This window comes from Pedosphaera parvula Ellin514, assembly GCF_000172555.1.
GTDB lineage: Bacteria > Verrucomicrobiota > Verrucomicrobiia > Limisphaerales > Pedosphaeraceae > Pedosphaera.
Map to the genome: position 1 here is coordinate 1 of NZ_ABOX02000033.1, position 57,671 is coordinate 57,671.

General features: G+C 51.8%; 46 protein-coding genes and 1 tRNA gene (1 of these 47 running past the window's edge). 24 read left to right on the forward strand and 23 right to left on the reverse strand.

The window, feature by feature from the left end; genetic code table 11:
• The 4 genes from CFLAV_RS21165 to CFLAV_RS21180 form a co-directional block, all read right to left on the reverse strand.
• A partial coding sequence (locus CFLAV_RS21165; RefSeq protein ID WP_007416875.1) for an AbgT family transporter occupies positions 1-207 on the reverse strand: 207 nt, incomplete at its 3' end.
• Positions 208-395: 188 nt separating this feature from the next.
• Positions 396-1,643: a carbohydrate porin gene (locus CFLAV_RS21170; RefSeq protein ID WP_007416876.1), complete on the reverse strand. Its 1,248-nt coding sequence runs from the start codon at positions 1,641-1,643 to the stop codon at positions 396-398.
• Between the two features lie 310 nt (positions 1,644-1,953).
• Positions 1,954-2,823, reverse strand: a complete 870-nt coding sequence (locus CFLAV_RS21175) for a mechanosensitive ion channel family protein (protein ID WP_007416877.1) — start codon at positions 2,821-2,823, stop codon at positions 1,954-1,956.
• A 383-nt stretch (positions 2,824-3,206) separates the two neighbouring features.
• The gene (locus CFLAV_RS21180; protein WP_007416878.1) at positions 3,207-3,698 is read right to left on the reverse strand and encodes a DUF1269 domain-containing protein; all 492 of its coding nucleotides are present in this window, start codon (positions 3,696-3,698) and stop codon (positions 3,207-3,209) included.
• A 146-nt stretch (positions 3,699-3,844) separates the two neighbouring features.
• On the opposite strand from CFLAV_RS21180, the gene CFLAV_RS21185 reads away from it, so the two are divergent.
• Positions 3,845-5,641 carry a N,N-dimethylformamidase beta subunit family domain-containing protein gene (locus CFLAV_RS21185; protein ID WP_007416879.1) on the forward strand — a complete coding sequence of 599 codons (1,797 nt, stop codon included), beginning with the start codon at positions 3,845-3,847 and terminating at the stop codon, positions 5,639-5,641.
• Between the two features lie 283 nt (positions 5,642-5,924).
• Positions 5,925-6,668, forward strand: coding sequence for a creatininase family protein (locus tag CFLAV_RS21190; RefSeq protein ID WP_050785905.1), 744 nt, complete (start codon positions 5,925-5,927; stop codon positions 6,666-6,668).
• A 159-nt stretch (positions 6,669-6,827) separates the two neighbouring features.
• On the opposite strand, the gene CFLAV_RS21195 is transcribed toward CFLAV_RS21190, so the two are convergent.
• Positions 6,828-11,300: a PVC-type heme-binding CxxCH protein gene (locus CFLAV_RS21195; protein ID WP_007416881.1), complete on the reverse strand. Its 4,473-nt coding sequence runs from the start codon at positions 11,298-11,300 to the stop codon at positions 6,828-6,830.
• Positions 11,301-11,885: 585 nt separating this feature from the next.
• Between CFLAV_RS21195 and CFLAV_RS21205 the strand changes: the two genes are divergently transcribed.
• Positions 11,886-12,293: a hypothetical protein gene (locus CFLAV_RS21205; protein ID WP_007416882.1), complete on the forward strand. Its 408-nt coding sequence runs from the start codon at positions 11,886-11,888 to the stop codon at positions 12,291-12,293.
• 114 nt (positions 12,294-12,407) lie between these two features.
• Entirely contained in the window at positions 12,408-12,926 is a 519-nt protein-coding gene (locus CFLAV_RS35095) for a hypothetical protein (RefSeq protein WP_007416883.1), read from the forward strand.
• Positions 12,927-13,836: 910 nt separating this feature from the next.
• Here CFLAV_RS35095 and CFLAV_RS21215 read toward each other — a convergent pair.
• The 5 genes from CFLAV_RS21215 to CFLAV_RS21235 all read right to left on the reverse strand — a co-directional run bounded on the left by CFLAV_RS21215 (position 13,837) and on the right by CFLAV_RS21235 (position 22,165).
• Positions 13,837-14,571, reverse strand: coding sequence for a 3-keto-disaccharide hydrolase (locus CFLAV_RS21215; protein ID WP_007416885.1), 735 nt, complete (start codon positions 14,569-14,571; stop codon positions 13,837-13,839).
• A gap of 71 nt (positions 14,572-14,642) precedes the next feature.
• On the reverse strand, positions 14,643-17,771 hold the full coding sequence (locus CFLAV_RS21220; protein WP_007416886.1) for a PVC-type heme-binding CxxCH protein: 3,129 nt from the start codon (positions 17,769-17,771) through the stop codon (positions 14,643-14,645).
• Between the two features lie 105 nt (positions 17,772-17,876).
• Entirely contained in the window at positions 17,877-19,556 is a 1,680-nt protein-coding gene (ggt, locus tag CFLAV_RS21225; protein WP_007416887.1) for a gamma-glutamyltransferase, read from the reverse strand.
• Positions 19,553-20,974 (reverse strand): M20 metallopeptidase family protein, encoded by a 1,422-nt coding sequence (locus tag CFLAV_RS21230; RefSeq protein ID WP_160164632.1) that lies wholly within the window; start codon positions 20,972-20,974, stop codon positions 19,553-19,555. Before CFLAV_RS21230 ends, ggt begins: the two co-directional genes overlap by 4 nt.
• A 207-nt stretch (positions 20,975-21,181) precedes the next feature.
• A complete protein-coding gene (locus CFLAV_RS21235; RefSeq protein WP_007416889.1) occupies positions 21,182-22,165 on the reverse strand; it encodes a hypothetical protein in 984 nt (327 codons plus the stop codon).
• Positions 22,166-22,548: 383 nt separating this feature from the next.
• Here CFLAV_RS21235 and CFLAV_RS21240 point away from each other — a divergent pair, with 383 nt between their 5' ends.
• A complete protein-coding gene (locus CFLAV_RS21240; protein ID WP_007416890.1) occupies positions 22,549-24,273 on the forward strand; it encodes an ATP-binding protein in 1,725 nt (574 codons plus the stop codon).
• 222 nt (positions 24,274-24,495) lie between these two features.
• On the opposite strand, the gene CFLAV_RS21245 is transcribed toward CFLAV_RS21240, so the two are convergent.
• Complete coding sequence (locus CFLAV_RS21245; RefSeq protein ID WP_007416891.1) at positions 24,496-25,029, reverse strand: metallophosphoesterase; 534 nt, start codon at positions 25,027-25,029, stop codon at positions 24,496-24,498.
• 484 nt (positions 25,030-25,513) lie between these two features.
• On the opposite strand from CFLAV_RS21245, the gene CFLAV_RS21255 reads away from it, so the two are divergent.
• Together CFLAV_RS21255 and CFLAV_RS21260 are read left to right on the forward strand one after the other, a co-directional pair.
• Entirely contained in the window at positions 25,514-26,965 is a 1,452-nt protein-coding gene (locus CFLAV_RS21255; protein WP_007416893.1) for an MBOAT family O-acyltransferase, read from the forward strand.
• Positions 26,966-26,970: 5 nt separating this feature from the next.
• The gene (locus tag CFLAV_RS21260; protein WP_007416894.1) at positions 26,971-28,146 is read left to right on the forward strand and encodes an alginate O-acetyltransferase AlgX-related protein; all 1,176 of its coding nucleotides are present in this window, start codon (positions 26,971-26,973) and stop codon (positions 28,144-28,146) included.
• 43 nt (positions 28,147-28,189) lie between these two features.
• On the opposite strand, the gene CFLAV_RS21265 is transcribed toward CFLAV_RS21260, so the two are convergent.
• Positions 28,190-29,350, reverse strand: a complete 1,161-nt coding sequence (locus tag CFLAV_RS21265; protein ID WP_007416895.1) for a sulfite oxidase — start codon at positions 29,348-29,350, stop codon at positions 28,190-28,192.
• A gap of 169 nt (positions 29,351-29,519) precedes the next feature.
• Here CFLAV_RS21265 and CFLAV_RS21270 point away from each other — a divergent pair, with 169 nt between their 5' ends.
• From CFLAV_RS21270 to CFLAV_RS21280, 3 genes are all read left to right on the forward strand, one after another.
• Positions 29,520-30,947 (forward strand): neutral/alkaline non-lysosomal ceramidase N-terminal domain-containing protein, encoded by a 1,428-nt coding sequence (locus CFLAV_RS21270; RefSeq protein ID WP_007416896.1) that lies wholly within the window; start codon positions 29,520-29,522, stop codon positions 30,945-30,947.
• Between the two features lie 68 nt (positions 30,948-31,015).
• Positions 31,016-33,928 (forward strand): PVC-type heme-binding CxxCH protein, encoded by a 2,913-nt coding sequence (locus CFLAV_RS21275; protein WP_007416897.1) that lies wholly within the window; start codon positions 31,016-31,018, stop codon positions 33,926-33,928.
• Positions 33,929-34,101: 173 nt separating this feature from the next.
• Positions 34,102-35,541: an APC family permease gene (locus tag CFLAV_RS21280; RefSeq protein WP_272941490.1), complete on the forward strand. Its 1,440-nt coding sequence runs from the start codon at positions 34,102-34,104 to the stop codon at positions 35,539-35,541.
• A gap of 53 nt (positions 35,542-35,594) precedes the next feature.
• On the opposite strand, the gene CFLAV_RS21285 is transcribed toward CFLAV_RS21280, so the two are convergent.
• Positions 35,595-36,152, reverse strand: coding sequence for a hypothetical protein (locus CFLAV_RS21285; protein ID WP_007416899.1), 558 nt, complete (start codon positions 36,150-36,152; stop codon positions 35,595-35,597).
• Positions 36,153-36,257: 105 nt separating this feature from the next.
• On the opposite strand from CFLAV_RS21285, the gene CFLAV_RS21290 reads away from it, so the two are divergent.
• The 7 genes from CFLAV_RS21290 to CFLAV_RS21325 all read left to right on the forward strand — a co-directional run bounded on the left by CFLAV_RS21290 (position 36,258) and on the right by CFLAV_RS21325 (position 42,082).
• Positions 36,258-36,539, forward strand: coding sequence for a hypothetical protein (locus tag CFLAV_RS21290; protein ID WP_007416900.1), 282 nt, complete (start codon positions 36,258-36,260; stop codon positions 36,537-36,539).
• Between the two features lie 29 nt (positions 36,540-36,568).
• Entirely contained in the window at positions 36,569-37,249 is a 681-nt protein-coding gene (locus tag CFLAV_RS21295) for a quinol:electron acceptor oxidoreductase subunit ActD (protein ID WP_007416901.1), read from the forward strand.
• A gap of 461 nt (positions 37,250-37,710) precedes the next feature.
• A complete protein-coding gene (locus CFLAV_RS21300) occupies positions 37,711-38,136 on the forward strand; it encodes a response regulator (RefSeq protein ID WP_007416903.1) in 426 nt (141 codons plus the stop codon).
• Between the two features lie 77 nt (positions 38,137-38,213).
• Positions 38,214-38,639 (forward strand): response regulator, encoded by a 426-nt coding sequence (locus tag CFLAV_RS21305; protein ID WP_007416904.1) that lies wholly within the window; start codon positions 38,214-38,216, stop codon positions 38,637-38,639.
• Between the two features lie 312 nt (positions 38,640-38,951).
• Positions 38,952-40,442, forward strand: coding sequence for a PQQ-binding-like beta-propeller repeat protein (locus CFLAV_RS21315; RefSeq protein WP_007416906.1), 1,491 nt, complete (start codon positions 38,952-38,954; stop codon positions 40,440-40,442).
• A gap of 107 nt (positions 40,443-40,549) precedes the next feature.
• Positions 40,550-40,638: transfer RNA gene (locus tag CFLAV_RS21320), tRNA-Ser, on the forward strand.
• A 112-nt stretch (positions 40,639-40,750) separates the two neighbouring features.
• Positions 40,751-42,082 (forward strand): MFS transporter, encoded by a 1,332-nt coding sequence (locus tag CFLAV_RS21325; RefSeq protein WP_150107526.1) that lies wholly within the window; start codon positions 40,751-40,753, stop codon positions 42,080-42,082.
• A gap of 27 nt (positions 42,083-42,109) precedes the next feature.
• On the opposite strand, the gene CFLAV_RS21330 is transcribed toward CFLAV_RS21325, so the two are convergent.
• The 3 genes from CFLAV_RS21330 to CFLAV_RS21340 are packed head-to-tail and all read right to left on the reverse strand — an operon-like array spanning position 42,110 to position 44,952.
• Positions 42,110-42,820 (reverse strand): PIG-L deacetylase family protein, encoded by a 711-nt coding sequence (locus CFLAV_RS21330; protein WP_007416908.1) that lies wholly within the window; start codon positions 42,818-42,820, stop codon positions 42,110-42,112.
• Between the two features lie 44 nt (positions 42,821-42,864).
• Positions 42,865-43,857, reverse strand: a complete 993-nt coding sequence (locus tag CFLAV_RS21335; protein ID WP_007416909.1) for a glycoside hydrolase family protein — start codon at positions 43,855-43,857, stop codon at positions 42,865-42,867.
• A gap of 57 nt (positions 43,858-43,914) precedes the next feature.
• Positions 43,915-44,952: a Gfo/Idh/MocA family protein gene (locus CFLAV_RS21340; RefSeq protein WP_007416910.1), complete on the reverse strand. Its 1,038-nt coding sequence runs from the start codon at positions 44,950-44,952 to the stop codon at positions 43,915-43,917.
• 256 nt (positions 44,953-45,208) lie between these two features.
• Here CFLAV_RS21340 and CFLAV_RS21345 point away from each other — a divergent pair, with 256 nt between their 5' ends.
• A complete protein-coding gene (locus CFLAV_RS21345; RefSeq protein ID WP_007416912.1) occupies positions 45,209-46,429 on the forward strand; it encodes a threonine synthase in 1,221 nt (406 codons plus the stop codon).
• 68 nt (positions 46,430-46,497) lie between these two features.
• On the opposite strand, the gene CFLAV_RS21350 is transcribed toward CFLAV_RS21345, so the two are convergent.
• Both CFLAV_RS21350 and CFLAV_RS21355 read right to left on the reverse strand, forming a co-directional pair.
• Complete coding sequence (locus CFLAV_RS21350) at positions 46,498-46,704, reverse strand: DUF3185 family protein (RefSeq protein WP_040549719.1); 207 nt, start codon at positions 46,702-46,704, stop codon at positions 46,498-46,500.
• Positions 46,705-46,832: 128 nt separating this feature from the next.
• Positions 46,833-47,645 carry an NAD(P)H-dependent oxidoreductase gene (locus tag CFLAV_RS21355; RefSeq protein WP_007416914.1) on the reverse strand — a complete coding sequence of 271 codons (813 nt, stop codon included), beginning with the start codon at positions 47,643-47,645 and terminating at the stop codon, positions 46,833-46,835.
• A gap of 236 nt (positions 47,646-47,881) precedes the next feature.
• Between CFLAV_RS21355 and CFLAV_RS21360 the strand changes: the two genes are divergently transcribed.
• A complete protein-coding gene (locus CFLAV_RS21360; protein ID WP_007416915.1) occupies positions 47,882-48,196 on the forward strand; it encodes a winged helix-turn-helix transcriptional regulator in 315 nt (104 codons plus the stop codon).
• Positions 48,197-48,377: 181 nt separating this feature from the next.
• Positions 48,378-49,760, forward strand: a complete 1,383-nt coding sequence (locus CFLAV_RS21365) for an FAD-binding oxidoreductase (protein WP_007416916.1) — start codon at positions 48,378-48,380, stop codon at positions 49,758-49,760.
• Between the two features lie 56 nt (positions 49,761-49,816).
• On the opposite strand, the gene CFLAV_RS21370 is transcribed toward CFLAV_RS21365, so the two are convergent.
• The 3 genes from CFLAV_RS21370 to CFLAV_RS21380 all read right to left on the reverse strand — a co-directional run bounded on the left by CFLAV_RS21370 (position 49,817) and on the right by CFLAV_RS21380 (position 51,576).
• The gene (locus CFLAV_RS21370) at positions 49,817-50,515 is read right to left on the reverse strand and encodes a pirin family protein (RefSeq protein WP_007416917.1); all 699 of its coding nucleotides are present in this window, start codon (positions 50,513-50,515) and stop codon (positions 49,817-49,819) included.
• A gap of 70 nt (positions 50,516-50,585) precedes the next feature.
• Entirely contained in the window at positions 50,586-51,038 is a 453-nt protein-coding gene (locus CFLAV_RS21375; protein ID WP_007416918.1) for a DUF5069 domain-containing protein, read from the reverse strand.
• A gap of 28 nt (positions 51,039-51,066) precedes the next feature.
• On the reverse strand, positions 51,067-51,576 hold the full coding sequence (locus tag CFLAV_RS21380) for a DoxX family protein (protein ID WP_007416919.1): 510 nt from the start codon (positions 51,574-51,576) through the stop codon (positions 51,067-51,069).
• A gap of 240 nt (positions 51,577-51,816) precedes the next feature.
• Here CFLAV_RS21380 and CFLAV_RS21385 point away from each other — a divergent pair, with 240 nt between their 5' ends.
• From CFLAV_RS21385 to CFLAV_RS21400, 4 genes are all read left to right on the forward strand, one after another.
• Positions 51,817-53,322, forward strand: coding sequence for a sigma-54 interaction domain-containing protein (locus tag CFLAV_RS21385; protein ID WP_007416920.1), 1,506 nt, complete (start codon positions 51,817-51,819; stop codon positions 53,320-53,322).
• A 107-nt stretch (positions 53,323-53,429) separates the two neighbouring features.
• Positions 53,430-54,761, forward strand: a complete 1,332-nt coding sequence (locus CFLAV_RS21390; RefSeq protein WP_007416921.1) for a (Fe-S)-binding protein — start codon at positions 53,430-53,432, stop codon at positions 54,759-54,761.
• A gap of 83 nt (positions 54,762-54,844) precedes the next feature.
• Positions 54,845-55,708 carry a prepilin-type N-terminal cleavage/methylation domain-containing protein gene (locus tag CFLAV_RS21395; protein ID WP_007416922.1) on the forward strand — a complete coding sequence of 288 codons (864 nt, stop codon included), beginning with the start codon at positions 54,845-54,847 and terminating at the stop codon, positions 55,706-55,708.
• A gap of 100 nt (positions 55,709-55,808) precedes the next feature.
• Positions 55,809-56,432, forward strand: coding sequence for a GNAT family N-acetyltransferase (locus tag CFLAV_RS21400; protein WP_007416923.1), 624 nt, complete (start codon positions 55,809-55,811; stop codon positions 56,430-56,432).
• 43 nt (positions 56,433-56,475) lie between these two features.
• Here the strand turns inward: CFLAV_RS21400 and CFLAV_RS36185 are convergent, their stop codons facing one another.
• Entirely contained in the window at positions 56,476-57,222 is a 747-nt protein-coding gene (locus CFLAV_RS36185) for a type II secretion system protein (RefSeq protein WP_083809076.1), read from the reverse strand.
• A 140-nt stretch (positions 57,223-57,362) separates the two neighbouring features.
• Positions 57,363-57,671, reverse strand: the 3' portion of a protein-coding gene (locus CFLAV_RS21410; protein ID WP_040549703.1) for a winged helix-turn-helix domain-containing protein. The gene runs 54 nt beyond the window's last position; the window shows 309 of its 363 coding nt (coding positions 55-363); its start codon lies off the right edge, out of view; the stop codon is at positions 57,363-57,365.

Genomic DNA, 57,671 nt, shown 5'->3' on the forward strand with positions numbered 1-57,671 from the left:
TGTCTTTTCGTTGATTCCCTCGTAAGTGACAGATGTTCCCATCAGATAAAAAATATGGGAAAGCAGGATGACAAGGGCGATCAAGGCGACAAAAATTACTACCGGATGCGGAACTTTATTCCCCACCCTTTCAATTCCATCGAGCAGTCGTTGCATGAACGGTTTGCTCTCCTCGGGCGCATGGCCCATGGTTGCTGCACGTTGCATAAAAACTCCTCCTTTTTAAGTCTAGAACTCCCAGCCTGGACCGAGGATGAACCGGAGATCCCCCTTCTGGCTACTGGGAGCTGGTTGACTATCATACCAATATTCTACTTCAAAATTCACGAAAAGTCCTTTCGCAATTTTGCGGTTCCCCTCCAACCGTATCCAATTCGCCAGCCTTCCCGGTTCACTCAGAAATAGATTCGCAACCTCCCCCAAAAGGCCCCGACTACATCGGTGCCTGGTGCATCTGAGGGATCGAAAATCGCTTGTGCGCCCACCGAAAACTGAGAGAACCGGGTCAACTGTAGCCGGTAAAAAGTTTCACACACCTTCTCCTGCCTCAATTCACTATTGCTGGGAAAGGCCCACGAAAACGCCGCACCTACCGTGTCATTTGCCTCGCGGCCTGCCAAACCGAGCCGGAAGCCGACCCCACCTTGGATGTAGTTACGAATGCCCAAATCGGCTTTCCCTGCATATCCCCATCGTGCGAAAGCCTCAACCACATCATTAAATTGTTGGTCCGCAATGGCGGTCACCCCCCAGTCCGCAGGTTGGCCTAAACTTTCCCGCTCTCCGGCATGCCAGCCAGAAAATGTGTATCGTCCCTCTCCGAGGCCCTCGAATTTCGGAGTCCATCCCAATTCCCCGTAGGAAAAGAAGGTCCATTCATCAACGAGCGAATCGATGTTGACTCTGGTGGTCGAGCTGAAGGCGTTGGCAGCCCCCGCTGTGATATAGAAATCCTGATCATTCGGCTTGAAGGATATGCCGGCGGCCGGACCGTGCCCCGGAGCGGCGACAGTCGGGTTTGCGGCAAACATCCGATTCACGAATGAGTTGTTTGCACTCTGCATCCAGGTGGAGCCAAAATAAGCCGTGGAATCCGCGCGACCGAACATGAATCGAAACTGGCCGTCCCAGAGTCGCTGTTCCCAGTGGAGGTCACGAAGCGCTAAACCGCGGTCATTGAAAGTGTTGGCGGTGGCTACCAGCGTGGCGATCTGGGACCCAAGTGAGTTGGGAGTCCGTTCACCGATTTTGAAACGTTCCTCGAGATCGAATATGACCCGGCCTGTGTTCTCTGTGTCCTTACCTACAAGTGTCCAGGATCCCATCAGGTCGAAATCGCCCGCCCCACCGAACTGATCCCATGGTCCTCCGCTCAGACCTTGGAAGAGCATGGTATAGGCGGTGCCAATCCGTAGGCCAAGCGCATTGTACAGGTCGTCCAGGCGGTCGTACGTATAATCAAACGGCCTGGAGACTCCAGGAATTTCGAAATAACCTTTGCGCATCGTGCTGACATCCTCGATTTCGGCCTCGATGGCGGTGGGGGTCAGTCCCGGAGTCCAACCCACATGATCCACGTCTGGCCCCAGGATATAAAAAGGATGATCTTCATCGGCTGCTAACGCAGCCTGACTCAGAGTCATAGCTGCCCAGACCGGTGCGCCCACCAGCAAGAATGACTTTAAAGAGGATTTAGTTCGAACCGAAAATAACAAGACGCTCCGTTGGAGGATATGATCGCCAGGCAAAGGATTTAATCTGCAAAGCGAAAGCTTTGATCTTAATGATGATATCATAGTTATGTGTTTTCAATTTATTCCGCACTTAGCCGCCCGGCGTGCATCCACATTTACGAAACCACATACGTCCTTGTGAGGAGTCTAACGTCGACAAAATCATCAATGAATAGGGTGTCCACCTACTTTCCCACTTGGCAGACGCTGACATTTCCCTTCATCGCACTTGCGGTGGAAGCAACTGCGGAAACGCAATCCCTTCAGCTTTCAACCTGATATTCACCCGCCGATTAAGTTCCCTGCCCACGAGCAGTTGCTGCGATGGCAAAGTTTTGATGCGTGCTTTAAGAATCACGCCCCGATCCCCGAGACAATCGACACCCATCATCTCAATCCTGGAGAGTATCAGCGAGTGATACTTCTCATCGCCATAAATCTCATCACCGACACCCTCGATAATCGCAAGCGCGCGGTCCGCATCTGCTCCGTGCGCCACCGTTGTTTCGAAAACATAATAGGAATATTCGCGAGTGAGGTTCGACAACGTGGTGATCGACCCATTGGAGATCACGTGTACCGCCCCGTTTTCCCCGCGCAACACTGTCGTTCGAAGATCAATCTCCTCGACCACGCCGGTTATCTCATTGATCACCACCAAATCACCAATGCGGATCTGATCTTCGAGCAGTAGAAAGAATCCTCCCAGCCAATCCTTGATTAGAGTCTGCGCTCCCAACCCCACCGCGATGCCTGCGATGCCCAATCCGGCCAGCAGTGGCTCGACATGGTAATTAAACTCCTTGAGAGCGGCTACCACTGCCAATGTCCAGACTACCATGTTTATGGCCTTGCGGAGGGCGGAACTCAGCGTCTTGGCGCGCTTTTCCAAGTCGAGAGTGACGCCTTCGCGCCGCCGATCCAGAATGCGGACGATGGAACGACGTAAGCGCGGCAGGAGCCACTTGGTAAAGCGGGTGAGCAGCCAGGCGATAACCAACACCAGCACGACGCGCCCAACCTGCCCAACCCAACCCCGCCATGCCTCGGGATCCTTCACCTCCTCCAAGACTTGTTCCGGCGTCGGCATTGTCTGAACAATTCGCTAAATAGATATGTGGTTCAAAGATACGCCAGCATGTGTCCAAGGCAACCATACCCGCGCTAAATTTATGACTTTGTACAGATCAATGGAGGCATCGAAGAAGCAAGTTACGCGGAACCCGCCACCACGTAAACTTGCGGTGCAAGAAACATCGGCTCAGTTCAAATGGAACAGCCTCCCCCTTCCTACAGTCGATCAACAAAACAATCAAACCCGCTGACACGCACAGCGGACTCCGGTAGTTGCAACGTCGCCAATCGCGTTAACACAGCCTGATGGGTCATTGCTCACCAAGGCAAACTTTCGCAACGCATTCAAAGCGCAACAGTTTCTCACCGAGCCGTGCGTGTCAGATTGATTGCGGTGATCTAAGCTGGAACTTCGGCCAGTGTGTTCTGGAGTCTCTCCACTTCCTCGTGTGACAGAGATGTTTGCAGGATCTTGCCACCTGTGCCTTTGAGCTCTTCCAACACTCGATCCGGGGTTGCTTTTCTGACAAGCACGAAGAGAGCGGAACTCTGGGGTTTCATTGTGGAAGCCAGTTCCTTCATGAATTTGTCGTTGATGCCTAGATCAGTGAGTGCGCCTGACATCGCCCCGGCTGTAGCACCAATCGCCATGCCCACGAAGGGAACCATGAAGATCAGGCCGATCAGTGCCCCCCAAAATCCGCCGCCCGCCGCTCCTGCGGCTGTCAGATTGACCGTCTGGTGGAGCTTGACCTTGCCTTTGGCATCCTTGACTGCGACGACGGCGTCTTCGAGATCAATCAAGTATTGGCTTTCCATTTTTTGAAGTTTCAAACGGATTTCTTCCGCCTTGAAGGGATCATCATAACCTACAACTACCAATGTGTTCATAAGTTTCCTTTCCTTGGGTCCACGCTAGTTGTCTGGCAGTCCTTGGGTGTGCCTGTGAACGCAGGGTACGAAATCGGCACGTTCCAATTGTAGAAGACATACCTTGGACTGTAATTGGGGTGTTCACTGTAGTGCGGAAGCTGGTAATGAACGTTTTCAATTGTTTGAAGTGGATCGTCGATCCACAACTTTATCTCTTTTGCGTGAATTTTGTTTCGAACTCAGATACAACCTTTCTTATGCTTATTGGTTACGTTAGTGATGAGAACTATTGCGCGCTGAATGATGTAGCCGTCGAATTTGAACGTGACGGCAGGACTGTTGCGGTAATCCGTTCCTCGCCTTCGGGAGCCGTTAACGGAGATATCTCTGAAGGCCAATACCGAATTATTCTCGTCAAAAATGGATATGGTTCCAAACACGTCATGGCTCAAGTTGGCGCAAATGATCCACTTCAGTTGCGCCTCCTCTCGAATTCCTTGTATGGCTACGCGTGGCCGAAGTGGGTCAAATCCGGGCAGAAAGGTGAATTACGTATCCACTCTCCTGAGCCATATTACCTGACCCTTTGGCGTTATGGTCTAAAGAAGGAATTGGTCCAACGGATCGGCTGGTTCGATGAACATGGACCCTGCCCCAACCTACAACGCCTTCCAGATGGTGACTTCTCTCAAACGGGCGTTGGCTGGAATCGTTATGGTTTCAGTAAAAAGTATAAATCGAATGGCGAATGCAAAAAGCATGGCGCAAATACCCTCCAGTGCACTCCTGAATGTTTTTATCAGTCACAGATGGCGCCCGAACAAACAGGTTTGTATTATTTCCACGCCGAAACGCCGTCGGGGAAATTCCTCAGCTTTCCATGGGTTGTCGCACCTGCCAGCCCGCAAGCTCCGATTGCCGTCATCGCCTCCACCAACACGTGGAATGCCTACAATAACTTTGGAGGACGCAGCAACTACATCAACCCCACCAAACTGCCCCCTCGGCCCACGATTAATTCACGCCTGGATTTGAGTCGATACGTTGGCGAGTCCAACATTTGGAGTTCCAGAAACTCCGAATATTCTCCGCTCTCGTTTGATCGTCCTGAACCCTTTAACCAAATCCCGAGAGATGTCGAGGCAACTGATCCGATTCGCGGCAGACAGCCCTGCCACCTGGCCGAAGCCGAATGGCGTTTGCTCGCCTGGCTGGAACGCGAGGGTTTTACCTACGACTTTTACTCAGATTACCAACTGCACTCAGGTCTGCTGGATCTGGATGCCTATAAGGCCCTCATCATCAGTACGCATCCTGAATACTGGTCAAAGGATGCTTTTTTGCGGGTCAGGAAATGGGTTTTTGAAAAGGGTGGCAAACTGATGTATCTGGGCGGTAATGGTATTGATTGCGAAGTCGAGCTGCCCAACGAAGCCACGATGAAGTGCAATACCTGGCTGCCTAATCCCAATGGAGTGCTGCAATTTATTGAGCCCGTTGAAGGCAAAAGATACGATTGCCGCTTCCATTTTACCGTCGGCTCTCCGGCAGAATTGCTGGGAGTTGTCTTTACTGAAACCGGCGTGGCGACTTCGGCTCCCTACAAGGTAATCGATGCTTCACATTGGATATTCAGAAACACTGGATTGAAGAACGGTGACATCTTCGGCACGGAAAGCCAGCACGAACGTTGCCCGGGAGGCGCTTCGGGACACGAAACGGATAAACGCACCCCTGCTTCTCCCAAAGGCTTGAGCCTGCTCGCACGCGGAATGAATATCAATGACGGCGGCGCAGAAATCATCTTGCATGAAACAAAAACCGGTGGGGCGGTCTTTTCGGTCGGCTCCATTACCTGGACCGCCAGCGTCATGGTCGACAAACCAGTTTCAAAGATCACACGTAACGTGCTGGAACGTTTCTTAAAGAAGGAAAAGAAAAGGAACCGCTCAAAAGTTTAGGCGGATAACGCCTCGCTCGTGTTGGATCTCTGAAATTTCAGCGCAAACCTGTTAATTTTAGGTGAGTCATAAAGAAGATGCGGGGCCAGACGATGAATCCAGAATGCAGTGCTGGGCGCGGGCGGTGTTCAGCAACGGTTTTTGCTTGGAAGACAAAATCGGTTTCATGGGAATTGCTGACATCTCGTCCATTTCCGCCAGCCAAGTCCTGATCCGGCTCTTCATGAACCAGCTTCCATTTTTTCCCCGCCCATGTAACTTCTGGTCTTTTACGCCTTTTATTATGAAACTTGCTGAACTTGCCTGGCCCGAGGTGGAACATTTGGATCGAGATATTATCGTCATTTATCCCATCGCCGCCCTGGAACAACACAGTCGTCATCTCCCTTTCTTTACCGATTCCATACTTTGCGATGGAGTGGCCTCCCGGCTTGAGGCTGCCTTGCCGAATGAAATCCTATTATTGCCCGTGCAATGGCTCGGAGCCTCAGCGCATCATCTGGGCATGCCAGGGAGCTTGACAGCCCAGTCGGACACCTATCTAAACATTCTTTGTGAACCATTGCGCTGCCTGCTGCAGCACGGCTTCCGTCGAGTGTTTATTCTTAACGGTCATGGTGGCAACATTGACGGTTTCCATCTGGCCCTGCGCCAACTGGCTCTGGAATTTCCGGACTCGGTGCTTGCAGGCGCCAGTTATTGGGATCTGGCAGATAAAGAGATTGCCGCCATCCTTCAAGGAGAGCGCAAGAATGTAGGTCACGCCTGCGAGTTTGAAACCTCCATGATGATGTATCTGCGTCCTGAGCTGGTTCGCACTTCGGAAATCGCTGACGACAAAGTTAAGAATACCTCAGAGGCTCTCAAGGGTATTTATATTCCCCTGGATTTCAAAAGGCACACTCGCCACGGCGGTTCGGGTCAGGCCACCCTCGCCACTGCAGCCAAAGGAAAACAATTCATGGACGCAATTGTTCCCAAGTCAGTGGAGATTATAAAGGCAATCAAAGCCAGACCCATCGTCTAGATGTCGCAACGTGGTCGAGTTGGTTCAAGCAACCAATATAAGTGATGGGTTGCATTCAGCTGACGATTGGGTCGAAGCCATTGCTGTTCACATTCCAGCTACAGCGTTACTCTGGATTGACAAGTCTTGGGCACGAATCATTCATCAGCATTACAGTCCTCACTGGTCATGGTGATGGACATGCTCACTGGAGGTAGCCGCCACTGGCAGTGTAGCTTCAGGATGGGCTTGCAGGTAAGCCTCGACGTCTTTGGTTACGACCAACTGCCCCCACATCACCTGGTAATGGCCAGGGAAAGTGCAGACGTATTCGTGGTCGCCCTCAATGACTGGAGCTGTGAGCTTTAGCGTCGCTTTCTGACCTGACTCAAGCAGCTTGGTGGCGGCGAGGATGTCAGCAGTTTTAGGAATATAGGCACGACCTTCGCCATCCAGTTCATCAGGTTTCATGGTGGCAGCCGCATTCCCAACTTTTTCGCGGGTGCCGGGTTTTACAATGACGAAGTTGTGCGGCATGAAATCTCCGTTCTCAAAGATGATTTCGAATGGCTTGCCAGCTTCCACGACAAGCCGGGGTGAATCATAACGCATCTGTTCGCGGACAGTGCGGATGACGAAGACGGATACCCGCAATTCTCGCAAGTCCTTGCGCAATTCCGCGGCCTTTTCCGCCGGAAGCAAGCCGGCAAGGTCGCTGGCGAGCTGGACAGTTTGAACATAATCTTGTGAGGTGCGATCGCCGGCGGAAACGGTTTTAGCCCAGGCCACTAGTGCCGTTGCCGCAGAACCAGCCTGCGGCTTGGGCCACGAGGCACGCGGAAGCGCGCGCATGCCCTCGGCAACGGCGGGCACCTGTTCGCCCCTGTCGATCATACCTGCCAGTGCAGTAAAGACAGCTTCCGGTTCAAAATTCATGCTGACACTGGCACGAACGGCGGCACGGCGGATCGAACCAATTGGATCGCCACCGATGGCTATACGGGCGCTCCCGATCGGCGCAGGATTTTCCATCTTTTTGAAAACCTCCCTACGGTCACCACCCAACACGGTTAGGGTGAAGCCTTCCAGACGATTTCCAAACTCGCCTTCGGTTCGATTCCACACCACGATCGAATCGATGTGCTGACTGGAACCCAGGTCTACTTCCCACCATGGATGATCTTCGTTCTCCTTCGAATGGGTTTGGGTGCCGCTGCCGAAATCACCATCAGTGCGGCCATCAATCGCTCTTGCAGCCTCGCCTCCGTTCGTTGTGCTGGATTGTTTTGCCTTGCCTTGAAGCGCGACGTTTTTTCCGTCACTAAAGACCTGTACCTCGGCAAGGGTGAGTGTCCCCCGACGGGGAAGTTCGATGCGCACAAAGCGACCGGAAAAGTTTTGGCTGTCTTTGGCGAGAGTTTGCAGGTCCGCGGGCAGTTCGGTAAGGAGCGGCTTCACTTTGCCATAGGCCTTGGCCCGGAAGTCGGAATCATTCAGGAGTGGAATTCCGTTGAGTAAGTCAACCAGCGCTGCTGGAGACTTTGAAGCCGCGCTCCAGACGGTATCGAACGAATTGTCAGCAAGGGCCAGCCCGGCCCAGGCAGCCTGGCGCACCTCCATGGAGCTCTTTGCGGAAGTGAGTTTGGTCAGATGCGCGCGCTCCGCCTTCAATTCATCCGGTAGCTGCCAGGGGAGCAGACGGGCAAAACCAGCGGCTGCGGGCGAGTCGGTTTCATTGGCAGAATCAATAGCTCCAAGCAATACAGAGACGCGAGTGGTTTGGCGCGCCTTGGCGATTTCAGTCAGTGCCGCGAGGCGGTCCGGGTCGGCAGCATCCGGCCGCGCAAAGAGGGCTTCCAGAACGCCGCGTGTGCGCGGCAGCTTCATTAACTCGGGAGTGTTGATGCTACGAAGCAGGTATTTGAGGCCGTCTGGGTTATCGGCAGCCAAAGGCTGGCCGGCAGCGATGGCTTTGTGCCAAACAGGATCGAGCTGCCGAAGCGTTTCGTGGAGCGTATAATCGAGATAATAATCTGTCGGGTGTTTAAGCGCGGTGAGGGCCACATCGACGCTTTCGGCAGTTTGAAAGAAACTTGCGGCACGTACAGCTTCAAGGCGCACGCGCGGGTTCTCGTCGTCAGCCAGGGATTTGAACAGGGTAATTGCCTCTGGCACACGATCACGCCAGTAGCAAAGAACCCGGCCAGCGGCGGCACGAGCACGGGGTTCTGGCGAATGGAGCATGCGTTTGAGGAGATCGGCGTCCACGCTGTTGTGCCATTGATGGACCCATAATGCTTCCATTATATGATGTTCGTAAGCCGGGTCGTTTTTATCAAGCTTCGTGACCCACTTCTTCACTGCGGCGATGACTTCTTTCGTATTGCGTTTGCCGAGTTCCACCTTCGCGAGTTCACGGGTGCGGTTTTCCGGTTCCTTCAACAATTCAAGTAATGCCGGAATCGGCTGGCCATCAATCTTGGCCGGTTTTAGCAAGGGCCGGCCTTCATACGTGATACGGTAAATGCGACCATGTTCGTGGTCCCGGTTCGGATCGCGAAGATGATGCTGCATGTGTCCGATCAGGGGCTTTTGCCAGTCGCAGAAGTAGATGGCGCCATCGGGTCCAATGCTCACCGCGGATGGTCGAAAATTCGGATCGCTCGAACTGATGAGATTTTCCTGTGTTTCGCCTTTCAGCCCTGAACCCTCTTCAGTGACTTTCACAAGGTAAATGCCCTGGAAGCCAATGACATTAAGGTTCATAAAATTCCCCTGGAACTCCTCCGGGAAGTGACGGCTGTTTATTATTCCCGTGCCGGGACAAGGGCGTGATGGACGGTTCCAAAACTCCTTCATGCTGGAATGCTTGGCGGGATAATCGATGTGGCCACTGAATGCAGGACCGAAATAAGTGTTATTTCCGGTGGCATCAGTGATTAGATCATTGCCCCAATAATCAAAAACCCGGCCATGCGGATTCGCAAAACCATACGAAACATAAGTTTCGAACCTGCCGGTGCGAGGCTCGTAACGATAAATCGCGGCGTCATTATTACGGACAGGGCCTTTGGCGGTTTCCACCTGCGAGCGATGAAACACGCCGTCACTCAAATAAATCGAACCGCCGGGATCAAGACAGATGGCGTTCGCGGTATGGTGAGAATCGGCTGAATCCATGCCCATAAGCACGCGTTCCTTCCAATCGGCTTTTCCATCACCGTTCCTATCACGCACGAACCACAGATCGGGCGCCTGCATGAGCAGCACGCCGTCCTTGTAAAACTGGAAGCCCGTGGGAGCGTTCAAGTCACCAATGAACTCAGTGCATTTGTCCGCCTTGCCGTCGCCATTGGTATCTTCCAGGATGATGAGGCTATCCCCCACTTTGCTGTCAGGCGTGCGCTCGGGATAGTTCCTCCAGGCAGCAACCCAGAGACGGCCCTTGGTATCCCAGGCCATTTGCACAGGGTTGGCGAGTTCGGGAAACTGTTCCTCACTCGCAAACAGGTTCACCTTCATACCGGAATGGACGGTCATTTTCGCGATGGCAGCTTCGCCACCGAGGAAGGGATAAGATTCATCCGGATTCGACCCTGGACGATTGGAACGGACTTTTTCGACGGGTGGCAGATTGGAATCATCCACGACAAGATCGCCTCCCTTGGCGACCGCCCAGACCCGTTTATCACGATTGGCCGTGAGGACATCACGTTGTGACATTTCTTCCTGCATGACCCGATAATTGGAGATATAAGGTGCTGAAGCATTGCGATCGGAAATAAACCCGCCCTTTCCGGGCTCATAGGCAAGGGCCGACCGTCCTCCATAGACATTGTAACCATCCACGGTGCGGTAACGTGCATGCCATTCAGCATTCTTCTCGTTCACCGCCAAACGCAGTCTCTCAAAGTTTCCGGTGCGCAGTTCAATACTGGTTGCAGGAATTTTCTCCCCGAAAAGCCCTTGAAACATCGCATCGGCAAGTAGCTTGTCGCCTGCTTCGCTGAGATGGAAGCCATCGACTGTGAGGGATTGTTTTCGTTGGCCGACCTCAGCGTAGAGATGTTGGGATGGGCCAAAAAGATCGATGAACTGAACGCCATTGGCTCGTGCCACTTCCGCCATGGCTGCTGTGTATTCCTGGAGGTTTGCATTGTTTTGAATTGGATCCGGCAAATTGGAATCTTGATGCTTTTCACAGGCGATGGGCGAAAACAACACGATGCGCGGATGCCCTTTGCCGGAATAGTCGTTCGCCAGGGTGTCTTTCAGGAACTTGTCCAGGTCGGCCTTGAACTTCCCAACACCATCATGGCCTTTGAAAGACTCATTAAAGCCGAAAAAGGCGAGGATCACGTCAGCCTTTGTCTTTTTGAGCCATTCGTCAGGGGAACCAAAATTTTCCGAACGGTTACGAACGGAAATCTCGTCTCCTGCGACCGCCAGATTGCGAAAGACAAGATCGTGCTGCGGATACTTTGAGTAGATCAGGGTTTCAAGCCAGCCGGAATGCTGAAAACGATCCGCCAAACCATTGCCAATGATGGCAATATGATCACCTTTCTTGAGTTCCAGTTTTGATGACGGTTGCGCCTGGGTGAATGAAGCGCAGAAAGCAATCAGCAGAATGGTTAAAGTTTTAAGCTTCATCTTGAGATGCGAGTTTGTGAAATTGGGTGCATTAGGTCTAGTGCACGGGTTCGTTTATGGGAACTCATGCTTACATTTGAACAAGTAACATTTTAAAATAAGGATGCCGATACGGAACGATTCGTCACGGACTCGAGTTACAGTGCCAGGCACAACCTTCTTCATTATATAAAAAATGTTCCGGAACTTACTTGAGTAATTCAGTCGAAATAACAGTGCTTTGTAAAGGAAAATGAAAAGTCCGTGCTAAATCCGGAGCCGCCGATCGATAATACTGTTTCACGCTGTTCATTTAATGGGCATGGTACGAGTCTTCAGGGAACGCTGCTTAAGACTTCCCAGAAGGTAATTCTATTCAATTTCAGCCGTGGCAGCTTACCGGTTGCCAACTTGATTGTTACGTTATTTCAATATTCCACTGGCATCAGTTAGGCTGGCTGGAAATAGCTTGCTCCCATCAAAAAAGGCTTGGACTGGTGATCATTTCTCCTTGATTCGCCAATAAAGTTAAGCACCTTTGTTGCAAGAAGACAAACGCATGAAGCTCAGTCCAGTAGTAACGTTGATAAAACAGAACTTTTGATCATGTCCTCGTTCAAACAACTGAAGCAGGCTGAAAAGGCCGTCCTCCAACAACAAGAGGTGGTGTTGGAACTGAATGCGCTCGGCCGCCAGGTTGAGCGCTGTACGGAAACGATCAATGCTCTGCAGGCCGAACTGGCCGCAGTCAATGCAAAGTATCCGGCCACGCGAACCACGGGTGAGGACATCGCGTTTCTTACCGACTTGCTCAAATGCGCGAATAAGAAACTGGCTTGGGAAAAACAGATCGCGAGTTTGCAAAAGCGCACACCTGCCATCATGGAAAAAATGTCTGCTCTTCTCAACGACTCGAAGGCTCCTCCCACCGAACAAACACGCGTGGAGATGCTCCAGGCATTGCAGACTGTTCAGGCTGCGATGGATCGCCTCCAAAATCTAAACCTGAGCTGATTCTGTCCGCAACCCCATTGTCAGCGGCAGGAAGGTGGAAGGGAATATTTGCTGGCTGTCTGATTGGCTTAAATCCCCATTTGTGAATAGGATGAACCCGGTCCAGTTTATTTCATGAGTGCAAAACTGACTTTCTCTTTAACCGTGATCACGGCGGTCGTTTTCCTTGTTGGCTGTCAATCCATTCCGCCCGGTGCGGAACGCGGTCCCGACGGCACCATGGCTTATGATGTATTGGTCGATGCTTCCGCGCCGGGCGCGAGAATCAGGGCAAATGGTACTGACCTGGGCAATACGCCTGTGCATTTAAAAATATTCGGAGATCCGGACGGAACCTTTCACGACTTTGGTTCCTATTACTACGTGGTCGAGGCATTGCCTCTCACCACAAACCAGTTTCCACAATCACGGTATTTTCGCACAGGCCACTTGATGTCTCCAGAGGACCACATTCCACAGCAAATCTACTTTGACATGAACCAGAATACACCGGTTTACGGCTATCCCAATCCAGCGCCGCCGGTTTATTATGGCGCACCTCCGCCAACCTACTACGTTCCGCCACCCTACTACTATGGCCCCGGAGTTGGGGTCTATATCGGCCCGAGCTACCGCTATCACCGGCATTGGTAAGCTTTATTGCTTAAGCGAGCTGGAGGACAGCCTCTGGGGTGCTCATCCTTTTATATTGTAGAGGGCAACAGCAAGTTGATTTTCCTCTGCAAGACTGAAATTTGGATGCTGTTCCTGCTATACAGGCATCGTCAAGGAGACTAAGGGCAATGAGCCATCCAGTCTGTTTTGTTGATTCAGCATGTAGAGCAATATCCCGAAGGCGATGCACAAGGCTATTCCTACGCTGATAGCCACAGCAATCATTTTCGGATTTTGTCTGGATCGATGTGCTCCGGACCTGCGCTTCATTCGTTCGACTATTCATGAAAATACTGAGTTGGTCAACGCTTTCAGTGCCGGAACCCTGGCCCTTAATAACAACTTGAACATTTCATGATAAAAGTTGTCTGATTTCCAGAACCACCAGCATTTCACAGAGGCACGTCGTTCCAGCGTTGAATTAGGAAGTGAATAGATCCTTAATCTTATGAGCAGGATAACTGACAACTTCGAAGGATTTTTTATCTGGTCTGTTGTGCTCGGTTGCGTGGCACTGTTCTTTTACATCTGCTATCTCCAGCACCGAAAAATTCGAAGGCGGCGACGTTACTGGCGCCACATGGAACGCCGGTCGCGCGTTACGAATTTTCCAACGATGTCAGGCAATAATCAAATGCGATAGATTGGATGCCCGCAGTAATTTCTATAAAGCTGGGGTGAATACCCCATACCATCCAGCACCTGTTTTTGATTAATAATTATCTCGTAATGATGGTCAGTTAGGTTCGGCGGCCCTGAGTGGGGCCGCCATTTTATTTCCACTGATCGCAAGCAGTGCCGCGGAGTAACTCAACGTTTGCCCATCACACTTTAACCGTCTGCTTCCAGCGTTTCTATGGCACGCAAACGAATTGTATAAGCTCTGTTATCATTGAAGCGGATACAGATCCAACCGCCGGAAGAAGACCTCCGCACCCTCGGTTTGAAGCAGTATCTTACCCGCGTTAGGGATCGCGTTAGTTCCGGCCAAAGTCCTATGACCATTAACGCTAATCGCTACCGTGTTGCCGTCACAGATGACCTTGATTGTATTCCACTCGCCATGTGGCTTCTCGATTTCATGCGGGCCGCGGAAACCAAGTTCATCCTTCCATGGGTTTCGACCCGGCCTGTCAAAACGCTCAATCCTTGGTCCCTTCGTTACTCCATCCACCGTGAGGTAAGCGCCGCTCACCACCAAAATATCTCCTGTGCCGCCTTCAATCATCTGGCATTCAATCGACTTTGGCCACACCTGGTCCTTGCCCACCGCATGCACCAAAATGCCACTATCCCGCGCATTCTTTTGACGTGGTTCCCAGGCTTTTTCACCCCATTTAAATTCAGCAATCAGGCAGTAGTTCGAATAATCCTTCTTTGTGGCCAAATAACCAAAATCCTGGCCGCTGACACGCAACACCCCGTTGGTAATTGTGAAAACTCCATATGGATCGTTGGTTGTCCCCTGCCCCTTGAGGAATGAATAAAACGGCCCTAAATCCTTTCCATTCAGCAGGTGAACAACCTTGGTTTGTTCCTTGTGTGTCGTCGTTGAACACGCACTGGCCAGAAGCACAAAGATTAAAACGGACAAGTTTTTTAGATAACTATTGGGATTTTGCATGCAAATTGAATTAGAAGCCGCGAAAGTTATCCGGGCAAGCAAGAAAATGCAGGCAACCGCTTTCACTGTTCTTAATGTTTGTGAGCTTCCAGGAATTCATTTCCATTCTGGGCTTGAAGGAAAGCCAATAGATCCAGCAATTCCGATTTTGTAAGTGCAGTATCCAGGCCTTCCGGCATGATTGAAATTGTGCCGGCAGTTAAGGAACGAATTTCCTTGCGCGGAATTCTCAACTCGGTGTTCGCTGCCGTTTTTAGAATCACCACATCCGCAGTTTCGCCCGCTATGAGCCCGGTATAGGTCTCGTCTCTGGTTTCAATTCGAAAAGGCTCGTAACCGGGCACGAAGCTGGCGCTGGGGAATACAATCGCCTCAAGAATATCACGACCGGAGCGGATGGAACCGATCGAGGTCAGGTCAGGTGCGAGCGTTGCTCCTTCTTTGCCGATTGCATGACAAGTTGAGCAACTGGCCTTGGGACCAAAGAATATTCTCCGGCCGCGTCCCACATCGCCACCGCTGAGCAACGACTCCATTTCATTCAATCGCTGGATTCGCGCGACTTGCTGACCCTGGATGCGGGCCAGCAGGGGCTTGGCTGCCATTTGCACCCTTTTCGGAAAATGTTGTAAAAGCTGCTCCAGTTTTCCGCCACTAAGCAGATTAATATCCATCTTGGATTGAGTCAGTGATTCCACCAATGCCTGTCCCGTCCCATCGCTCCCTGCATTCCGAAATGCATCCAGCAATGGCGTCACGGTCAAGGCGTCTGCCTGCATCAATGGGCCATTCGCGACCCGGAGCAGATCTGCATCGCTCAGTCTGGCTTGTCTGAGGACATGTGCGGCTGAAACCCTTAGAGTTGCATCGATTCCCGGCTGGAATTGGGCCAGCAACAATTCCATGGCAGCTTCAGTCAGTTGTGGTTGGCGGTTTACGATAGTGGATAGTGTAGCCACTCGCAACGCGGTGGGTTCATTATTGGCAGCAACAATCTCTTTCAAGCTCGCATCCAGATCAGCAATGTTTCGACTACGCAGCAGCGTCACCACGCGGAGGCGCTCTCTGTCATCTTTCGCGTGAAGCAGTTTATCGAATTGCGCGATCCAGGGTGCTGGAAACGGTTGGATGGCGCAACGGTCCATCACGTCCAGCAGGAACAGCTTTCGATCAACGCTCAAGGCTTCATTTCCAAGCAATTCCGCCAACATCTTTTGCAAGTCCTTATTGCCGCTCAACGAGAGCAAGGCTTCCCGGACAGAATCAGCTTCATCGGCGGGCAATTTCTCTTCGCTGAGCCGGGACTGCAAGACGTTTACCACTTCGCCGGACCAGTCTGGGTGATGCGAAACAACCCACAGGGCTGCGCGCCACAGTTCCTTGTCCTTACTCTGGAGAAGAGGCGCCATTGTCCCCTGCTGTAGTGGACTTCCGTCCATTTGATCAAGCGCGATCAGCGCAGCTCTTTGTCGGCCGGAATTGGGAACCTTCAAAGCCTCCATCAGTTGCGCAGGCTCCTTCAGTTGGATGAGCGCGTAAATCACCGCGTGCTCCTCAAACCGATCACTCATCTTCGTCGCAGCTTCCAACAACGCCGGCACGCAGCCGGGATCACCCATTCGCCCCAGGGCAGTCGCAGTCTCCCGGCGAACTGCTGGATCTGCGGTTTTGACCAATTTTATCAGGGATCCTGCCGCAGCTTTGTCTTTCGCCAGTCCCAACGCTTTGATCGCGGCAATCTGAACTTCCAAATGACCATCATTAATTGCCTCCTGCAAGACTCCCTGCGCCTGGGGTGAACCAATCCGCATTAAAGCCCAAACCACAGCGCAATGCGCCTCAACTGATGGTGAACTTCCGCGTAATCGTGCCAATTCTATAACTGAATCTTCTCCGCGCTGCACGGCCATCTCCTGCGCCCGCTCACGCACTTTCGGGCGCGCATCCTCAAATAATCCCACTAATTCATGCGGACTCATTTTATCAAAATTCAACTTCAATCCTCGCGGATCAGCCACCTGCGCAACGTCATTCTTTCGAATGCGATATATTCCGCCGCGTTTTTCGGGCTTCGACACCCGTGACAATGGACATTGATCCACGTACCAACCCCCCGTATCCACCACCAGCAAGCTCCCATCAGCATCCTCCAGAATATCCGTGGGATGAAAATCCGGGTCGGTCGAGGTCAAAAAATCTTCATCTTCAGTGCGAAATGTCGCGCCGTCGCGGAACAGTCGATGCCGCTGAACGCGATGCGGATTGAACTGGGCGCTAAAAAGATTGCCCTGATACTCGCTGCCGAAACTGGTGCCCTCATACCTGGCCAGTCCTGCCGGCGCGATCCGCGCAAATTTTGTCATGGGCGGCATCAGGTCTCCCGTCAGTTTGAATTCTTTGACGCAATCATGATATTTCCGGTAAACCCCGCCTTCGATCCAGTGCATCAAAGCGTCACGTTGACCATTCATAGGATCGGTGAAATACGTCATCGTTCCGAACATTTCCCCGCTCGGTGCAAATACAAGCTCCACTGGATTATCAAAACCGCCGCCACAAAATGATTCCAGTTTGCTTCCGTCGGGTTGCAGTCGCCATATTCGCGAGGCCAATCCTTTCAACTCAGTCTCTTCTTTCGTTTTGATATCGAAGCCATGCCGTCCATCAGTGAGATACAACCAGCCGTCCGGACCGAAAAATGGCCCATGCAAACTGGCAGTCCCGCGCACGTTCCAACCCGTCAAAAGTACCGTTCGTTGCTCCGCCACTCCATCCCCATCCTTATCATCGAAGCGCAACAAATCTGGCGGTGATGCCACATATATGGAACCTCCATGACAGGCGATTCCCATCGGAATGCCGACCTTATCTGCATAAACCGTCACCCGGTCATACAAACCATTTCCCTTGGTGTCCTCCAACATCAAGATCCGACACTCTGGCTTTTGGGCCATGTCGAGCCCGTGGATATTCTTGCCGGAAGATTGCGTTATGAAAAGTCTGCCGCGATCATCAAATGCGCCAAACATCGCGTACGGCACCTGGTCCAGCCCGGCGGCCTGTTCCACACTAAAGCCCTTTGGCACGCGAATCACAAACTCACCGGTTGTTTTCAGCTCACCAGCGGCCAATTGATCGCTGGGCGCAGTGATGCACAACATAATTATCGCCGTGAAAACTTTGACTGCGCTTAGTCTCATGATTAATCGCACATTCGTTGTACAGCTATAAAATCGTTCCGGAGCCTCAATGCCGAAAAACGATTTCTCCCAAGCTTATTCAGACCACCATTTCTGCTTTGATATTCAATCCAATGGCTGAGGAATAGCCGCCCCGTCTTTCCGGGGGTCAGATGCGCCATAATTGACACCGGTCCCGAAATCTCTCATGACGGCCTGGCCACCTCCGACTGATTGCGTAAAATCACCGCGCAAATAGATATCATGTCCTTTGGCTGCGAGTTCTTCGCGCACTTCATGTGGAATGCGCCCTTCAAACTGCACATCGCAATTATCGAACGTTAGTTTCGTAAATCGCGGTGCTTCCAACGCCGCCTGCACGTTCATGTTATGGTCCACCACGTTTGATACAAATTGGGCATGCGCCTGCGATTGATTCCATCCCCCCATGATTCCGAAGGCAATCCGCACGTCACCCTTGGCCATCATGGCCGGAATGATGGTATGCAACGGTCTCTTGTGGCCTGCCAGCACATTCGGACTTCCGGGATCCAGGCTGAACAAGGCACCGCGATTGTGCAGCACAAACCCCGTTCCGTCCGCGACCAGTCCCGAGCCGAAAGAAGAGTAGTTGCTCTGAATGAACGACACCATGTTCCCCTCTGCATCCACCACGCATAAATACGTCGTGTCCTTGCCGGGCTCCAACGGCTTGCCTGCTTCAACCTCACAATTGGCATGCTCCTCATCGATTTGTACAGCCCTTTTCAACGCGTAACTTTTGGACAATAATTCCGTAGCCGGCACCTGGCTAAACTTGGGATCTGCCACGTACCGCAGCATATCTGCATACGCCAGTTTTTTCGCTTCAATCATCACATGCAAAGCCTTGGCGGAATTGTGTCCGTATTCCCACAACGGAAATTTTTCCATCACGTTCAACATTTCCAGGGCGGCGATACCCTGCCCGTTTGGCGGCATTTCATATACAGTCCAGCCACGATACGTCGTGGAGATCGGCTCAACCCATTCACTCGAATATTTCGCCAAGTCCTGCATTGTCATGGTTCCACCCATGCGTGCCGAGTACGCCACCAACCGTTTTGCTATCTCCCCCTCATAGAATGCCTTGCGACCGTGTGACGCCAACTGCTTCAATGACCATGCCAAATCCGGATTTCTAAAAACTTCACCCACCGCCAATGGATGATTATTTGGCAAATAGGTGTGCGTTGCATTTTTGTCGTTCCTCAATAACTCCTCGCTGTCCTTCCAATAGATGCTCACCATTTCGGTCACTGGATATCCATCCTCCGCATAGCTAATCGCCGGTTCCAACAACGTTGATAGCTTCTTTTTCCCAAATCGTTTCAGCATCTTTTCCCAGCCATCCACAACCCCTGGCACGGTCACGCAATCAATTCCAGTCTTCGGCATTTCTGTCGTGCCCCGCTTCTGCAATTCTTCCCGTGTCAACCGCGCCGGAGTCCACCCGCTCGCATTGATACCGTAAAGCTTCTTCGTCTTTGCCTCGTAAATGATCGCGAACATGTCGCCACCCATTCCATTCATCATCGGTGAAACTACCCCCATGACCGCATTCGCCGCGATCGCCGCATCGACTGCATTGCCACCCTTTGCCAAAATCGTTGCACCGGCCTGCGATGCCAAAGGCGATTCAGTCGCCACCACTCCACGCCGCGAGATCACCATCGACCTCGCCTGCGTCCGATCCTGCGCCAACAACATCCCTGGCCAGAGAACCACCAACAAAATTGTAAAGAACCACTGATCTTTCGCCCTCATTTAATCCCTTCCTTGTTTGAATGATCGTTCAAGAAATCAATCACCAGATTTGACATGACCTTTACCCCCACCGGTAGGCATTCTTCATCGATATCAAAACCTGGTGTGTGAATGTCGGCCGTAATTCCCTTGGCCTTGTTACCGGAGCCCAATCGATATAAAAATCCCGGAACAACTTCCTGATAACATGAGAAATCCTCCGCCCCCATCCGTGGCGTCACTTCCACCACATTAGTTGCTCCAACCACCCGTCGGATCGTCGGCAAGACTTCCACCACCAACGTCGGATCATTGTAAACGACGCTCGTGATTGGCTCGAATTTCACCTCATACGTCGCCCCATAGGCTTTCGTCACCCCGTCCAGCGTCTCGTTCACCAATGCCTCCACCTTCTTTCTCACCTCTGGGCTGAAAGTCCGCAACGTCCCTTCCATCTTCACTTCATCGGTCATGATGTTGCGCCGTGTCCCGCCATGAATTGTCCCAATGGTCAATATCACCGGATCGAAGGTGTCAACGCGCCGACTCTTGATGCTCTGCAGCGCGGTCACACACTGTGCCGCCACTACGATCGTATCAATGCCCCGGTCGGGATGCGCCGCATGCCCCATCTTGCCATGCAAAACAATATCCATGTTATCCGCTGAAGCCTGTGCTGCGCCTGAACAGAACCCAATCTGCCCCGCTTCCAATTCAGGCGACACATGCAACCCAAATATCGCCAGCGGCTTTGGATTCTCCAGTGCCCCCTGTTTGATCATCAATGCCGCGCCACCCTCCTCACCGGGCGGCGTCCCTTCTTCGGCTGGCTGAAAAATAAACTTCACCGAGCCCGGCAACTGGTCTTTCATCCGGCTTAAAACCTCCGCCACACCCAATTCAATTGTTGTATGCGCATCATGCCCACACGCATGTTTAACTCCCGGCACCAGCGATTTATAAGGCACCGCATTCGTCTCCGTAATTGGCAACGCATCCATGTCCGCCCGCACAGCTACCACTGGCCCCGGCTTTCCTCCCTTCAACAAACCCACTACTCCATGCCCTGCCACATTCGTCCTCACCTCATCAAATCCCAATGCCCGCAACCGCTCCGCCACTATCTGCGACGTCCTCACCTCACGATTCCCCAATTCGGGATGCATGTGGATATCCCGCCTTTGTTCCACTAACTTGGATTGCATTGCCGTCACCGCCCTCTCGATATTCGCCGTATTTCCCCCCAACGCTCCCGTTTGCGCCATCACAGTCGTCACCAGGCTCGCGCTCACCATGCCCGCATAGAAAATTGATTTCATCGGATACCCTCTATTCAAATCGAACTCGCCCCAATCCGCAATCGCTTTCGATGGTCCTCCCACCCCTTCGCCACGCGATCTGATGGAGCTGAGATCCCATTTCGATTCTGGATTTGGCATTCTGCATTCTGGTGTCGAGAAAATTTTACCTTCCGGACCCCGATTCACCCAGTAATTCAGAAATCGGCACAAATATTTCCCGGTGCGCTCATAAATGGTCCTCAAATTCCTGGCGACCATTTTGCCAAAAGGGGATGGACCTACGCTGTCCACCCGCGGAATTATCTTTCTTTGATCCGCAACCACATAGGTGGAAATAGAAATTTACTACTGGTGAGCCTCTGCAGATTCCGGCCAGATAAAACGATATTTGTGACGCTCCAGCAAACTGGCTTTTCTGGCATTGGGCAGTTCTTGAATATCCTCAACTTTATAGCTGGCCACCGAAGGCATCAAACTCTTAGTATCAGTGATGACTTCCGCCCGCATTTCCCGTCGTATTTCGGGGGTTTCAGCCCGGGTCACTTTCTCTGCTCGAGCCTCCTTGCTTGCAATAGGGGATACTGTGTTACTGACCGATCCAACCGTTTCGGTGCGCGCTGCCAGCTCTCGCCGTCTCAGAAAAACAAAATTTGCATTGGTCGGGACTGCTCCAAAATTTTCTATGACCGGCTCAAACTGGTTATTATCCGTTCCGACCCGGGATTGCGCCGCACTCGGGCGTACAGTCCTCTTGCCCGCCTCCAGACCAATCCAGGCTTCAACCCAGGCATTCCAGCATCGCGAGATCATCTGCTCACACATGCTTCGCGCTGCCGGATCATCCACTGCTTGAGAAATATCCTGATGGCTTCCCCCACTAAGGTTGGTGGACGCCTTATCCGCCATCTCGCTTGCATGATTGAATGATTCAGAAATGTTCCCACCTCCCAGAAAATGGCCCGCTCGGCTGATGCGCATGGGAGGCAACGAGCGATATACCGCGCTGGCCAACTCCGCCGCCTTCTTCGATTCTGGTGTGTTGATCGGATGTTTGTTTACAGTTTTCACTTCTACGTCCAACCAGCGAAGCACGAGTTCATCGTTCCGATTTGTCTCGAGTAATAACGTGTGCAAAAACTTGATTCGCTCACCATCCCGTTGAACCTGCTCCTCAACCTGAAATTTCACCGGGACTGGCCAGGCAAACTCCAATCTATGCGTCGGCTTCGCGCTCGTGCTCACCTCTGCCGGCTCTCTGGCACAGCCAATAAGAACACTGGCCAAAACAGCTCCCAATATTAACAACATATTTTCGATCTCATTTTTCATTTATCAACGCCTCAATACTGCATTTAAGCCAGTTACCGGAGGAATCTCAAACACAGAATCGCTTCCTGGCTCTTCTCCAGGCAATCCCGGGATTCAACAAACCTGTGGCTTGCGGCTCATCGCCTCCGTCACCTTGCGCTCCACAATCACATCGACGTTATTCCGGTCCGATTAGGCGGCGAATTGAAATTTCTCCGTCTCATTCCATTCATCCGCGAGCTTTCATTTTGGCCCCCGGCAGGCAAGTTTCACCATGGTCCTATTTGTCCGGGTAATTTCGTGATTCCTGCTTCTTCCTCATGTTTGGACACAGAAAATACCTGCGATATATCGATAGCTGTTACCCATTGGCGTGAAACCCTTTTCGAACTATACTGGAAGCAATGAGTAACGTCCCATCCGGGGAATCGAAACGTGAAGCAGGTGTGACGATTAGCGCCGCAAATTCAGTGCATTATCTCGAGGCTGTTTGTAATCATGCCACGGTTGCCTTATTTATCGTCAATGAGCATCGGCAATGTGTTTACATGAATCCCGCCGCCGAAAAGCTTACTGGTTTTTCCTTCGCCGAAGTGCATGGCCAAATCCTGCATGAGCTGATGCATCACACCCATCCGAATGGAACTCCCTACCTGGCGAAGGACTGCCCCCTCGACCGATCCGTGCCGGAAAAGCACCAGCTTCATGGCGAGGATATCTTCATTCATAAGGACGGTCACTTTTACCCGGTCGCTTATACCGTCAGCCCCATTCATCATCAAAGCGGCGGACTCGTCGGAAGCGTGGTTGAACTCACAGATATTTCCCAACGCAAAAAGGACGAGAATATTCTTCACGAACAAACCCGTTCCTTGCAAGTCATCAATCGCGTAGGTGCACTGCTTGCCGCTGAACTCGATCTGCAAAAAATTGTCCAGGCGGCCACCGATGCCGGTCGCGAAATCACTGGAGCACAATTCGGTGCCTTCTTCTACAACGTCACTGACCGCCATGGGGACAATTACACTCTCTACACGCTCTCCGGCATTCCGCGCGAAGCCTTTGCAAAATTCCCGATGCCCCGTGCCACCCACCTCTTCGGCCCCACTTTCCGTGGGGAAGGCATCGTCCGCATCGGCGACGTCCTCAAGGACCCCCGCTATGGCAGGAACGCACCTTATCACGGCATGCCCAAAGGCCATCTTCCCGTGCGCAGTTATCTCGCTGTTCCCGTCATTTCACGTTCGGGCGAAGTGCTCGGTGGTCTGTTCTTCGGCCATGCAGAACCTGATGTCTTCACCGCCAACGCTGAGAACATCCTCAAAGCGATTGCGGGTCAGGCCGCCATCGCCATTGATAACGCTCAACTCTACGCCAAGGTTCAGCATCAGGCGGAAGAACTGGAAGAAAAGGTGCAAAAACGCACCGAGTCCCTGCGCGAAGCTCTCGCTCAGATGCAGGAGTTTTCCTACAGCGTCTCCCATGATCTGCGCGCCCCGCTCCGCGCAATACAAGGTTACTCGCGGGTTCTGCTCGATGAATATGCCGAAAAGCTCGGCACAGAAGGCCGTTCCTATCTGACACGAATGGCCCTCAGCTCCGAGCGCCTCGACCAATTAACTCGGGACGTGCTTACATTGAGCCGACTCGGCCGCGAGGATGTGGAACTTAAACCCATCCAACTCAAACCAATTATTCAGGATATCGTCCAAACCTATCCCCGACTCCAACCACCCCAGACCGAACTCACCATTGTCGAATCCCTTTTAGACGTGATCGGCCATGAATCGTTGCTAACCCAGGTCATCTCCAATCTCCTCGTCAACGCTTCTAAATTTGTCGCAGCCGACATCCAACCCTGCATTCGCATCTGGACCGAGGCTGACGGCGACCACGTTCGATTGTGGATTGAAGACAACGGCATGGGCATTAAACCCGAACATCACGAAAGGATCTTCCGCATCTTCGAGCGCGGCCAGGCCGACAGCTCCTACGAAGGCACCGGCATAGGCCTCGCCATCGTCCGCCGCGCCGTCGAGCGCATGGAAGGAACCGTCGGCGTCGAATCCGACGGCGCCACCGGCAGCCGCTTTTGGGTCCAACTACCAAAAGCCCCCGCCGTAGCTTAATGCCCGCTCTTCTTTTTTTACTCCTTTCCCCCTCAACCGCTCTGTGTAAACCCAATGGGGAAACGCCCCAGAACCCTTTCCACTAACACACCCGTGGCTCATCCATGATTTGGCAGGAAATGCTCTGAGAAGCACCAGTAGTTCAAAGCTTGGGAAACACTTACAATCGCAAACCGACCATAAACACCACCCCATTTTACAAGCGCCACTCTCCTGGACAAATCACACCTCCACCACCAACGCCGGATCGAACCCTTCCACCCTCTCTTCAGGATACCCACGTGGGTTGGCCAACACTCTCGTCCAACCAATCATATAATCCGAACGCGAATGAATATGACCATGCACCCATAATTTTGCGCCGCTGCGCTCAACGAAATCTTCCATGTCGGAGGCGAACGCTCCATTGAGCGGATCACCGCGGAACCTTTCGGTAACTGACTTCCCACTCGGCGAATGATGTGTCACGACCACAATTTTTTTATCGCGATATTTCTCCACCTGCTCGACAAGCCATTGTTTGGATTCCTCATGATACCTCCTTGTATCGGCAGGCCGCAATACGGCGTCCTCCGGCAGTGTCCGAATCTGCTGATAATCTGCCATGCCCACCTTCGCTGCTGTTGCTCCAAGGATGGGATCTCCCTCAAGCCGAAAATCTGTCCACAAAGTCGCTCCCAGAAAAACCACATCATCGATCCTGACCACATCATTTTCGAGTACATGGACATTTGTCCCGGCAGTGAGACGCTTCAATTTTCGTCAGTTCGGGAATCCTATTTCCATAGACTCATGATTACCCAGCACATACACCACCGGCGTCCCTTCATCAAAAGCTCCAACACCAATTCAAACACTTAACCCGTTATGAATATCCCCAGCCAGCACAATGGCATCAGCCTTACCATTCGGCGGCTTAAAATCAGCAAACTCGATGTGTAAATCACTTAGAACTCGGACCCTCATCGTCTAAAGAGCGTAATGCAACTGCGTCCACAATCTCAAATATCAAATTCGAACGCCACGCACCCGGCCTCACATTTCATTCTCCGCCCGGCAACGAGCATTTTCCCGTCCCTTATCCTGTTTGACGTCTTGAAATGAGACAATTCCGAGGTTTGCCGCGATTCAGGATGGCCAATCAATTGTTGGCGAGTCATCGGCATGGAGAATGCTGCCCAACCCTGACTTATGGTTTGCAACACAATCATCACAAACAGGCTGCTTTTATTCAATATCCATGGTTTTTAGTTCACCCATATTTCTTTTCCTGTTTTTGCCGATCGTCCTGACGTTGTATTCTGTTCTTCCTGGACTGCGCGCGAGAAACCTTTGGCTGCTCGTGGTGAGCGTTGTTTTCTATGCCTGGGGAGAGGTTGATTTTGTCTTCCTGATGCTCGGCTCCACTTTCATGAATTACCTGCTCGGGTTGTGGGTGGATCATGAAATCGAACTTGTCCGCCGCAAGTGGGCCGTTGGTCTCGCAGTTGCCATCAATATCGGTCTGCTTGCCTTTTTCAAATACGCCAACTTTTTCGTGTCCAACCTCAATTCACTTTTGGGAGTTTTACACGTCGGCTTCGTTCATTTGGCCACAGTACGTCTGCCTATTGGAATCTCGTTCTTTACTTTTCACGCGCTCTCCTACGTCATCGATATCTACCGTCAAAAGAGCAAAGCCGCAAGAAACCCTGCCGATGTGGCATTTTATATTTTTTTCTTCCCACAACTGATCGCCGGCCCAATTCTCCGCTGGAGCGCCATCGCCCCCCAGATTGCACGACGTTTCGTCACGCGTGCAGGCTTGACTGAAGGGATCCGGCGTTTTATCTGGGGGCTTGCCAAAAAAATGCTTTTGGCAAATAGCCTGGCTGGTCCGGCCGATCAAATCTTTGCCTTGCCCGCAGATGGCCTTTCCCCCGCTCTCGCCTGGACCGGTGCGCTCTGCTACACCTTGCAGATCTACTTCGATTTCTCCGGTTATTCGGACATGGCAATCGGCTTGGGCAAGATGTTTGGCTTCGAGTTCATTGAGAATTTCAACTATCCGTACACCGCCACATCAATCAAAGACTTCTGGCACCGCTGGCATATCTCCCTCTCAACCTGGTTCCGCGATTATCTTTATTTTCCGCTCGGAGGTAATCGCTGTTCCCCTGCCCGCACCGGTCTCAATCTTGTCATCGTCTTTTTTCTCTGTGGCCTCTGGCATGGAGCCAGTTGGACGTTCGTGATCTGGGGACTTTATCATGGACTTTTTCTCGTCCTGGAACGCACTTCTTTTGGACCGTTGATGGAATCAATCCCCCGCCCCATGCGTCACCTCTACACCCTGATTGCCGTCGTCGTCGGTTGGGTTCTATTTCGAGCGGACTCATTGTCACAAGCCCTCTCTTTCATTGGCACAATGTTTTGCCTCCACCCTGCCACCACCAGCCAGCCTCTGTTACGGTATTTGACTAATCAGGCAATTTTCGGTTTGAACTTCGGCGTCATTCTCTCAACTCCATTTTGGCCTGTCTTGAAGGAGGCATGCGTTCGCCGCGGGCAGACGCTTCCAAACTCAATTCGCCCTCTGACACAGTCGTTGGCCACGTTTGCTGAGCCGGTTCTCCTGATTGTTACTCTCTTGCTCGCCGCTTCCTGCCTGGCTGCCGGAACCTACAATCCATTCATTTACTTCAGGTTTTGAAAAGAATGAACGACCAACCCAGCCAACCAAGGGAACCCAACAGTCCGGCGCAAATGGCATTGATCATCGCATTTGTTCTTTTCCTCTGGCTGCCAACGTTGAGTATCTTTTTCCATTGGGATCATTCGCGCAAACTCAATGAAAAGCGTAAACTGGCCGAATTTCCCGCCTGGCATGCCGGCTCCAACAGGATTAGTAACTTCATCATCGGATTGGATAAATATTATAGCGACCACTTCGGCTTTCGCAAGCAACTGATCCTCTTCGAGCACGCCTGGAAACGCCAAATATACAAGGAATCCCCGTTCCCTGATGTTTTGATCGGCAAGTACGACTGGCTCTACTATTCCGGAGACCACATGATCGAAAATTGCCAGGGTTCAGATCTGTTCTGTCTACAAGAACTTCATGATTGGCAGTCCTTGTTGGAATGTCGGCGCGACTGGCTCGCGCGTCAGGGAATTCATTATATCTTCGTGATTCCACCCGACAAACATCGCATCTATCCTGAGTATCTCCCTGAATGGATCGCTCACCTCGGTCCCACCTCCAAGTTGGACCAATTCTTTGGCTATATGAAAACCAATTCATCAGTGGAGGTCCTGGATTTGCGTCCGGCACTGATGGAGGCGAAACACTCCCGGTTCACTTATTTGCGCAACGACACGCATTGGAATGAATATGGCGCGTTTGTGGGCTATCAAGCTCTTCTTCAAAAGCTCTCCTGCCAGATGCCCCATTTGAAGCCGCTGTCTCCGGATTGCTTTCAACTCCAATATTCCGATAAACCCGGCGGCGACCTGGCTACAATGCTCGGGCAGGAGCAGACCCTGCATGAAAAAGAAGCTGTATCCTTATCGCCCCGGCCTCCGCTTCAGTTACTCCAAATTTCAAATGCTCCAAATCTGCTGGGAAAATATTGGAACCCGGAGAGGCTGCCGGTCATAACGACCAATCCATCAGCCCGGGGAAACGCCATAGTATTCCGTGACTCGTTCTCGATCGCCTGGATTCCTTACATCGGTCACAACTTCAACAAAGTCACCTACCTCTGGCAACGCGAACTTGATCTTCCTTTCATTCAGGCTGAAAAGCCCGACGTGGTCGTGGACGAAATTCTCGAACGGTTCTTTTGCCGTTCGAACCCACACGAACTGAAATTATCCGAAGGCTGGAGATAGTTTGGCCGCTTGGTGCCTCTCTCCCAGCGTCGTTCAACGGAGCTTAGATCGCATAACTGTCCATCGAACTTGCACCGTTCACCTTCCGCACTTGCACATCAATCGGCTGCACGTGGGTAATCACATAGGTTCCGCGATGCATGTCGCGATCCATTGGTTGGGTGTTTCCATGAGCATCAGTAGCGCGCGCCATCACGGTATAACGCCCCGGCTGCGACGGTGTGCTCCAATGATACTCCCACAAGCGCCAGGCATACCTCACCGGATCGCCCAGCAACTGCGCGGGTTGCCAGCTTTTCGCGCCATCAGTGCTGACCTCCACCTTGACGACGTCTGATTCTCCCGTCCAGGCTGCTCCGAACATCCGATAGACTGAATCGGCCGGAACCACTTCATGCAAACCTGGCCGCGAAATCTCCGCCTTCACTTCGATTTCACTCACAGGAAACAACTGGACTGGCATGCCATCCTGTTTGTTCCAATAGGTATAATCTGTCGTTTGGAAATAGCCGCGAAATTCACGGTCGAGCAAGATAATCCGATTCAACCATTTCACTGACGCCATGCCATAGTGGCCCGGCACGATTGCGCGCACAGGAAAGCCGTGCGCCGGCGTCAAATCTTCGCCATTCATTTGGTAAGCGAGGATAACTTCCGGGCTCATCGCCTTGGTCAGCGAGATGCTCCGTGCATAACTGATCTTCCCGGGAGATACAGGTTCCTTTTTGATTTCCCCGCGATCCATTCCTTCCAGCACCACTTCAACAGCTCCCGCCTTTACCCCTGCTTTCTTTAAAACCTCAGACAGCGGCACACCAGTCCATTCAGTGTTTCCCACCGCGCCCAGTTCCCACTGCAATCCACTTACCTTTGGGTTCAAAAAGATTCGACTGTTACCGGCGCATTCCAGCACCATTGTGACCGACCGCGATGGCATCCCGCGCAGTTCTTCAAGCGTCAGTGACACTGGCTTGTCAACTAATCCCTCCACCTCCAAACGCCAGGTCTGCAAATCCACCTTGGGCACCGGGAAATGACTCCGCACGAAGAACTGTTCATTGGGCATGATCCAACTGCTAAGCGCAGAGAATGGAAACTCCAAATTCTCCGGTTCCCTGTCGCGCGTGATCAATCCCGTAAATGGCCTCGCATTCGCATTTGCGTCAGCAAGGGTTCCTTGGTTTGTTGAGGTGCTGGTGCTCATCACTATTTAATTTCAACACACAATAGTACCCAAATTATGCTGCGGTCAAGCGCTCCAAAATATAAGCAACCTTCATTGTTTGCTTAACAAAGGAGAGCTTTCTTGTGACGGAATTCCAGAATAAACTTGATGCATTCAAAGACCTTATTCATCGTCAGGGATATTTTTCATGAAAGCAAAGCTCTTGAGTCCTCAGGGTCTTCCGATACTGCTGCTCCTTTTCACCCTCACCAGCTGTTCGACGAGTCGGCAAAAGGATGCCGCCTCATCGCAATTACGAGCTGGCATGGCCGAGGTGGATATCACCCCGCCGGTCGGATATCGCATGGCTGGATATTATGATGAGCGTTTTTCCACCGGAGTTCATGACCCGCTTAAAACCAAGGCCATTGTCCTGCAGCAAGGTAATGAAAAGATTGCCCTGGTTTTTTGCGATCTCGTTGGCGTATCCCTGCATGTCACCACCAATGCGCGTGCTCTCTCCAGCAAGATTACCGGAATCCCCGTCTCAAATATTGTCGTGGCTGCCACTCACAGCCATACCGGCCCGTTGTTCGATGACGTTCGCCGAGCTTACTTCCACAAGACAGCTATTGAAAAGTTTGGCAACGATCCCCACGAAAAAATTTACTACCCCGACTTTCTGGCTGGTTGCATTGCCAAAGTTGTCACGGAGGCAAATGCCAATCTCTCAACTGCGGAGGTGGACGCCGGCATTGCCACTCAGGAGGGCATGCCGTTCAATCGCCGCTACTACATGAAAAATGGCCGGGTGGCCTTTAATCCCGGCCAACTGAATACCAACATAGTATCTCCCGCCGGGCCGGTTGACCATGATGTCGGAATTCTTACGGTCAGGAAAAAGAATAAATCCATCGGTGGCCTCACTGTCTTCGCCATGCATGCCGACACCATTAGTGGCACCGAATTCAGCGCTGATTACCCGTTTTATATCCAACAGACCCTTCGCAAAGCTTTCGGTCCTGATTATATCTCTGCTTTTGGAGCCGGCACCTGCGGCGACTTGAACAATATCAATGTCAACGTTAAGGAACCCTACAAAGGCCACGAGGTCTCTGAAATGCTTGGCACGAAAATCGGCAAAACAGTTCTGAGTGCGCAAAACAACTTGCAACCAATCCATGCCGCTTTTGCCAGCAGAAGCACGACTCTTATGCTCCCGCTGCAGGAGGTCAATCCCAAGGATTTGGACGAAGCCAAAAAGAATATCGCCCATCTGGCTGATGACACCGTCGACTTCTTTGTCAAGGTGCGCGCAGTGAAGGCTCTTGATCTTGAGGCTCGCGGCACCAAAGTCTGGCCCATGGAAATTCAGGTGTTCCGGCTGGATGGCGACACTGCGGTCGTGTGTCTTCCGGCGGAAATATTTGTCCAGTTTGGTCTCAACATAAAGAAAGCCTCGCCGTTTAAGAAAACCATTGTCATCTCAATCTGCAACGACCGTCCTTGCTACATGCCGACTGAACAAGCATTCAAGGAAGGCAGTTACGAGACGGTCAATTCCCGCCTGAAGCCAGGCAGCGGGGAAGCGATGGTTGAAACCGCCATCAAACTCCTGAACGAACTGAAGCAATAATGGATTACTTTCATCCGAGAGATGCCTGGAAGGTGTTAACAAAGAAAATCTTTTAGCTGGTACTGACCATGAAAAAAACTGTCCTCTTCACCGCCTCATTGCTCACGGCAGTCCTCGTTCACGCTGTAACGGATGGGCCGCTTACACCCGAACAAGCCATCGCCTCGTTCCGACTCGATCCCGGTCTGAAAATAGAATGTGTCGCCCAGGAACCGATGGTCGTTAGCCCCGTTGCTGCCGCATGGGATGAAAAAGGCCGGATGTATGTGGTGGAAGATCGCGGTTATCCCGTCGGTCCCGGCAAGGGCAAGAAGCCCGTTGGCCAGGTGGTTCTCCTCGAAAGCACTCACCACGACGGCCATTATGATAAACGCACGGTCTTTGCGGATGGACTCACCTTTCCCAATGGCGTCATGTGTTGGAAGGGCGGCGTTTATGTCACCTGTGCTCCCTATCTTTATTATTTTAAGGACACCGATGGCGATGGCGTGGCGGATGTGAAACAAATTGTCTTCAAAGGTTTTCAAGACCTTTCCACCACGCAATTGCGTGTGAGCCATCCCATTCTAAATGTCGATGGTTGGGTTTATCTCACTTCGGGTTTAACCAGCGCCAAGGTTTCCTCACCTATTTACACCAATCATCCAGTCGTATTCTGCAATCGCACCGATTTTCGTTTCAAACCTGACACCGACCAGTTTGAACCCACCGCCGGTACTGCGCAATTTGGCGAAACGTTCGATAGTTTTGGCCACAAGTTCATTTGCTCGAATCGCAATCATAATCAAGCGGTAATGATGCAGTTGAAGTATCTCAATCGAAACACAAACGCCGCTCTTGCTGATATCGTGGAGGATATTCCTGATCACGGCGCAGCCTCCAAACTTTATCCTCTCAGCGACAACATCACGACCAGTGCCTTGCACACAGGCTTTTTTACCTCGGCGTGCGGCATTAATTATTATCGTGGCACCGCATTGCCGGACGATTACAAGGACAATTCGTTTACCTGCGAACCCGCTGGCAATCTGGTGCACCGCGATGTCATCTCTCCCACGAATACCAGCTTCGTCGCCAAACGCGCGCAGGATGGTGTCGATTTCCTCGCCTCGCCTGACAATTGGTTTCGTCCGGTCAATCTCGCTACCGGGCCGGACGGTGCGCTTTACGTCTGCGACATGTATCGCAAGACCATTGAACATCCGGAATACCTCCCGGAAGCCACGCGTAAAATCACCGACTTTGAAAGCGGCAAGGATAAAGGTCGCATCTACCGCATCACAGCTGCGAGCTACAAGGTTCAGACTAAACAGTTTGATGTTTCGACCTCGAAGGAGCTCTGCGAGCTATTAAATAGCCCGGATGCATGGTGGCGCACCACGGCCCAGCGTCTTCTATTGGAACGGCAGGACAAGTCTGTTGCATCCACGTTAAAGAAGATGGTCAAGAGCGGAAAAATTCCCGAAGCCCGTGTATTGGCTCTCCGGTTGTTGGAGTGCTTGAACTCCTTGGAGGATCAACAAATTCTTACTGCGCTTTCCGACAAAAATGTCTCGGTCCGCGAAAATGCCATGCAAGTTGCCGAGCCACGTCTGTCGCAATCTTCAAGGCTGACCGAGCGGCTCCTGGCCATGGCCAATGACTCCGATGCACGCGTCCGTTTCCAATGCGCCCTATCCCTTGGTGAACTGCATGATGCCAAAATCATTCCCGCCCTCGCGAAAATTCTTGATCAAAACAACGACGATAAATGGACCCGTGAAGCGGTTTTAAGCGCTGTCGACAACCACGCAGACGTATTGCTGAAAACCCTGCTCGCCGGAAAAAATAAGGATGCCGCCGGAATGTCCGCCATGTTGGTTGAACTCTGCCGCATTCTTGGAACGAGTGAAACGCCTGACAAACTGGCTTCGTTGCTAAACCAGGTTACTGCATCCAACTCGGATGCGGATGCTGCCTGGCAACAAGCCGCTGTCACCGGTATTGCCGAAGGCATCCGGGTTCGTGGTCTGGTCGGTAAGGATCAATCCCCGCTCCTCAGCCTTACCAGCGGTGATTCTACAGAGGCCAAACTTACCCGCGTTCGTGTTGAAGAACTTGTGCAACGCGCAGTCAGCTCAGTCAAAGATGCCAACGCCTCCTTAAGCCAGCGCCTGGCTGCGGTTGGTTTGCTTGCTCAATCTGAGTTCTCGGTCAGTGGGAAAACTCTGCAAAGCCTTATTGATCCGCAACAACCCGCGGAGCTTCAAGTTGCTGCCGTCCGCGCCTTGGGTCGGATGCCGGATGCAGACGCCGGTACGGTTCTGGTCAGGAAGGATCGTTGGAGCAGTTATAGCCCTCCGGTTCGGGATGCCGCTCTCACCTCGATCATGGCCAAACCCCGGCTTATCCAAACCATGCTTATCGCCATCGAATCCGGCGACGTCCCGGCATGGACAGTCAATGAAGACCGCCGAACCCAGTTAATGCATAACAAGGATGAATCCATCGCCAAACGCGCGAGCGCCATCTTCAAAGATATGCAAGCTGGTGACCGTATGAAGGTGTATGAAGAATATAAATCCGTCCTGGCCTTCAAACCTGATTCGAAGAACGGCCATGCCATTTTCACAAAAACCTGCACTGGCTGCCACGTGGTGTCGGGCGAAGGCAAGACCGTCGGACCGGATCTCACCGGCATACGCAATCAGCCCAGCGACGTTCTCCTCCTCCACATCATCGTACCCGAATACGAGATCATGCCCACTTACACCTGCTATAATGTAGAGACGAAGGATGGGCGTTCTCTAACTGGACTCCTGGCTGCAGAATCAGCTTCAAACATCACGCTCAGACAGGCTTTGGGGCACGAGGAAATCATTCCCCGCTCGAACATTGCTTCCATGTCCGCCAGCAGCCTCTCGCTCATGCCTGATGAATTGGAGAAGACTATGAGCAAACAGGACATGGCCGATCTGGTCGGGTTCTTGAAGGGAATGTAGAATTTATGTTCTGGTTTTGTTCCTATTCCAGCCGGATTAAATTCCCTGCACGATGGTCATCAGTCTTGTAACGAAGTCGCTCAAGCGCTAATCTGCTCGCCATCGAAAATAGCACCAATCAATCCATCCTGGAAACAAAGCCGAAACCAGAGGTTCGGCAATCGACTTCAGGACTGCTTCCTACGCTAGGTCTTTTCACCACGATTATGATGGTGGTCGGCGGCGTCATCGGCTCCGGCATTTTCCGTAAAGCAGGGGTCATGGCCGGCGAGGTCGGCTCACCTACTCTGCTCCTGGCCGTCTGGTTGATCGCGGGCACCATTACACTCTTTGGCGCGCTGACAAATTCCGAAGTTGCCGGCATGATCCCGGAAACCGGTGGGCAATACGTTTACTTCGACCGCATGTTTGGCCCTTTTGTAGCTTATCTTTACGGCTGGGCTGTCTTTGCGGTAATTCAAACCGGCTCCATCGCAGCCGTGGCCTATGTCTTTGCGGAGTATTCCACTCAATTCATCAAGTTGCCCGAGTTTAACAGTTCGATAGCCGCACTCGGGTTTCATGTCCCGTTCATCGGAGACGTCCTGCCACTGAAAGACATTGGCACCAAGGGAGTCGCCGCGATTCTTGTGATTGGATTGACAGCAGTAAACTACGTCGGCGTTAAGTTTGGCGGTCTGGTTCAAAATATCTTCACGATCGCCAAGGTAATTGCCATGGCTCTGCTTTTTCTGGGCGCATTCCTTCTCCCCACCGGTGGCTCGATCTCGAATCTTACGAACAGCAGCTCAGTCATCCATCCGACCGGACTGGCGCTTTTCCTCGCCTTGGCTGCCGCCATGCAAGGTGCGTTTTGGGCCTACGATGGCTGGAACAAATTGACCTACATCGCGGGCGAAATTAAGGAACCTCAAAGGAACGTCCCACGAGGGCTTATCATAGGCATGCTCATTGTTACCGGAATTTACATGCTAATAAACCTCGCATACTCCTACGTTTTACCTGTCGACGTGATGGCCGGCTCCAAACTGGTGGCCGCTGACGTGGCAGAAAAATGTTTCAAAGGCGGTGGGCGCTGGATCGCCGCAGCCGTGATGGTTTCGACCTTTGGCACCACCAACTCCATCATTCTCGCCAGCGCCCGTGTTTACTTTTCAATGTCCCGCCGCAACGTCTTCCCCCAACTCCTGGGCGTCGCACATCCTAAATTTCATACACCCGCCGCCTCGTTGGTTGTTCAAGGTATCTGGAGCGTCCTGCTGCTTTTCAGCGGCACATTCGATACACTTACCGACACTTTGATTTTTGTAAGTTGGATTTTTTACGCGCTAAGTGCCTATGGTGTTTTCGTCCTCCGTCGCAAAGAACCCGGCACCCCGCGTCCATATCGAGTGCCTGGGTATCCTTTTATACCTTGGATTTTTATCGCCTTCTCCGCCCTTTATTTGGTGCTGACGGTTTACAACGATTTGGTTGGCTATCGCGAGGCTGTTGCTGCCGGGAAACCGGCCATTATCAACTCGGCTTTTGGCGTAGCCTTGGTTCTCGTCGGCACTCCGATTTACTGGTTTTATCGGAGAAAAAGTTATTCTTCGAAATCCGGTCCGCCTTGATTCAGGAACAGACCTGCGGCTAAATCCCTCAAATGAAGGAAGCCGGTTCTGACTCAATCCTTCTTGTCTGCTTTCTTCTCTTCTGATTCGACCAACTTGATCTGGTCCACGTTCGTCAGAATGATTTCTGGTCTCCCTTGAAAATCAATCAGCTTTCCAGCAACCAGCACATCTTTGCCCACCAGGGTTTTCAGGTCTGGGAATTTCGAAAAGTTTTCGTTTCGAACCACCGCAGTCATTGCGGTCTTATACTGCGGATCAAAATTCAGAATTGCCATGGCATTTCCTTTTGGTTCGTACACCCCACTCACTGTCCCTTTGAAGCCACTCGCCTTATCAGCCTGCTTGAGAGCTGCCTCGAGCTCATGCGCATCCAGGGCAGATTTGTAAGCCTCGTCCGTTTTGGAAATCTTGCCAAAGGTTGCGGTTTTTGAAGCGGATTCGCTTTGCGACTGCCTGGCAGTTTTCCTGCCCTCACCGGAATCCGGTTTGGCCACGGTTGCTCCCGATTTCTCAGCCTTTGCTGCGGGTTTGTCGTCTTCTGCTTTTGCCGTGATTGAAATCATTGTGAAAGATGCAACCGCCAGTGCGAGGAGTTTATTTTTGAGCATAGGTTGTTAGTTTTGCCCTTCTTTACTCCCATGGACGAAACGTTGCAAGCGGGAATGACCTTCCGGGCTGGATGACTTTCCCCATCATGGTGGAGTCAAATCCCCATGGCATCGCCTTCCTTCCGGTGCGAACTGTATGAAAGCTTGAAATGGTTCGAGAACAGCGGAGAAGTTTTGAGAGTGAAATTCATGTGGGTTGCGCTCAGCACGGCGGTCCTTTTGGCCGCGTGCAAAAAGGAGGGTCCACCGGAGAAGAACTTCGGCAGCGGCGACAACCCGGTGGTAACTGACTCCACCAATGTGGCTCCTGGCCCGGCTCCAGGACACAGTAAATCCAACGAAGTAACAGCCCCTTCTTCGCATCAGGCTGACCAACTACCCAAGTGACTGGACCAATCAAAGAAAGCGAAAACAATATGGCAAAAAAATCCGTCTTCGGTCTGGTCAGAAGTGAGAATAGCGCTTCTGACATCGTCGAAAGCCTGCAATCAGCAGGCTTCTCCAGCAATGACATTTCCGTACTTTTCCCGGATAAAACGGGCACGCGGGACTTTGCGCATGAAAAAAATACCAAGGCCCCTGAAGGCGCCACCACCGGTGCCGGGACCGGATTGGTCCTCGGCGGTGCGCTTGGTTGGATTGCGGGTATCGGTGCTCTGGCAATACCTGGAGTTGGACCTTTTATCGCCGCTGGCCCAATCATGGCCGCGCTCAGTGGCGCCGCCGTCGGGGCCGCGGTCGGTGGCATTGCCGGTGCTCTGATCGGCATGGGTATTCCTGAATACGAAGCAAAGCGTTATGAAGGGCGCATAAAAGAGGGCAACATCCTTATCTCAGTTCACACCGAAGATTCCGATCAGGCCAGTCGGGCGAAGCAAATTCTTGAGCAAGGTGGTGCTGAAGATATCGCCACAGCTACTGAGTCGAGCGTGAAGGAAGGTAATGCTACAAAGGCTCGGTCCACCACTGGAACCACGGTTAGATCAGGAACTGGAGCGACCTCCGAAACAACGTCAAGCGAACGGACCACCAGCGAAAGGACGGTTTACGAAGCGCGTCCAAAACCAGGCGTAAAGCGGAAGGACGATACTTACTAAGTAGTTTCCCCAAATACAGTAGATTACGATTCAAGAGCGGCACTCCAGTGCCGCTTTTTCTTTGAGGAACGCAAGCACCAGCTTTCTCACTCTTCACCTCTTTGACTTCTTTTATCCGAAGCAGGAAAGCAGCTCGGACTACTCCGCCGATATTCAACAAGCGTACTGATTGGGCACCAATTCGTACATCTTGATAACCTGCAATCCGGGAAAACTCGACCATACCGTTGCCACTACGATGAACTATGATTGAAAATTAATATTGCGCCGAATAGGAAGATAAATCCTTAACCTGACAATCGCCAAAACAATCCACGACTGTCTCGATTTCATTCGCTAATGCTCGAAACTGGGACAGCGACCAATTATTTGTTTATGTATTACGTGCTCCCAAATCGATATTGATTGCCCAGACCTAAAATTAGCTCGCATTCCGCATTGTTATTTTTTTATAAGGGGTAATGCCGCAACCCATAAAAGTTATTGTTGCTGATGATGACGAGGAAGACCGGCTCTTCCTTCGCGAGTGTTTACATTCGACAACGAATCTTAGGGTTTTCCACGAACTCTCCAATGGTAGTGAAGTGATTGACTACCTGAGCGGCAAAAAGCCTTTTGAAGACCGTAATCTTCACCCATTTCCCGAGGTACTTATTCTCGATGCCATCATGCCCGCCATTGAAGCCAATGAAATCTTGCATTGGATCAAGGGCCACCCGGTAAGCGGCATGAAAACCATCGTATTCAGCGGCTATCCCACTTCGAACATCGGTGCTGGCTATATTAAAATCGGGGCTCACGCTTTCTTCTATAAAACTTCAGACGTGAACCAGCTTAAAACCATCGCCAGGGAAATTGAGACTCTCGTCACCAAAGCCAGTCACTAGGTTGGCCTTCAGAAATGGAAAAAGGTGCAGGCAATTATAGGCTGGAAACTTTCGGCAGGTTCCTGTAAACCAAGTCCATGAGGAAATTGACGGTCATCATTGCTGACGACGACGACGAGGATAGGGAATTCCTCAGGCTTGCGCTTGGGGCCAACGAAAATTTCGAACTCATCAATGAACTAAAGAATGGTGCGGAGGCACTCCATTATGTCAGTGGCGCCGGGGCTTACCATAATCGAGTTTTCCATCCCCTTCCCGACCTGCTGATTATCGACGCAGTTATGCCCTCGTTTCATGTACGTGAAATCCTGGCATATCTGGCACTTTATCCGGCTGAAAAAATGAAGATCGTCATCGTTACTGGAGTTCCCGATACTCAACTCCGTGCTGAGTGCCTGCGCTTGGGCGCAAATGCTTTCTACTACAAGCCGGCTGAACTCGAGCAGCTTCTTGCCATGATCAAAGAGATTGAGACGAACTTGCTGGAAGGTCGCTACGGCTGATTGTGCCGCACTCTTCAATCTCTCTGCTAAAAGCTTCCCGACGCTGTAACACGCCCGGTTCCCTTGTCACCCCAACGATATTAAAGGGGTGCAAACCGCAGCAACCGAAAATCGTTTTAAATACTCTTCTGATCAACTTACCGAAATGGTCGGCGTCACCATGGAATTTTGGAAAATCTGCCAGAAGCCCAGGGTTCCCTCCAAATGTTTGTTCAGTGAGCCCGCTTTTCTCCTAGCCATCACCTCCTCTGCCGTTACTGACGGATTACCGAAAACCTTTGTGACTGGGAGCGCTTTCATTACCATTCCCGTATGAACGCAGAACTGAAACGATCGTTAGGGATGAGATTCAGCACCCTTCTATTTCCCCCTGCTGGACTGGTCGTTCTCTGGCGCAGTACACTTGGGAAGGGAAGGAAACTCTTCGGAACTTTCTTCGTTCTGCTTTATTGCATTCCTTATACTGCTCTTATTGTTTGGCTGATGATACGCTTTACCGGTTTGCAGGTGGAATGGCGTGGTGGATTTCCCCCTGTGCTTACTTATTCAAAAACGCTCCCAAACTTTGAAGCTCTGGAAAAGAATCGTGCTCAACATGCTCAACAAACCTCAAGCAATATCTCCGCGCCGACAAATAATTCCATTCCTTACTGGACGGATTTCCGTGGACCAAGGCGAGATGGAATTTATGATGAGACTCCCATCCGGACCAACTGGCCAGCCAAAGGACTGATCGAACTCTGGCATCAGCCGATAGGCGGCGGCTATGGTTCTTTCGTTGTGGCACACGGTCTGGCCTTTACCATGGAACAACGCCGCGACTGTGAAGTCGCCACCGCGTATGATCTGCAAACAGGTCGCGAAGTTTGGACTAATGGCTGGGCCGGTTACTTTCAGGAATCCATGGGCGGAGACGGTCCCCGCGCCACACCTGTCTCTGACGGGGATAAAATCTACGCCCAGGGCGCAGAAGGGGAATTACGATGCATTGAGGCATTGAATGGAAAAACAATTTGGTCAAAAAACATTCTGACCGACAATGGTGCCTCGGAACTTGCCTATGGCATGGCTTCTTCCCCATTGATAGTTGGAGAAAAGCTGATCGTGCAACCCGGTGGTCCTAATGGCAGATCTGTCGTGGCTTACAACAAGCACACCGGCGCTGTCATTTGGAAGTCGCTTGATGACCCCGCCGCATACAGTTCACCCATGCGGGTAAACCTCGCCGGCAAAGAACAATTACTCATCGTCACCGCAACCCGTGCCGTTGGATTGGACGTGGAATCCGGCAAACTGCTCTGGGAACAACCTTGGGTGGTAAATCTCAACAATCGCAATATTGCCCAACCGGTTGTGCTGAGCAGCAATCAATTCTTACTTTCCGCAGGATACAATACCGGCTGCCAGGCTGTCGAAATTACCAGGTCTGAATCAGGCTTTGCCGCCCGGACGATTTGGAAAAATAAATTCCTGAAAAACAAATTTACCAGTTCGGTCGTCTCGAATGGCTACATTTACGGTTTGGATGAAGACATACTGACTTGTCTGGACGCCCGTTCCGGTGAGCGAAAATGGAAGGATGGCCGGTACGGCTACGGTCAACTGCTGCTCGCGGAAGGCCGCCTGATCATCCTGACTGGCGAAGGTGAACTGGCATTGGTTATAGCCACCCCTGAAAGGCATGAAGAATTGGCGCGATTTCAAGCAATTCATGGAAAAACCTGGAATCATCCCGCCATCGACCATGGTAAACTCCTGGTCCGTAATGCCGTGGAAATGGCCTGTTTTAACCTGACACCATGAAGCGAACACATAAACCACGACGTCATGAAACCTAATTTCCATTCATTCCGTGACGAAAAAACATTGCGTACTCTCTGTTCCTCCTTCAAATTACCCCTGTTGCTGTCGGAGAGATGGCTGAGTGGTTTAAGGCGCACGCCTGGAAAGCGTGAGTACCTAAAAAGTACCGTGGGTTCGAATCCCTCTCTCTCCGCCAACGTCATTCTTCATCTTTGATGCTCTTCCGATATTCTTTTTCAGGTTTCCATTATTTGACTCGGCAAAAGTTTTTGGATGGCAACCAGACAGAATCCTCCTATAATTTCCTCATGCCCTCGCCCACAACAGAAACCAAATCTACCAGGCAGGGAGATGCATCTGCTTCTTCCTCCCCATGGTATCGTGGTGTGACTTCCTATCAATGGCTCGTGCTTGCAATCGCTTCGGCCGGTTGGGTTTTTGACTCCTTTGAAGGACAGGTTTTTAACCTCACTCGCGATCATCTGCTCACTGATATTCTGCATCTCGGCATCAACGCTCCTGAAATCAAGCAGTATGGTGACATTTTGCTCGCCGTTTTCCTTGTCGGAGGCACGGTAGGCGGACTTCTGTTCGGCTCGGTCGCAGATAAGTGGGGCCGCCGTCCCGCGATGGCTGCGACAATTTTGATGTATTCCGTTTTTTCAGGCCTGACGTTCTTTGCGACCAACTTGTGGCACGTGGGAGTGTTGCGCTTCCTTGTCGCCATGGGGGTGGGTGGTGAATGGGCTGTTGCTGCAAGCTTGGTAGCTGAGATTTTCCCCGCCCGCTCACGAGCCCATGCGTCAGGAATATTTCACGCAACAAGTGTTTTGGGAACCTGGTGCGCAGCACTCGCAGGAATGGCTGTGGGTGCTCAATGGCGCTACGCTTATCTAATCGGAATCCTTCCAGCTTTGCTGATCTTGTGGGTCAGGTCATCCGTGCAGGAACCGGAGAGCTGGAAGCAGGCCGGGACCAAGGCCGCGTCAGGGGAAGGAAAACAACTGGGCAGCTTTCGTGACCTCCTGCTGAATCCTCAATGGAATCGTCGCGCACTTCTGGGGATGCTTTTGGCCGCCATCGGCCTTGGGAGTTTCTGGGGTGTCACCGTTGCTGGACAAGATCTGGTCAAACAGCTTCTCCTTTCAAATGGGGTTGATCTGGAGACAGCCCGCAAGAAGGCGCAGTTCGCCTATGGAATCGTACAAACCATCGGAGGCGGACTTGGTCTGGTTTCGTTTGGTCCTCTATGCGTCTGGCTCGGTCGCAAACGAGCATTCATGCTGATGCATATCGCAGCATTCATTATCGTCCCGGTCACCTGCTACCTGCCCTCGACCTATACCCAATTGCTCATCCTACTTCCGATTTTCGGATTTCTAACACTCAGCATCCACGCAGGCTACGCCATTTACTTTCCAGAGCTGTTCCCCAATCATCTTCGCGCCACTGGAACAGGATTCTGCTTCAACGGTGGCCGCATCCTTGCAGCCTCTATTCTGGTAATCTCAGGTTGGCTGAAGGCAATGCCCGGAATGGATTTGCGACTGGCAATCACCATCCTGGGATGCCTCTTCCCATTAGGCGTGATCGTAATTTATTTCCTTCCAGAAACCAAGGGTCAGCAACTGCCTGAATAAATTAATCAAGCCGGCATAGGGCAGGAACTACCACGCTCGCACACGTTTGAATGCAAGATGTGCCCGGAAAGCTTCAGCGGCAGCAACACCGCTTTCCGATCCACGCGTCGTAAACTGCAATTGCAACAGTTCTGACAAAGGTGAAAAGTCTCTGTCGTCTCCACGCAACAACTGGCTCTTGTGACAAGCCAGCATCTCCGTCTTCAAAGCCGCATAACGTGAAACATCCACATAAAAACCAGGTGTAAACCCCAGCATGTTGATCGCGTCCATCCACCACAGCACTGGAGCCGACGCCATCGCTGTTGAACGCGTTTTTTGCCCACGCGAGGCGCAAAACCACGAAGCAGCTTCCGCCAGTTGACCCGCCGCCCGATGATCCGGATGATAATCTGCAAGATCGTGCGCGAGCACCAATGTCGGTTTGAATTGGCGATAAATCTCAACCAACTTCAACCTCTTTGCCAGATCATCCACCAACTCGCCATCAGGACTTTCGCCAAAGTATAATTTAGCTCCCAACAACTTGCCTGCCGCAGACATTTCCCTGCGACGAACAGCAGCCAGATTTTTTATTGGCTGGCTGGGCTGACCTTTGTCACCACGACACATGACGCATACTCCAATTTCTGCTCCCTCCGCTTTTGCGCGCGCCAACGTGCCGGCACAAAGTAACTCGGCATCATCCGGATGAGCCACTACGGCCAGAACTCTCTCTCTGCCAAAATCTAATTTCATTCTCGTCTTAGGGAATATTTGGAGAAGTTGCCGAGGTCTTGCAATTAGCGTTTCGCTAACAATTTCAACAGCGTAGCAAAATTATCTGGCTCGGCACGAACGAGACGCAAGTCATGAGCTCCATCGTGACGGGCAAATTCGTAAAAGAGATAAACAACCCCATCAAGGATCTGCGCATCCATGTAGCGGACGGATTTCGAATGGTTGGGACTTGTCCAAAATGGTGCTTCCGGCGTTAATGTTCGCCACGCCCGCAGGTCACTCGATACGGCATTTGCAGCCTTCTCTTCATAATTCTCCGCCTCGCTTGCGCTACCGTCATAAAAGGCGAAATACTTTCCATCGAGCTTTAGCACGCTATTGATCCGCCGGCAATATCGGTCCCAACCTGACTCGCCAGGCTTTAGAATGATACCTTGCCATTCCCACGAGTTGAGATCAGTCGAAGTCGCCAGGCCGGTCGCTGAAACACACTCACCCGTGTTAAAAATATCAAGAGTATCATGCGACTCTTTACGAGTCTTGGGCGTCGCCACCGCAACACTGAGGAACATGTAATAAACTCCGTTCTCCTCATAAATCCAGGGATCTTTAATTCCTTCCAATCCCAACGGCGCAGCCGAAAACACGCGTTCCACTTTTTTTGGATCCAAATTTGCAATCTCCCCTGACTTTATCTGGGCAACACACCAGCGACCATCCATTGGATCCACGTAACTGGTAAAATAATGACATTGTCCATTGCGCCCTTTGTAGATGGCACTCCGTTCAATCGACGCGCTCTCGTACTGATCCTTGGTAACAGACCAAATATCTTCGAAATGCTTCAAGTCAGTGGATCGAGCAATGCGCGCTTCTCCACCGCGATCGGGTGACACACCTCTCGGCCTCCGTAAACGATAGGTCAGATAAAAAGCCTTCTCTACTTTGTCGTAAAAGAAGCCCGGCGCGCCCGCCCAATATCCTGGTTCAAATCCGACTGGCTCACGAACAATCTGTCCGCCAGCGAACCCTTCAGGACTAAATATCTCGTTCATAATTCTTAAGTTTTAAGCGATTCCCACTGACGCGTTCTTTCTTTCAAAATCCGCACTCTACAATTCAACAATTGCTTTCTTTCGAATCGACTCTTCAGCCGCGATTGCCAGCAATGTCCCGTCCACACAATCACGAACGGTCGTGAGCGGCCTTTTGCCTTCCAAGACGGCTTTTATGAAGGCCTCGTGTATCTCATCAAATCCGAGATGATTCCCCCACCCTGTTCCGCGCCTGGCTTCAACATCATAAACAACAGGCTCCTTTTTCTCAGCATTGCGTTTCCATAATAGGATCTGGATTTTGGAGATGCGGGTTTGAATGATTCCTTTGTCCCCCACGATTCCCATTTCGAGATCCTCACCCTGCAACTCCGGTGCAAACATGCAAAGTTGCAATGTTCCTCGCACGTCATTTTCATATTCCCACGACACCGTGGCATGATCGAGCACCTGATGCTCGCCTCCGATCACCCGCTCCACTGCGTTGCCACCAAAGGCACAAACTCTCTTTGGACGCGCCCCCACCCACCAGTTCATCAGATCGAAGTGATGACAATTTTTGTCCACCAAAGCACCGCCCGATTTTCGAGAGTCCTGTATCCAATCGTGGGACTTCTTTTGAAACGGCCCGCGAAACTCCTTGCACCAAACCATTCGTGGAACTCCAATTTCACCGGCATCCAGCAGTTCCTTGATTTTTTGGAAATAAGCGGAGTAACGCAGCTCATGACCAATCATGAGCACACGGTCAGTTTTATCGGCCATTGCCAGCAATTCTCCGCATTCTTCCTTATTAACCCCTACAGCCTTCTCTAAAAAAAGATGCTTGCCTGCTCTCAATGTTTCCAATGCCAGTGGCACATGCGTAAAGTTCGGCGTGGAGACAACCACCGCATCCAAGTCGGAATGAATAACTTCTTCGCTGCTTTTGTAAACCCCTGCTTTCGGAGCAATTGCTAATGCTTTTGCAATATTGATTTCATTGCTGGAACAGATCGCCACCGCTTCAGCCTGCTGCCCACAACCTTCATGAAAGGATTTCACATGGCTTAAGCCCATGGCCCCGATTCCAATAAATCCGAGTTTTAATTTCATGAGTTTACCCAAACATGTATTCAGACGCTCACTTCCTAGCCAACATCAAATTCGATTTCATGCAGCCTTATTGCGTAGCGAGCAGGCAGGTTTTCAAGTCACGTCAGATTTGTCAAAGCCCAATCTTTGAAACGCGTCATACTTATGATTCAGAAATTAACATCAGAAAACCGGACATTTCCTAGAAATATTAAAAACAGAAAGTTTTCCTGTCAGCAATACTTGACTTCACCTTACGGCTCGGTTCAATGCACTAATGAATTTTGTCACTCACCTTGAATGCGCCAATTGCGGCAAGCGCTATGAAGCTAATCTGGTCCACAATCTTTGCACCGCCTGTCAGCGTCCCCTCTGGGTCAAATATGACCTCGAAGCATTGAAAACCAAGTTTCCGAAGAAGGCTCTCCTGGGTCGCCCATCAACCATGTGGCGCTACTTGGAAATGCTCCCCATTCAAGACCCGGACAAAATCGTTTCCCTCACCGAAACCACCACCCCCATCCTCCAAACCAAACGTCTTGCTGCTTCGTTCGGCTTGGACAACCTGTTCGTTAAGGATGAAAGCCGACTGCCAACCGGCAGCTTTAAATCCCGTGGCATGACCATGGCCATCTCGAAGGCCAACGAATTCGGCATTAAGAAAGTCGCGGTTCCAACTGCAGGCAATGCCGGTGGCGCGATGGCTGCCTATGCGGCTCGTGCCGGCATGGAAGCTTACGTCTTCATGCCCGAAGATACGCCGGCGATTAACAAGAAAGAATGCTATCTGGCCGGTGCCAAAACCTTTCTGGTGAACGGCCTGATTACCGATTGCGGTCGCATTGTCGGTGAAGGCAAGCAGATCAAAAACTGGTTTGATGTCTCCACGCTCAAGGAGCCGTATCGCATCGAAGGCAAAAAAACCATGGGTCTCGAACTCGCAGAACAGTTCGACTGGGAATTGCCCGACGTTATACTCTATCCAACCGGCGGCGGCACCGGATTGATTGGCATGTGGAAGGCATTTGCGGAATTGGAAGCCATGGGCTGGTTGAAGACTTCCAAAAAACCGAAAATGATCTCCTGTCAGAGCGAAGGTTGCGCCCCTATCTCAACCGCCTTCGAAAAGGGCGAACGGTTTGCTCCCAAATTCGAAAACGCCTCCACCATCGCCAGTGGAATTCGCGTCCCTGCCGCTGTTGGAGACTTTATGATTCTTGACGCTGTGCGTCAAAGCGGTGGCGTGGCTCTGGCAACACCGGAGGCTGATATTCCGAAATGGATGCAATTGGCTGCATCGATGGAAGGCATTGCTCTCTGTCCCGAAACAGCAGTTTGCCTGGGTGCCCTTGAAGTGTTGCTCAAACGCGGTACCATCAAAAATACAGACCGCATTCTAATCTTCAACACCGGGGCTTCCCAAAAATACCCGGAAGCGGTGAACGAGCAGTTGTCCCGCATTGATATCAAGAAACCCATCGACTGGGCTCAGATATAGGCCGCGCGCCTTAATGGCTTTACGACAATGGAGCTGGCTCTGGCCCGCTCCATTTTTGTTCCTGCTTGTTACAACCTCGAACCGCCACGCAGACTCATGACCAGGCCTGCAATGGCAGCCACGGCGCCGCCAACAATCATCCACACCGATTTGTCCGTGGGCGAGCCCGTGAAGGTTCTCGACACATCCGAACTGAATGAGTGCGAGGCTTGAAAGCCGAAGATTAACAATACGATCCCGCCGACGAGCAGTGCTAAACCAATTGCTTTATTCATGTGTTCCTTTCGATGCACCACCATCATAAACATAACACACTGAACGCCCATGGGGTATATCCATGCCCCATACTCCCGCCTCTCGCAGTAACGTGAGAATTACTCGATTCGGGCAATCCAGTTAACCTTCAGGATTCTCCCCCGTAGCTTTTAACACGAGGATTAATTTGATGAATCGCCAAGCCTGTAATTCCTTTGCCCTCACGGCCGGGTTTTAAGACTTGTTGCCCATCATAGTCGCCCCCGTTCTGTGAGCGATACTGGATGATTGGAGTTGTCTCAAGGGTAAGCAGTCTTTCTCTGTAATTAAATTTGATCTTCTCAAATTCTTCAGGCGTGGTTCTATGACCCACTTCAAAAGGCGTGAAAGCAGGCAACGAATCCATGCCTGGATAAAAGAAAATCCCGTGCTGAATCGGCCAAAGCAAATCCTCCATGTATCCATTGACGCCACGAGGGCGATAATGAGGCTCCCGTCCACCCGCGGTCGTTACAATCATTGCTTTACGGCCTTTGAGGGTGCCTTCGCCAAAACGGTCTCCCCACCTTTCTCCACCGTGCTCACCGATACCGTAGGCGAAATAATAAGTGTAAACCCTCTCGACCCAGCCCTTCAAAATTGCAGGCATCGAATACCACCAGAGAGGAAATTGGAAAATGACGAAATCGGCCCACAGAAGCTTCTCCTGCTCAGCTTCAATTTCTGGCAGCTGCTTTTTCAGTGTGAAAGCCTCACCTGATGCGGTCGCATAATCGAGCCGCTCATCATGACTCAGCCACGGAAAATCATCACGGTCAGCAACTGCTTTCCATTTCATTGCATAGAGGTCCGAAACTTGAACTTCGTGGCCATCCTCTTTTAGCACTTGAACCGAAAATTTCAAAAGCTCGGCATTAAGCGATTTCGGTTCCGGGTGAGCATATACGATGAACACTTTCATAATTCTTCTTTGTAGATTTGGAGGATTGTTGCTGGATTTTCCTAACGTGGCCTTCCGCATTAATTATGCACGCTTGGTCCATGAAGAAGGGATGCGAGCCGCTTGCTATCTTTGGCTCGTCATGCGTGTGAACAATTAAAACTCGTGTCACGGCAGATAAACTGTCATCGTGCTTTCTGATTTACAAGTACCCACCATTTTATCCTATAGTAACTAAAAAGTGTAATTTGCTTGTTATGAACTACAACGAATGTCCAATCACGAGAACTTTGGAGGTAATTGGAGGCAAGTGGAAACCAATCATTCTTCATTACCTTGCCGAATGCCCTCGCCGTTCCGGCGAGCTTGCCCGCCTTATTCCACACGCCAGCGGAAAGATGCTTACCCAGCAATTACGCGAACTGGAAGTTGATAGAATTGTTCGAAGAAAAGTCTATCGTGAAGTGCCACCCAGGGTGGAATATTCCCTTTCTCCCTTGGGCGAATCACTCAGGCCGATTATGATCGCCATGTGCGCTTGGGGTGACGCCAATCCAAAATCGCGCCGTTGACACAAATTAATCGCGCGGCAACTGCCAACCAACCCACGCACTCCATCCGTGCGACTTTCAATTCCGTGTGCCGGGGCATTCTACATAAGCCTCTTCATGGTTCGAACGCCCTTCTCCCATTCCCCAGATTTCTTGACCCGCCCTGCCCCCTGTCCCATGCTATCCGCAACGATTTGTCCTTATGGCTCCAGGCGAACTTATACTTTCTGAATTGCGGCAGTTGGTGGGATTGGAAAACGTCCTTATCAAGCCGGAAGACCTTATCTCCTATTCCTTCGACGGCACAGCCGCGATGCAACAACTCCCCGGCTGCGTGGTCTTCGTCACCACCACTGAACAAATTTCCGCGCTCCTTAAATTCGCCAATAAAACCAAAACTGCGGTGGTCACGCGCGGCTCCGGCACCGGCCTCAGCGGCGGCAGTCTGCCCAGTAAGGACTGCATCGTCATGTGCACCGCCCGCATGGATAAGATTCTCGAAGTGGACCGCGCGAACCTGACCATGCTCGTCGAACCCGGTGTCACCACGCTCTCCATCGCCGACACTGCGACCGCAGCCGGACTCTTTTACCCACCTGACCCCGGCTCCATGAAGATTTCCACCATCGGTGGCAATGTCGCCGAAAACTCGGGCGGCCTGCGCGGCCTGAAGTACGGGGTCACGCGCAACTACGTCATGGGCATGGAAGTCGTTCTCCCCGATGGCGAAGTCATGTGGCTCGGCAACAAGTGCGTAAAGGATGTCGCCGGTTATTCCCTGAAGGACCTCTTCGTTGGCTCGGAAGGCACCCTCGGCGTCATCACTAAGGTGTTGCTCCGCCTCATCCCAAAGCCCCAGGCAAAGAAGACAATGGTCGCCACGTTCTCACAAATGGACCAGGCCGCCGAAGCCGTCTCTGCCATCATTGCCGCCCAAGTGATTCCCTGCACCCTTGAGTTTCTTGATCGCATGACCATCAAGTGCGTCGAAGATTTTGCCAAAATCGGACTGCCCCTCGATTGCGAAGCCTTGTTGCTAATGGAAACCGACGGCCATCCCGCCGTCGTCGCCGAAGAAGCCGCTCAAATGGAAAAATGTTGTCGCGACTGCGGCTGCATCGAAGTCCGCGTGGCCAAGGACGATGCCGAAGCCAATAAGCTCGCGAGCGCCCGCCGCTCCGCCTTCTCAGCGCTGGCACGCATTTCCCCCACCACCATCCTCGAAGACGCCACCGTCCCTCGCAGCGAACTCGCCAAAATGATTCGCTTCGTCGAAGCCATTGCCAAAAAATACAATCTAAAAGTTGGCACGTTCGGACACATGGGTGACGGCAACCTGCACCCCACCTTCCTGACCGACGAACGCAACAAGGAGGAAATGCATCGAGTCGAAGAAGCCTTCAAGGAAATCTTTGACGAAGCCATCCGCCTCGGCGGCACCATCACCGGCGAACACGGAGTCGGCCTCGCCAAAAAATCCTTCCTCCCCAAATTCCTCGGCGACGCCCAAATGCGCGTCCTCCGCGACCTCCGCAAGAGCCTTGATCCGCACGGAATCCTAAACCCCGGTAAGATGTTCGATTAAAATAAAAATGAGAGGAAACCTTGGTTTCCTCTCCTGGCTTTTGTCCTTACTGAACCTCAGTTCAGGTCAAACAACAACACCTGCGCCGGTTCCTTGCCTTCGAACGACAAGTTCCGTTCGTCGTTGACCGCTGCCCCATCACCAGCCTTCAACTCCTGGCCGTTCAACGTGACCTTGCCTTCGGCCACCTGCACCCAGGCATGACGGTTCGGCTTCAGTTCATACGAAGCCTTGTCACCCGGATTGAATTTGCCGATGAGCAAGTCCATATCCTGATGGATTTTCAGCGCACCGTTTTTCGGCTCTTTCGATACCACCGGGACCAGCTTGCCCGGCGTCAATTCCGAGGTGAACGATTTCTGTTCATAACCCGGCTTCAGGGATTGCTGTTCCGGTAGAATCCAGATTTGCAGCAGATGCACCGGCTCAATCGGCGAGTAATTCTTCTCGCTATGCAGCACACCCGTACCCGCCGTCATGCGCTGAACATCGCCCGGTTTCATCACCGCACCGTTGCCCATGCTGTCGCGATGTTCCAGCGCGCCCGACAGGAGATACGTGACGATTTCCATGTCGCGATGCGGATGCATGCCGAAGCCTGCGCCACCCGATACCTTATCATCATTGATGACTCTCAGGCTGCGATAGCCCATGAACTTTGGATCATAATAATCCGCAAATGAAAAGCTGTGGTAAGAATCCAACCAACCATGATTGGCATGTCCTCTTTCGTCCGATTTTCTAATTGTGATCATATTTATTACCTTTCTTTTGTTTGTATACAGTTTCTGTCGCGGCCACAACCGGACCGCCTTTATTTAGTCGTCAAATCCGTTCTTCTTCCAAATCAAACACATCAAACCAGTGATACACCGGCCGATTCCGCGGCACGTACTTCTGGACATAATCTTCCATGTACTCCTGCGTTTCGGGCGGCAAATCGCTCAACCGCGTGTCCCGTTCTTTGTTGTTCCACTGCACGATCTCTGTGCGCGAACGCTTCTTCGCATGTTGCTGAACCCAGTTGGCGATCTCGTCATCGGTCGCACCCGTCGCCACAAACGCCTTCAATTCTTCCGGATTTATTTCCGCGAACTTTAACCAACGCTGGTCCAGCGGACAGGCATAATGATACTCGCCTTGCGTTTCATTCAACACCGCCCGGCATTTATCGATGCATCGTGCCGCCAAAACATAACCGCCCAACGTCTCCCGCGGACTCCGCGGATATTCCTTCGTCAAATCCTTCGCCAGTAATTTCAATTTTTCTTTGCTCATAATATTCTTTCTTTCTTTTTGGTTAAACTTATCGGGCAACCGCCACCTGTTGTTTCTGCGCTGACGCTTTCACAACTTCTGTTCGTTCCAACTGCCGTGCAATCACCGAATCCAACGCCCACTTGCCGCCGCCTTTGATTACCACCGCCAGGGCGATCACCGCCATCAGGATATGATACTCAACACCTTCACCCTTCTGGTTCCCAAACCAGTTCATAAAAAACCCGTTTGGCAATGCCACCGTGAATGCTGCCACAGATATGGTGAAGCCGATTCCAAATGCCGCGACCCGGCTCAGCAATCCAAACACCAGGGCAATGGGACCAAGGAACTCAGCAGTCATCGCCAGGGCTGCCAGCGGCGCAGGTATGTGCATGGTCTGAGTGAAAAAGTTCATCGTGCCTGTAAATCCATACCCACCAAACCACCCAAGCACTTTCTGCGCACCATGCGGAAACATTACCGCCGCCAAACCCAGACGAAGCACCAGCGCGCCATTGTCATCAGTAGTCTTAAAAAGAGATTTTAATGTTTTCATATTTCGTTCAGTTGTTTATTCAAATTTCAATCTGCATCTCCCTCTAATGCTTACCGCATGCCAGCCATTGAAATTACTTGCAATATGCATACAAGCACTTACCCATAAGATAGTTACATTATTAATCAATCCGTTTAACAGGAAACAAACTAACAACGATTTCTCGTTATTCACTCACTTTCGTTGTTACCATCACTATTTTGCGTTGCACTTGTCTGCCAATGGCCTTATCTCATTTTCATGGCGACGGAAGTTTCCCAAAACACACCAGTTCAGGACGAAGTAGAGCTGCTGCGGAATCGCATCACCGAATTGGAAGGACTCCTTGGCGGCCAGCAGAATCTGAAAAATCTCCTCGGCCAACGAGAAGAGTTTTACCGCACCGTCATTGAAAGCCTTGCCGAAGGATTGCTTATCACCGACCCGAACGATCATGTCATCTACGCCAATTTGCGCATGGAAGAAATCACCGGCTACCCAGTCAGCGAACTCATCGGTGCCGTCGCTTACGAACTACTCACCGATAAGGCGCAATGGCCACAAATGACGAAGCGCAACCAGGAACGCGTCGCCGGTAAAAGCGAATTCTACGAACATCAACTGCTCCGCAAGGACGGCACACGCCATTGGGTTTCCGTAAAAGCGACCCCTTACAAAAACAGCAAAGGCGAAATCATCGGCACCGTCGGTGCGGTGAGTTGCATCCAAACACAGAAGAGCCTCGAACTTGAAAACGAATACCTGCTCGATGAAATCCGTAGCGAACGTTTCGGTGCCATTATCGCCAGCAGTCCGGCTCTCAAAAAAGTTCTGCAACAAATCGAAGTCGTTGCCCCCACTCAAGCAAACGTTCTAATCCTGGGCGAATCCGGCACTGGCAAGGAACTGGTCGCTCGCGCCATTCACGATCTTAGCGAACGAAAGGGCAAACCACTGGTCCGTGTCAACTGCGCCTCCATTCCCAAGGAACTCTTTGAAAGCGAATTCTTCGGCCACGTTCGCGGCGCTTTCACGGGCGCGATCAAGGACCGCGTCGGCCGATTCGAACTGGCCAACGGCGGCAGCCTGTTTCTCGACGAAATCGGTGAAATCCCGCTCGACCTTCAAAGCAAATTGCTTCGTGTTCTGCAGGAAGGTCAATTCGAACGCGTTGGTGAAGACCGCACCCGAACTGTAAATGTCCGCATCATCGCCGCCACCAACCGCGATTTGCTGACCGAAGCCAAAGCCGGTCGTTTCCGCCTCGATCTCTACTACCGTCTGAGTGTGTTCCCCATCGAAATCCCAGCTTTACGTGAGCGCCCCGAAGACATCGGCCCACTCGCCGAGCACTTCGTCAAGCAATCCGCGAATCGCCTGGGTGTCACGCGACCCCGCTTAACCAAAGCCGATGTCCGTGAACTTGAAGGTTACGATTGGCCCGGGAATGTTCGCGAACTCCAGAACGTCGTGGAACGCGCCGTCATCCTCGCGCGCAGTGGACGCCTGAAATTCGAACTCGGCAACAACAGCGAGAGACCGTTTCCACCCTCAGCCCGTGTCCCCGCTCCAGATGGCTCAATTGACCACCAACCTTCCCTGGGCGAACTCAAACAACAGGAAAAGCAGGTGATTCTCAACGCCCTCAAGCAGGCGCAAGGTCGCATTTATGGAGAAGAAGGTGCCGCCGCCATTCTTAGCATGAAACCAACCACCCTGGCATCACGCATCCAGCGATACGGCTTGAAGAAAGCCGATTTCAAGTAGCACAAATACCAAAGATTGTTGCTTTTGGTGCGCGCCCCATGAAACAATCAAAACCGTTCTGCATTACTATAGGCAGCAGGCTAGTGAACAGTTTTTAAAGAACGCAAATGTCAGCATCGACGTCATCAACTGCACGGGCAACAGGTCATTCCCATTTGAAAGACCTGGATTACTCCGTGGTGCAACAATGCATGCACTGCGGGCTCTGCCTGCCCACCTGCCCAACCTACGACGCCACCAAGCTGGAGCGCAACAGCCCGCGTGGTCGCATCTCCTTGATGCGCGCCATCGCTGATGGCAGGCTCGAACCTACGCAGACTTTTGCCGACGAAATGTATTTCTGTCTCGGCTGTCTGGCCTGCATGACCGCCTGCCCCGCCGGCGTCAATTACGCCGAACTATTTGAACACGCCCGTGCCGAAGCCGAACAGAGCGGAGTTTTGCAGTCGCCACAACGCTCAATTATTCGCGGTTTCACACTTCGCTGGCTGTTCATGGATTTGCACCGCTTACATCTGCTCGGCTATGCCATGCGGCTTTACCAACAGCTCGGCCTCCAGACTTTTCTCAGGCGTAGCGGCATCCTCAAGCTCCTCCCCAAACGGCTTCAGGAGTTGGAAGCCATAACACCTCCCATCCAACCTGATTTCTCAGCCGATTTAATTGCGCCGGTCACCCCCTCTGTCGGCCCAAAGAAATATAAGGTCGCCGTCCTTACCGGTTGCGCCCAGGATTTGATTTTCAGTGATGTGAATCGTGACACCGTTGAAGTGCTCGCCCGCAACGGTTGCGAAATCGTCACGCCACCTGTGCAACTCTGCTGCGGCTCCCTGCACGCACACAATGGCGAATGGGAACTCGCCCAGCAACTGGCCCGCAAACAAATCGACCAATTTCCTCCGGAACAATTCGATGCGATTATTACCAACGCCGCTGGCTGTGGCTCCCATCTTAAACATTATGCCAAGCTTCTGGAGCATGATCCCGCCTACTTTAAGCGCGCCGAACTCTGGGACCAAAAAGTAAAAGACATACATGAGTGGCTGGCCCAAATTGGCATCGCCTTCCCAGCTGCCACAGGCGCACCCGAACAGGTTGTCACCTATCACGAAGCCTGTCATCTCTGTCATGGCCAGAAGATAACCGCACAACCCCGCCAAATCTTAAAAGCCATCCCTAATCTGAAGCTGGTTGAGCTTCCCGAGAGCACCTGGTGCTGCGGCAGCGCCGGTATTTACAATCTGATCCAGCCGGAAATGGCCGGTGACCTTCTGACTCGTAAATTGCGCCATATCAAGAGCACCCATGCAACTGTCGTCGCTACGGGTAATCCTGGGTGTATGCTGCAGATCATTAACGGTGCGAAGGAGCAGAAGCTGGCTTTGCGCATCGCACATCCCATCACGCTGCTTGCTGAGGCTTATCGCAAGTCTGAGTAATTGAAAGGTGGGGGAACGCCGGGAACTGGTCCGATAAGCCCTTTTGCGCTTGTAAAGTCTTTGGCTTAGCTTAGCGTCAATATATGCCAGAGATCAATGGTATTACTAATACCGCTTCTGGAAGAATTACGCATCGCTGCTACCTGGACCCAGGCTTTACTCTCATCGAGTTGTTGGTTGCGATTGCTATTATTGCGATATTGGCCAGCCTGCTCCTGCCTGCGCTGACACAAGCCAAGGCGAAGGCAAAACGTATTCAGTGCATCACCAACCTACGTCAACTTGGCGTAACGTGGGTTATGTATGCCACGGACAATAACGATCTTCTTGTTTCCAATGGACAGCCTAATAGCGGGGGCTCTGTCAACCCCAAATTCTGGGTGCAGGGAGTTTTCTTTAATCCTCCTGATAATACCAACACCGCGCTCATTTTGGATCCGAATTACGCGCTGTTCGCAACTTATTTGAAGTCAGCCGGCGTTTTTCGTTGCCCATCTGATCGACAGACAGTCAAGGTCAGTGGCAAGGATTATCCCAGGCAACGCAGCTATTCTCTGAATGCCTATACCGGCTGGATTTATACTTGGGATGACCGGCTTTCAGCCAGTAACGCGTACAGGATATTTCACAAAACAACAGAAATCACCAGCCTTCCCGCCTCTTCCCTTTTTACCTTTCAGGATGTTTTTCCCGACAGTATTTGTTGGCCTTATTTCGGGGTGTATATGGGAAATCCGGGGGCAGAAAGGTTTTTCAATTTCCCTGCGGTTTCGCACAACGGCGGCGGTGTGGTGAGTTTTGCAGATGGTCACGCGGAGGGGCACCGCTGGCGGGATCCCCGCACTTTGGTCCCCAAGTCTTCGGATTATCACCAGCATAATGATTCTTCTCCACGCAATGCAGATATTGTCTGGATGCAGGAACACGCAACGATTGTAAACCATTAAGGGCGTTAATACTCGCGCTCCGCTGCCGTCGCCTCCCGCCTTTTTTGCAGTATCCAAAATCCTTTACCAGCCATGCCCCTTTTAATAACATGAATTCGTGATGAGCCCATCCGAATTTCGTGTGCGACGTGCCACCGTGGATGACTTGCAAAAGCTGGTCTCACTGTGGAATTCCATGAAGTTTACCGGCGACGACCTGGAAAAGCGCCTGACTGAATTTCAAATTGCTGAAACTGCCGAAGGCCAGTTACTCGGAGCGATAGGAGTTCAGATCATCGGACGACATGGCCGGTTGCATGGCGAAGGGTTTACCGATTTTGCCCTGGCCGATCACCTCCGCCCCCACCTTTGGGAAAGGGTGCAATCTCTCGCCAGGAACCATGGGTTGGTTCGTCTTTGGACCCAGGAAGAGGCTCCATTTTGGAAACAGGCTGGGCTCCAGCCTTCCTCGGCTGAGGTGCTTGGCAAATTACCACCTGCCTGGGCCTCCCCTGGTGCGGAATGGCTGACGTTACAACTTCGGGATGAGCAAGCGGTGGAAGTGGATTTGGATAAGGAATTCACCAGGTTTATGGAGACGGAAAAACTAAAGACCACCGGCATAATGCGCCAGGCACGCACTTTAAAGCAGTTAGCCATGATCCTGGGGATCATTCTGGCAGGTGGCGTCCTGGTGATATCAATTTTCATTCTGAAAAACCGCTTCGCATTTCCTTCTCACTAGTCATGTACGTGCGAGCGTCCCCATGACCCAATGTTTCAGCACTTCATTCGCCTGGATAACCCGGCACGGGCGGTTGCGATCCCGGTTCTCGAAAATTGCTTACACGCAATTGTAAAGGTTTGATGATTTCGGCATGACCGTCATAGAAGAGGCCATTGAATCCTGCTCCATGTCGCGTAGGATAGTGGCTGGTATTGTCAAAAGGAACCCACGGAGGACGCGGTGCCGCCGTCACACGTGAGTCTGAGCAACCTGGGCTGCGGCGATGATCCCAAATAATTAGACGCTCAGCGGCGTGAGTAACAAATCCGTCCGGTTTCACCATGGGACTGCCCTCGCTATAGTTCATGCCATATCCGCATTGCCATTGTTGCTCGACCGGGCACTTGAAAATATTGGTAACGTTCAAATACGGAAACAGGAGTCCGGTTTTAAACCCAGCTCCAGGGACGCCGTCGGGAACCTGGGTGGGATCATAAGGCGCCCACCATATTTCATTAGGGCCGGTCGGCGGTGGACTATTTGGCCCGTTTCCAGATGGGACGCCCGCCGTACTACCATAGGGATCAGTTGGCGTATCGGGGCAATACCGATAAGGCACATTGATATCTCCGTTGTCGTCGCGATAAAGAATATACCCGATGCCAATTTGCTTCAGATTGTTTAAACAACTCGTTTGCTTCGCCTTCTCCTTGGCTCGAGTCAGAGCCGGTAATAGCAGTCCCGCCAAAATGGCAATGATGGCTATCACGACGAGCAGCTCGATCAAAGTAAATCCCTCCACAATCATATCTTTTGCCTGAATGACCCCAACTCGTTCGTCAGAGATGGATTTGAAGCGCGCTCGCATCCGTGTATTAATATCAATCCGTTATATTCTGTCAAATATATCGCGGCGCCGCTTTGACCGGAGATACCCAACGAGGAAAATCAATCCGCGAGGAACTTAACCATTTGAGCCCAGGTTTTGGCGCTTGCCTTTAAGCTCTTTGCTTCCAATTCCCGGTAAAGTCGGAGCACTTTTTCACCCGCAGCAGAAAGTCCAGCACCGCCACCCTTTGATCCACCACGAGTCGCCAAGACCAGAGGTTCCTTGAAGCATTCTTCCATGGTCTTGATTAGTTTCCAGGCTCGCATATACGACATCCCAAGATTCTGCGCAGCGTCGGCGATGGATCCGGTCTTCTGCAACTGCTCCAGAAGCTCCGCCTTACCGGGGCCCATCGCAATTTCCTTCCC

Bases quoted from the DNA above. Each gene is read 5' to 3' on its own strand.
- CFLAV_RS21170 (WP_007416876.1), bottom strand. From the start codon at position 1,643: ATGACTCTGAGTCAGGCTGCGTTAGCAGCCGATGAAGATCATCCTTTT.
- CFLAV_RS21175 (WP_007416877.1), bottom strand. From the start codon at position 2,823: ATGCCGACGCCGGAACAAGTCTTGGAGGAGGTGAAGGATCCCGAGGCA.
- CFLAV_RS21180 (WP_007416878.1), bottom strand. From the start codon at position 3,698: ATGAACACATTGGTAGTTGTAGGTTATGATGATCCCTTCAAGGCGGAA.
- CFLAV_RS21185 (WP_007416879.1), top strand. From the start codon at position 3,845: ATGAACGTTTTCAATTGTTTGAAGTGGATCGTCGATCCACAACTTTAT.
- CFLAV_RS21190 (WP_050785905.1), top strand. From the start codon at position 5,925: ATGAAACTTGCTGAACTTGCCTGGCCCGAGGTGGAACATTTGGATCGA.
- CFLAV_RS21195 (WP_007416881.1), bottom strand. From the start codon at position 11,300: ATGAAGCTTAAAACTTTAACCATTCTGCTGATTGCTTTCTGCGCTTCA.
- CFLAV_RS21205 (WP_007416882.1), top strand. From the start codon at position 11,886: ATGTCCTCGTTCAAACAACTGAAGCAGGCTGAAAAGGCCGTCCTCCAA.
- CFLAV_RS35095 (WP_007416883.1), top strand. From the start codon at position 12,408: ATGAGTGCAAAACTGACTTTCTCTTTAACCGTGATCACGGCGGTCGTT.
- CFLAV_RS21215 (WP_007416885.1), bottom strand. From the start codon at position 14,571: ATGCAAAATCCCAATAGTTATCTAAAAAACTTGTCCGTTTTAATCTTT.
- CFLAV_RS21220 (WP_007416886.1), bottom strand. From the start codon at position 17,771: ATGAGACTAAGCGCAGTCAAAGTTTTCACGGCGATAATTATGTTGTGC.
- ggt (WP_007416887.1), bottom strand. From the start codon at position 19,556: ATGAGGGCGAAAGATCAGTGGTTCTTTACAATTTTGTTGGTGGTTCTC.
- CFLAV_RS21230 (WP_160164632.1), bottom strand. From the start codon at position 20,974: ATGCCAAATCCAGAATCGAAATGGGATCTCAGCTCCATCAGATCGCGT.
- CFLAV_RS21235 (WP_007416889.1), bottom strand. From the start codon at position 22,165: ATGAAAAATGAGATCGAAAATATGTTGTTAATATTGGGAGCTGTTTTG.
- CFLAV_RS21240 (WP_007416890.1), top strand. From the start codon at position 22,549: ATGAGTAACGTCCCATCCGGGGAATCGAAACGTGAAGCAGGTGTGACG.
- CFLAV_RS21255 (WP_007416893.1), top strand. From the start codon at position 25,514: ATGGTTTTTAGTTCACCCATATTTCTTTTCCTGTTTTTGCCGATCGTC.
- CFLAV_RS21260 (WP_007416894.1), top strand. From the start codon at position 26,971: ATGAACGACCAACCCAGCCAACCAAGGGAACCCAACAGTCCGGCGCAA.
- CFLAV_RS21265 (WP_007416895.1), bottom strand. From the start codon at position 29,350: ATGAGCACCAGCACCTCAACAAACCAAGGAACCCTTGCTGACGCAAAT.
- CFLAV_RS21270 (WP_007416896.1), top strand. From the start codon at position 29,520: ATGAAAGCAAAGCTCTTGAGTCCTCAGGGTCTTCCGATACTGCTGCTC.
- CFLAV_RS21275 (WP_007416897.1), top strand. From the start codon at position 31,016: ATGAAAAAAACTGTCCTCTTCACCGCCTCATTGCTCACGGCAGTCCTC.
- CFLAV_RS21285 (WP_007416899.1), bottom strand. From the start codon at position 36,152: ATGCTCAAAAATAAACTCCTCGCACTGGCGGTTGCATCTTTCACAATG.
- CFLAV_RS21290 (WP_007416900.1), top strand. From the start codon at position 36,258: ATGGCATCGCCTTCCTTCCGGTGCGAACTGTATGAAAGCTTGAAATGG.
- CFLAV_RS21295 (WP_007416901.1), top strand. From the start codon at position 36,569: ATGGCAAAAAAATCCGTCTTCGGTCTGGTCAGAAGTGAGAATAGCGCT.
- CFLAV_RS21300 (WP_007416903.1), top strand. From the start codon at position 37,711: ATGCCGCAACCCATAAAAGTTATTGTTGCTGATGATGACGAGGAAGAC.
- CFLAV_RS21305 (WP_007416904.1), top strand. From the start codon at position 38,214: ATGAGGAAATTGACGGTCATCATTGCTGACGACGACGACGAGGATAGG.
- CFLAV_RS21315 (WP_007416906.1), top strand. From the start codon at position 38,952: ATGAACGCAGAACTGAAACGATCGTTAGGGATGAGATTCAGCACCCTT.
- CFLAV_RS21325 (WP_150107526.1), top strand. From the start codon at position 40,751: ATGCCCTCGCCCACAACAGAAACCAAATCTACCAGGCAGGGAGATGCA.
- CFLAV_RS21330 (WP_007416908.1), bottom strand. From the start codon at position 42,820: ATGAAATTAGATTTTGGCAGAGAGAGAGTTCTGGCCGTAGTGGCTCAT.
- CFLAV_RS21335 (WP_007416909.1), bottom strand. From the start codon at position 43,857: ATGAACGAGATATTTAGTCCTGAAGGGTTCGCTGGCGGACAGATTGTT.
- CFLAV_RS21340 (WP_007416910.1), bottom strand. From the start codon at position 44,952: ATGAAATTAAAACTCGGATTTATTGGAATCGGGGCCATGGGCTTAAGC.
- CFLAV_RS21345 (WP_007416912.1), top strand. From the start codon at position 45,209: ATGAATTTTGTCACTCACCTTGAATGCGCCAATTGCGGCAAGCGCTAT.
- CFLAV_RS21350 (WP_040549719.1), bottom strand. From the start codon at position 46,704: ATGAATAAAGCAATTGGTTTAGCACTGCTCGTCGGCGGGATCGTATTG.
- CFLAV_RS21355 (WP_007416914.1), bottom strand. From the start codon at position 47,645: ATGAAAGTGTTCATCGTATATGCTCACCCGGAACCGAAATCGCTTAAT.
- CFLAV_RS21360 (WP_007416915.1), top strand. From the start codon at position 47,882: ATGAACTACAACGAATGTCCAATCACGAGAACTTTGGAGGTAATTGGA.
- CFLAV_RS21365 (WP_007416916.1), top strand. From the start codon at position 48,378: ATGGCTCCAGGCGAACTTATACTTTCTGAATTGCGGCAGTTGGTGGGA.
- CFLAV_RS21370 (WP_007416917.1), bottom strand. From the start codon at position 50,515: ATGATCACAATTAGAAAATCGGACGAAAGAGGACATGCCAATCATGGT.
- CFLAV_RS21375 (WP_007416918.1), bottom strand. From the start codon at position 51,038: ATGAGCAAAGAAAAATTGAAATTACTGGCGAAGGATTTGACGAAGGAA.
- CFLAV_RS21380 (WP_007416919.1), bottom strand. From the start codon at position 51,576: ATGAAAACATTAAAATCTCTTTTTAAGACTACTGATGACAATGGCGCG.
- CFLAV_RS21385 (WP_007416920.1), top strand. From the start codon at position 51,817: ATGGCGACGGAAGTTTCCCAAAACACACCAGTTCAGGACGAAGTAGAG.
- CFLAV_RS21390 (WP_007416921.1), top strand. From the start codon at position 53,430: ATGTCAGCATCGACGTCATCAACTGCACGGGCAACAGGTCATTCCCAT.
- CFLAV_RS21395 (WP_007416922.1), top strand. From the start codon at position 54,845: ATGCCAGAGATCAATGGTATTACTAATACCGCTTCTGGAAGAATTACG.
- CFLAV_RS21400 (WP_007416923.1), top strand. From the start codon at position 55,809: ATGAGCCCATCCGAATTTCGTGTGCGACGTGCCACCGTGGATGACTTG.
- CFLAV_RS36185 (WP_083809076.1), bottom strand. From the start codon at position 57,222: ATGATTGTGGAGGGATTTACTTTGATCGAGCTGCTCGTCGTGATAGCC.